At 67.2% G+C, this 53,961-nt stretch carries 59 protein-coding genes, 1 tRNA gene and 1 riboswitch (2 of these 61 cut by a window edge); of the genes, 33 read left to right on the plus strand and 27 right to left on the minus strand.

Translation table 11 applies throughout. The features are described from left to right. The 4 genes in view from BLR24_RS11450 to rbsD are tightly spaced (at most 24 nt apart) and all read left to right on the plus strand, a layout consistent with a single transcriptional unit that may run on beyond the window. A protein-coding gene (locus tag BLR24_RS11450) for an ABC transporter permease (protein ID WP_093016865.1) crosses the window boundary here: on the plus strand, positions 1-772 show its 3' portion. 224 nt of this gene lie to the left of the window's left edge; 772 of the gene's 996 nt are visible here — the last part of the coding sequence; its start codon lies beyond the left edge, outside the window; its stop codon occupies positions 770-772. 24 nt (positions 773-796) lie between these two features. Further along, positions 797-1,897 carry a LacI family DNA-binding transcriptional regulator gene (locus BLR24_RS11455; protein WP_093016867.1) on the plus strand — a complete coding sequence of 367 codons (1,101 nt, stop codon included), beginning with the start codon at positions 797-799 and terminating at the stop codon, positions 1,895-1,897. Continuing rightward, on the plus strand, positions 1,894-2,862 hold the full coding sequence (gene rbsK, locus BLR24_RS11460) for a ribokinase (RefSeq protein ID WP_093016869.1): 969 nt from the start codon (positions 1,894-1,896) through the stop codon (positions 2,860-2,862). Before BLR24_RS11455 ends, rbsK begins: the two co-directional genes overlap by 4 nt. Further along, the gene (rbsD, locus tag BLR24_RS11465) at positions 2,859-3,251 is read left to right on the plus strand and encodes a D-ribose pyranase (RefSeq protein ID WP_093016871.1); all 393 of its coding nucleotides are present in this window, start codon (positions 2,859-2,861) and stop codon (positions 3,249-3,251) included. Before rbsK ends, rbsD begins: the two co-directional genes overlap by 4 nt. Positions 3,252-3,270: 19 nt before the next feature. Here rbsD and BLR24_RS11470 read toward each other — a convergent pair whose 3' ends face one another. Then, entirely contained in the window at positions 3,271-4,152 is an 882-nt protein-coding gene (locus BLR24_RS11470; protein ID WP_093016873.1) for an MOSC domain-containing protein, read from the minus strand. Positions 4,153-4,226: 74 nt separating this feature from the next. Here BLR24_RS11470 and BLR24_RS11475 point away from each other — a divergent pair, with 74 nt between their 5' ends. The 4 genes from BLR24_RS11475 (at position 4,227) to BLR24_RS11490 (ending at position 8,809) form a co-directional block, all read left to right on the plus strand. Beyond that, entirely contained in the window at positions 4,227-5,360 is a 1,134-nt protein-coding gene (locus BLR24_RS11475) for an FAD-dependent monooxygenase (protein ID WP_093016875.1), read from the plus strand. Positions 5,361-5,380: 20 nt separating this feature from the next. Further along, positions 5,381-6,103, plus strand: coding sequence for a DsbC family protein (locus BLR24_RS11480; RefSeq protein ID WP_093016877.1), 723 nt, complete (start codon positions 5,381-5,383; stop codon positions 6,101-6,103). Then, positions 6,103-7,953 (plus strand): M61 family metallopeptidase, encoded by a 1,851-nt coding sequence (locus tag BLR24_RS11485; protein ID WP_093016880.1) that lies wholly within the window; start codon positions 6,103-6,105, stop codon positions 7,951-7,953. The genes BLR24_RS11480 and BLR24_RS11485 overlap by 1 nt, the downstream gene beginning before the upstream one ends. A gap of 76 nt (positions 7,954-8,029) precedes the next feature. Then, positions 8,030-8,809 carry an enoyl-CoA hydratase gene (locus BLR24_RS11490; RefSeq protein WP_093016881.1) on the plus strand — a complete coding sequence of 260 codons (780 nt, stop codon included), beginning with the start codon at positions 8,030-8,032 and terminating at the stop codon, positions 8,807-8,809. Between the two features lie 42 nt (positions 8,810-8,851). Here the strand turns inward: BLR24_RS11490 and BLR24_RS31030 are convergent, their stop codons facing one another. Next, positions 8,852-10,111 (minus strand): hypothetical protein, encoded by a 1,260-nt coding sequence (locus BLR24_RS31030; RefSeq protein WP_254787245.1) that lies wholly within the window; start codon positions 10,109-10,111, stop codon positions 8,852-8,854. Continuing rightward, positions 10,108-10,776, minus strand: coding sequence for a sigma-70 family RNA polymerase sigma factor (locus BLR24_RS11500; protein WP_093016883.1), 669 nt, complete (start codon positions 10,774-10,776; stop codon positions 10,108-10,110). The genes BLR24_RS31030 and BLR24_RS11500 overlap by 4 nt, the downstream gene beginning before the upstream one ends. A 147-nt stretch (positions 10,777-10,923) precedes the next feature. On the opposite strand from BLR24_RS11500, the gene BLR24_RS11505 reads away from it, so the two are divergent. Further along, positions 10,924-11,000 (plus strand) — tRNA-Met (locus tag BLR24_RS11505). Positions 11,001-11,248: 248 nt separating this feature from the next. Here the strand turns inward: BLR24_RS11505 and alkB are convergent. Beyond that, a complete protein-coding gene (gene alkB / locus BLR24_RS11510; protein ID WP_093016885.1) occupies positions 11,249-11,899 on the minus strand; it encodes a DNA oxidative demethylase AlkB in 651 nt (216 codons plus the stop codon). Further along, complete coding sequence (locus BLR24_RS11515; RefSeq protein WP_093016887.1) at positions 11,896-13,347, minus strand: aminotransferase-like domain-containing protein; 1,452 nt, start codon at positions 13,345-13,347, stop codon at positions 11,896-11,898. The genes alkB and BLR24_RS11515 overlap by 4 nt, the downstream gene beginning before the upstream one ends. Before the next feature lie 98 nt (positions 13,348-13,445). Between BLR24_RS11515 and BLR24_RS11520 the strand changes: the two genes are divergently transcribed. The 4 genes from BLR24_RS11520 to BLR24_RS11535 are packed head-to-tail and all read left to right on the plus strand — an operon-like array spanning position 13,446 to position 16,192. Next, complete coding sequence (locus BLR24_RS11520; protein WP_093016889.1) at positions 13,446-13,634, plus strand: DUF2970 domain-containing protein; 189 nt, start codon at positions 13,446-13,448, stop codon at positions 13,632-13,634. Continuing rightward, positions 13,631-14,350 carry a c-type cytochrome gene (locus BLR24_RS11525; RefSeq protein ID WP_093016891.1) on the plus strand — a complete coding sequence of 240 codons (720 nt, stop codon included), beginning with the start codon at positions 13,631-13,633 and terminating at the stop codon, positions 14,348-14,350. Before BLR24_RS11520 ends, BLR24_RS11525 begins: the two co-directional genes overlap by 4 nt. Positions 14,351-14,366: 16 nt before the next feature. Continuing rightward, on the plus strand, positions 14,367-15,644 hold the full coding sequence (locus tag BLR24_RS11530) for a cytochrome c (RefSeq protein ID WP_093017358.1): 1,278 nt from the start codon (positions 14,367-14,369) through the stop codon (positions 15,642-15,644). Positions 15,645-15,703: 59 nt separating this feature from the next. Then, positions 15,704-16,192, plus strand: a complete 489-nt coding sequence (locus tag BLR24_RS11535) for a hypothetical protein (protein WP_254787246.1) — start codon at positions 15,704-15,706, stop codon at positions 16,190-16,192. Between the two features lie 56 nt (positions 16,193-16,248). Here BLR24_RS11535 and BLR24_RS11540 read toward each other — a convergent pair whose 3' ends face one another. The 3 genes from BLR24_RS11540 to ruvB form a co-directional block, all read right to left on the minus strand. Further along, a complete protein-coding gene (locus tag BLR24_RS11540) occupies positions 16,249-17,118 on the minus strand; it encodes a UDP-2,3-diacylglucosamine diphosphatase (protein WP_093016894.1) in 870 nt (289 codons plus the stop codon). A 94-nt stretch (positions 17,119-17,212) separates the two neighbouring features. After that, positions 17,213-18,178, minus strand: coding sequence for a CDF family Co(II)/Ni(II) efflux transporter DmeF (gene dmeF / locus BLR24_RS11545; RefSeq protein ID WP_093017362.1), 966 nt, complete (start codon positions 18,176-18,178; stop codon positions 17,213-17,215). 4 nt (positions 18,179-18,182) lie between these two features. Beyond that, positions 18,183-19,247 carry a Holliday junction branch migration DNA helicase RuvB gene (gene ruvB / locus BLR24_RS11550; RefSeq protein WP_093016896.1) on the minus strand — a complete coding sequence of 355 codons (1,065 nt, stop codon included), beginning with the start codon at positions 19,245-19,247 and terminating at the stop codon, positions 18,183-18,185. An 84-nt stretch (positions 19,248-19,331) separates the two neighbouring features. Here ruvB and BLR24_RS11555 point away from each other — a divergent pair, with 84 nt between their 5' ends. The 7 genes from BLR24_RS11555 to BLR24_RS11585 are packed head-to-tail and all read left to right on the plus strand — an operon-like array spanning position 19,332 to position 25,826. Further along, positions 19,332-19,940: a CDP-alcohol phosphatidyltransferase family protein gene (locus BLR24_RS11555; RefSeq protein WP_093016898.1), complete on the plus strand. Its 609-nt coding sequence runs from the start codon at positions 19,332-19,334 to the stop codon at positions 19,938-19,940. Positions 19,941-19,974: 34 nt separating this feature from the next. Next, the gene (locus BLR24_RS11560) at positions 19,975-21,750 is read left to right on the plus strand and encodes a bifunctional alpha/beta hydrolase/class I SAM-dependent methyltransferase (protein WP_093016900.1); all 1,776 of its coding nucleotides are present in this window, start codon (positions 19,975-19,977) and stop codon (positions 21,748-21,750) included. A 19-nt stretch (positions 21,751-21,769) separates the two neighbouring features. After that, complete coding sequence (locus BLR24_RS11565) at positions 21,770-23,116, plus strand: phosphatase PAP2/dual specificity phosphatase family protein (RefSeq protein WP_093016902.1); 1,347 nt, start codon at positions 21,770-21,772, stop codon at positions 23,114-23,116. After that, the gene (locus BLR24_RS11570; RefSeq protein ID WP_093016904.1) at positions 23,109-23,552 is read left to right on the plus strand and encodes a hypothetical protein; all 444 of its coding nucleotides are present in this window, start codon (positions 23,109-23,111) and stop codon (positions 23,550-23,552) included. The genes BLR24_RS11565 and BLR24_RS11570 overlap by 8 nt, the downstream gene beginning before the upstream one ends. Then, complete coding sequence (locus BLR24_RS11575) at positions 23,549-24,268, plus strand: lysophospholipid acyltransferase family protein (protein WP_254787247.1); 720 nt, start codon at positions 23,549-23,551, stop codon at positions 24,266-24,268. Before BLR24_RS11570 ends, BLR24_RS11575 begins: the two co-directional genes overlap by 4 nt. Then, the gene (locus BLR24_RS11580) at positions 24,265-25,218 is read left to right on the plus strand and encodes a phosphatidate cytidylyltransferase (protein WP_093016906.1); all 954 of its coding nucleotides are present in this window, start codon (positions 24,265-24,267) and stop codon (positions 25,216-25,218) included. The genes BLR24_RS11575 and BLR24_RS11580 overlap by 4 nt, the downstream gene beginning before the upstream one ends. 47 nt (positions 25,219-25,265) lie before the next feature. Further along, positions 25,266-25,826 (plus strand): YdeI/OmpD-associated family protein, encoded by a 561-nt coding sequence (locus tag BLR24_RS11585; protein ID WP_093017366.1) that lies wholly within the window; start codon positions 25,266-25,268, stop codon positions 25,824-25,826. Positions 25,827-25,840: 14 nt separating this feature from the next. Here BLR24_RS11585 and ruvA read toward each other — a convergent pair whose 3' ends face one another. After that, complete coding sequence (gene ruvA / locus BLR24_RS11590) at positions 25,841-26,413, minus strand: Holliday junction branch migration protein RuvA (RefSeq protein ID WP_093016908.1); 573 nt, start codon at positions 26,411-26,413, stop codon at positions 25,841-25,843. Between the two features lie 20 nt (positions 26,414-26,433). Between ruvA and BLR24_RS11595 the strand changes: the two genes are divergently transcribed. From BLR24_RS11595 to BLR24_RS11605, 3 genes are read left to right on the plus strand one after another with little or no spacing between them, the layout of a single operon-like run. Continuing rightward, complete coding sequence (locus tag BLR24_RS11595; protein ID WP_175543253.1) at positions 26,434-27,390, plus strand: PhoH family protein; 957 nt, start codon at positions 26,434-26,436, stop codon at positions 27,388-27,390. 1 nt (position 27,391) lies between these two features. Next, positions 27,392-27,853: an rRNA maturation RNase YbeY gene (gene ybeY, locus BLR24_RS11600; protein ID WP_093016910.1), complete on the plus strand. Its 462-nt coding sequence runs from the start codon at positions 27,392-27,394 to the stop codon at positions 27,851-27,853. Between the two features lie 24 nt (positions 27,854-27,877). After that, the gene (locus BLR24_RS11605) at positions 27,878-28,474 is read left to right on the plus strand and encodes a class I SAM-dependent methyltransferase (protein ID WP_093017370.1); all 597 of its coding nucleotides are present in this window, start codon (positions 27,878-27,880) and stop codon (positions 28,472-28,474) included. A gap of 8 nt (positions 28,475-28,482) precedes the next feature. Here the strand turns inward: BLR24_RS11605 and dtd are convergent, their stop codons facing one another. Together dtd and BLR24_RS11615 are read right to left on the minus strand one after the other, a co-directional pair. After that, a complete protein-coding gene (gene dtd / locus BLR24_RS11610) occupies positions 28,483-28,926 on the minus strand; it encodes a D-aminoacyl-tRNA deacylase (protein ID WP_093016912.1) in 444 nt (147 codons plus the stop codon). Next, positions 28,923-29,834, minus strand: coding sequence for a cation diffusion facilitator family transporter (locus BLR24_RS11615; protein ID WP_093016914.1), 912 nt, complete (start codon positions 29,832-29,834; stop codon positions 28,923-28,925). The genes dtd and BLR24_RS11615 overlap by 4 nt, the downstream gene beginning before the upstream one ends. 145 nt (positions 29,835-29,979) lie before the next feature. Between BLR24_RS11615 and BLR24_RS11620 the strand changes: the two genes are divergently transcribed. Then, a complete protein-coding gene (locus BLR24_RS11620; RefSeq protein ID WP_093016916.1) occupies positions 29,980-30,474 on the plus strand; it encodes a FecR family protein in 495 nt (164 codons plus the stop codon). Further along, complete coding sequence (locus BLR24_RS11625) at positions 30,471-31,085, plus strand: OmpA family protein (protein WP_093016918.1); 615 nt, start codon at positions 30,471-30,473, stop codon at positions 31,083-31,085. Before BLR24_RS11620 ends, BLR24_RS11625 begins: the two co-directional genes overlap by 4 nt. 33 nt (positions 31,086-31,118) lie before the next feature. Here BLR24_RS11625 and tyrS read toward each other — a convergent pair whose 3' ends face one another. After that, complete coding sequence (gene tyrS / locus BLR24_RS11630; protein ID WP_093016920.1) at positions 31,119-32,351, minus strand: tyrosine--tRNA ligase; 1,233 nt, start codon at positions 32,349-32,351, stop codon at positions 31,119-31,121. Positions 32,352-32,508: 157 nt separating this feature from the next. Between tyrS and BLR24_RS11635 the strand changes: the two genes are divergently transcribed. Further along, positions 32,509-33,852 carry a M23 family metallopeptidase gene (locus tag BLR24_RS11635; protein WP_093016922.1) on the plus strand — a complete coding sequence of 448 codons (1,344 nt, stop codon included), beginning with the start codon at positions 32,509-32,511 and terminating at the stop codon, positions 33,850-33,852. Positions 33,853-33,919: 67 nt separating this feature from the next. Then, positions 33,920-35,050 (plus strand): anhydro-N-acetylmuramic acid kinase, encoded by a 1,131-nt coding sequence (locus tag BLR24_RS11640; RefSeq protein ID WP_093016924.1) that lies wholly within the window; start codon positions 33,920-33,922, stop codon positions 35,048-35,050. 84 nt (positions 35,051-35,134) lie between these two features. Here the strand turns inward: BLR24_RS11640 and erpA are convergent, their stop codons facing one another. From erpA to rplM, 3 genes are all read right to left on the minus strand, one after another. Further along, positions 35,135-35,500: an iron-sulfur cluster insertion protein ErpA gene (erpA, locus tag BLR24_RS11645; RefSeq protein ID WP_007827949.1), complete on the minus strand. Its 366-nt coding sequence runs from the start codon at positions 35,498-35,500 to the stop codon at positions 35,135-35,137. Between the two features lie 178 nt (positions 35,501-35,678). Continuing rightward, positions 35,679-36,071: a 30S ribosomal protein S9 gene (rpsI, locus tag BLR24_RS11650; protein ID WP_093016926.1), complete on the minus strand. Its 393-nt coding sequence runs from the start codon at positions 36,069-36,071 to the stop codon at positions 35,679-35,681. Positions 36,072-36,083: 12 nt separating this feature from the next. Then, positions 36,084-36,515 (minus strand): 50S ribosomal protein L13, encoded by a 432-nt coding sequence (rplM, locus tag BLR24_RS11655; protein WP_028259766.1) that lies wholly within the window; start codon positions 36,513-36,515, stop codon positions 36,084-36,086. Positions 36,516-36,710: 195 nt separating this feature from the next. Between rplM and BLR24_RS11660 the strand changes: the two genes are divergently transcribed. Then, positions 36,711-37,664 carry a 23S rRNA (adenine(2030)-N(6))-methyltransferase RlmJ gene (locus tag BLR24_RS11660; protein ID WP_093016928.1) on the plus strand — a complete coding sequence of 318 codons (954 nt, stop codon included), beginning with the start codon at positions 36,711-36,713 and terminating at the stop codon, positions 37,662-37,664. A 27-nt stretch (positions 37,665-37,691) separates the two neighbouring features. Here the strand turns inward: BLR24_RS11660 and BLR24_RS11665 are convergent, their stop codons facing one another. From BLR24_RS11665 to ahcY, 4 genes are all read right to left on the minus strand, one after another. Next, positions 37,692-38,291: a septal ring lytic transglycosylase RlpA family protein gene (locus tag BLR24_RS11665; RefSeq protein ID WP_093016930.1), complete on the minus strand. Its 600-nt coding sequence runs from the start codon at positions 38,289-38,291 to the stop codon at positions 37,692-37,694. Positions 38,292-38,380: 89 nt separating this feature from the next. Next, positions 38,381-39,205 (minus strand): methylenetetrahydrofolate reductase [NAD(P)H], encoded by an 825-nt coding sequence (metF, locus tag BLR24_RS11670; RefSeq protein WP_055808284.1) that lies wholly within the window; start codon positions 39,203-39,205, stop codon positions 38,381-38,383. 10 nt (positions 39,206-39,215) lie between these two features. Continuing rightward, complete coding sequence (locus tag BLR24_RS11675; RefSeq protein WP_093016932.1) at positions 39,216-40,004, minus strand: TlyA family RNA methyltransferase; 789 nt, start codon at positions 40,002-40,004, stop codon at positions 39,216-39,218. Then, complete coding sequence (gene ahcY / locus BLR24_RS11680) at positions 40,004-41,443, minus strand: adenosylhomocysteinase (protein WP_093016934.1); 1,440 nt, start codon at positions 41,441-41,443, stop codon at positions 40,004-40,006. Before ahcY ends, BLR24_RS11675 begins: the two co-directional genes overlap by 1 nt. Before the next feature lie 66 nt (positions 41,444-41,509). After that, a riboswitch (S-adenosyl-L-homocysteine riboswitch) is annotated at positions 41,510-41,578 on the minus strand. Positions 41,579-41,696: 118 nt separating this feature from the next. Here ahcY and BLR24_RS11685 point away from each other — a divergent pair. From BLR24_RS11685 to BLR24_RS11695, 3 genes are all read left to right on the plus strand, one after another. Then, the gene (locus tag BLR24_RS11685; RefSeq protein WP_093016936.1) at positions 41,697-42,332 is read left to right on the plus strand and encodes a hypothetical protein; all 636 of its coding nucleotides are present in this window, start codon (positions 41,697-41,699) and stop codon (positions 42,330-42,332) included. Positions 42,333-42,472: 140 nt separating this feature from the next. Next, positions 42,473-42,973, plus strand: coding sequence for a TIGR01841 family phasin (gene phaP / locus BLR24_RS11690; RefSeq protein ID WP_093016938.1), 501 nt, complete (start codon positions 42,473-42,475; stop codon positions 42,971-42,973). A gap of 76 nt (positions 42,974-43,049) precedes the next feature. Continuing rightward, positions 43,050-44,678 (plus strand): peptide chain release factor 3, encoded by a 1,629-nt coding sequence (locus BLR24_RS11695; protein WP_093016940.1) that lies wholly within the window; start codon positions 43,050-43,052, stop codon positions 44,676-44,678. A 9-nt stretch (positions 44,679-44,687) separates the two neighbouring features. Here the strand turns inward: BLR24_RS11695 and BLR24_RS11700 are convergent, their stop codons facing one another. The 3 genes from BLR24_RS11700 to BLR24_RS11710 are packed head-to-tail and all read right to left on the minus strand — an operon-like array spanning position 44,688 to position 47,328. Then, positions 44,688-45,491: an ABC transporter permease gene (locus BLR24_RS11700; protein ID WP_093016942.1), complete on the minus strand. Its 804-nt coding sequence runs from the start codon at positions 45,489-45,491 to the stop codon at positions 44,688-44,690. A gap of 2 nt (positions 45,492-45,493) precedes the next feature. Next, positions 45,494-46,276, minus strand: a complete 783-nt coding sequence (locus BLR24_RS11705) for an ABC transporter permease (protein ID WP_254787266.1) — start codon at positions 46,274-46,276, stop codon at positions 45,494-45,496. A gap of 56 nt (positions 46,277-46,332) precedes the next feature. After that, positions 46,333-47,328, minus strand: coding sequence for an ABC transporter ATP-binding protein (locus BLR24_RS11710; protein ID WP_093016946.1), 996 nt, complete (start codon positions 47,326-47,328; stop codon positions 46,333-46,335). Between the two features lie 93 nt (positions 47,329-47,421). Here BLR24_RS11710 and BLR24_RS11715 point away from each other — a divergent pair, with 93 nt between their 5' ends. Then, positions 47,422-48,258 carry an HAD-IIB family hydrolase gene (locus BLR24_RS11715; RefSeq protein WP_093016949.1) on the plus strand — a complete coding sequence of 279 codons (837 nt, stop codon included), beginning with the start codon at positions 47,422-47,424 and terminating at the stop codon, positions 48,256-48,258. On the opposite strand, the gene BLR24_RS11720 is transcribed toward BLR24_RS11715, so the two are convergent. After that, positions 48,248-49,513 (minus strand): MFS transporter, encoded by a 1,266-nt coding sequence (locus BLR24_RS11720; RefSeq protein ID WP_093016951.1) that lies wholly within the window; start codon positions 49,511-49,513, stop codon positions 48,248-48,250. The genes BLR24_RS11715 and BLR24_RS11720 overlap by 11 nt on opposite strands. An 89-nt stretch (positions 49,514-49,602) precedes the next feature. On the opposite strand from BLR24_RS11720, the gene BLR24_RS11725 reads away from it, so the two are divergent. Next, positions 49,603-50,178, plus strand: coding sequence for a TetR/AcrR family transcriptional regulator (locus BLR24_RS11725; RefSeq protein ID WP_093016953.1), 576 nt, complete (start codon positions 49,603-49,605; stop codon positions 50,176-50,178). 16 nt (positions 50,179-50,194) lie between these two features. Here the strand turns inward: BLR24_RS11725 and BLR24_RS11730 are convergent, their stop codons facing one another. The 4 genes from BLR24_RS11730 to uvrA form a co-directional block, all read right to left on the minus strand. Further along, complete coding sequence (locus BLR24_RS11730; protein WP_093016955.1) at positions 50,195-51,163, minus strand: Bug family tripartite tricarboxylate transporter substrate binding protein; 969 nt, start codon at positions 51,161-51,163, stop codon at positions 50,195-50,197. Positions 51,164-51,257: 94 nt separating this feature from the next. Beyond that, positions 51,258-52,304 carry a histone deacetylase family protein gene (locus BLR24_RS11735; RefSeq protein WP_093016957.1) on the minus strand — a complete coding sequence of 349 codons (1,047 nt, stop codon included), beginning with the start codon at positions 52,302-52,304 and terminating at the stop codon, positions 51,258-51,260. A gap of 7 nt (positions 52,305-52,311) precedes the next feature. Further along, positions 52,312-53,361, minus strand: a complete 1,050-nt coding sequence (locus tag BLR24_RS11740) for an ornithine cyclodeaminase (protein ID WP_093016959.1) — start codon at positions 53,359-53,361, stop codon at positions 52,312-52,314. Positions 53,362-53,479: 118 nt separating this feature from the next. Beyond that, on the minus strand, positions 53,480-53,961 hold the 3' end of the coding sequence (gene uvrA, locus BLR24_RS11745) for an excinuclease ABC subunit UvrA (protein ID WP_093016961.1). It continues 5,272 nt past the right edge of the window; 482 of the gene's 5,754 nt are visible here — the last part of the coding sequence; its start codon lies off the right edge, out of view — the gene reads right to left on this strand; it ends in the stop codon at positions 53,480-53,482.

Consider the following 53,961-nt stretch of genomic DNA (forward strand, 5'->3'; position numbering starts at 1 on the left):
CGCGGGCATCGATCTTTCGGTGGGTTCGGTGCTTGCGCTCAGCGCGGCGGTGACGGCCGCAGCCATCCTTCAATGGAAGCTCTCGGTGCCGGCGGCTGCCGCGCTGGGGCTTGCCACGGGGCTGGTGTGCGGCACCGTGACGGGTGCCGTCTCGGTCGCGTGGCGGCTGCCGAGCTTCATCGTCTCGCTGGGCATGCTCGAAGCGGTGCGCGGCGGCGCCTACCTGGTAACCGATTCGCGCACGCAGTACGTGGGCGACGCCATCTCGGGCCTTGCCGCGCCATGGGTCGGCGGCATCTCCGCCGCCTTCGTGCTGGCGGTGGTGCTGGTGGCCGTCGGCCAACTGGTGCTCACGCGCACGGTCTTCGGCCGGCACGTGGTGGGCATCGGCACCAATGAAGAAGCTATGCGGCTTGCGGGCATCGATCCGCGGCCGATCCGCATCATCGTGTTCGCGGCCACGGGCCTCCTGGCCGGGCTCGCAGGGCTGATGCAGTCGGCCCGACTCGAAGCAGCCGACCCCAATGCCGGCGTCGGCATCGAGCTGCAGGTGATCGCGGCCGTGGTCATCGGCGGCACCAGCCTCATGGGCGGACGCGGCTCGGTGGTCAACACTTTCTTCGGCGTGCTGATCATCGCGGTGCTCGAGGCCGGGCTCGCGCAGGTGGGTGCCAGCGAGCCGAGCAAACGCATCATCACCGGCGCGGTGATCGTGGTTGCGGTGATCATCGACACCTTGCGCCAGCGCCGTGCGGACCGTCGCCTGGCCTGAAGCTGCAAACAAGGGGAACACACCATGGCCACCATCAAGGACGTCGCGCTGCGCGCGGGGGTTTCGGTTACCACCGTCTCGCACGTGGTGAACGACACGCGCCATGTGAGCGCCAAGGGGCGCGAGCGCGTGGAAGAAGCCATCCGCGAACTGGGCTACGTGCCCAACGCGATGGCGCGCAGCCTCAAGAGCAACACCACGTCGACGCTCGGCATGCTGATTCCGAACAGCTCGAACCCCTACTTCGCCGAGATCGTGCGCATTGTGGAAGACCGCTGCTTTGGCGCCGGCTACACGCTGGTGCTGTGCAACACCGACGACGAGCCCCGCCGCCAGAGCGTGTACCTGCAGGTGCTGGCCGAGCGCCGCATCGACGGATTGATCGTGGTTTCGACCGGGGCCGGCGACGACGACTCGCTCGTCACGCAACTGCACGGCCTGCGCATTCCCACCGTGCTGGTCGACCGCGAGATTGCGGACCCGGCCTGCGACCTGGTGGAAACGGCCCACATGCAGGGCGGCCTGCTCGCGGTGCGCCACTTGCTGTCGCTCGGCCACAAGCGCATTGCCTGCATCGGCGGACCGGTGGGCGTGATGCCGAGCGAGCAACGCATCGAGGGCTGGCGCATGGCGCTGGCCGAAGGTGGCGTGACACCGAATGCGGACGCGCTGCTGTGGCGCGGCGGCTTCACGAGCCAGGGAGGCTACGAGGCGATGCACGCCATTCTGCGTACGGAGCAGGCACCGTCGGCCGTGTTCGTCTGCAACGACCTGATGGCCATCGGCGCCCTGCGCGCTGCGCATGAAAGCGGCGTGCACGTGCCCGATGACCTTTCCATCGTCGGCTTCGACGACATCGAGCTCTCGGCCTACACCAGCCCGCCGCTCACCACCGTGGCGCAGCCCAAGGAGCGCATCGGCGCGCTGGCGGTCGACATGCTGCTGGAGCGCGTGGGCGGCAAGCGGCGCGATGCACGCAAGGTGGTCCTGCAGCCCGAGCTGCGCGTGCGCGCCTCGACCGCGCGCCATGCGAGCTTTCGCGAAGCCGCCGCACCTTCCGCTTCTTCGCCCTCTTTGTCGTCCACGCCTTCGTCCCCGGAAAACCGAAAGTCCCGCGCCCCGTGAGTTCAACGCATCTTTCTTCTTCCAGCGCCGGCGAGCCGCCGCGCATCGTGGTGCTCGGCAGCCTCAACATGGACATTGTGCTGCGCGTGCCGCATGCGCCGGCCGCGGGCGAAACTCTGCTGGGCCGTTCGGTCGCGCACATTCCCGGCGGCAAGGGCGCCAACCAGGCCGTGAGCTGCGCGCGCGAAGGCGGCCGGGTGGCCATGATCGGCTGTGTCGGCAACGACGCACATGGCCGGGCACTGCGCGAAGCGCTCACGCAGGACGGCATCGACACCACTTCGCTGCGCACCGACGGCGCCGAGCCCACGGGCACCGCGCTCATCCTGGTGGAAGACGGCGGCCAGAACCGCATCGTGATAGTCCCCGGCGCCAATGCGCAGGTCGAGATCGACGAGGCTGCGCTGCGGCAGCAGTTGCAGGGCGCGGCATTCCTGGTGACGCAGTTCGAAACGCCGATGGACCAGGTGGCGGGCGCCATCTCGGTGGCACATGACGCCGGCTGCAAGGTGCTGCTCAACCCATCGCCCGTGCAGCCCATCGCCGAGCCGCTATGGCCGTGCATCGACACGCTGGTCGTCAACGAGATCGAAGCGCATGCCTTGTGCGGCCAGGCGGCCGACAGCCCACAGGAGGCCGCGCTCGCGGGCCAGGCCCTGCGCGCCAAGGGCGTTGCACGCGTCGTCGTCACGCTGGGCGCGCGCGGCGCCGTGGCCATCGACGCCGACGGCGCGCGCCACCATCCCGCGCCGAAGGTGAAGGCAGTGGACACCACCGCCGCCGGCGACACCTTCCTGGGCGCACTGGCGGTTGCATTGAGCGAAGGCCAGTCGTTCGACGAGGCCGTTCGCCTGGGCATTCGAGCGGCTGCGCTGTGCATTCAGCAACCCGGCGCCCAACCTTCCATTCCGCAGCGCGATGCCGTGCTGCACAGCCCCATGCCTCCCGACTGGATCGCTCTGTGAAACGTACCGCACTGCTTCACGCCGAACTTTCCCAGGTCATCGCCTCCATGGGCCATGGCGACATGCTGGTGATCGGCGATGCCGGCCTGCCGATTCCCGACGGCCCGCGGCGCATCGACCTGGCCGTGACGCGTGGCGTTCCGCTGCTCGCCGACGTCTTGCAGGCCGTGCTGTCCGAGATGCAGGTCGAAGGCGTGGTGGTGGCCGACGAGGCACTGAATGGCGCCAAGGTTCTGCCCGCCTGGTACCCGCAGTCGCTCGGCATCGCGCCGCAGACTGTCTCGCACGAGGAGTTCAAGCGGCGCAGCGCGACGGCGCGCGCCATCGTGCGCACGGGCGAATGCACGCCTTACGCCAACATCATGCTGATTGCCGGCGTGAGCTTCTGAGGCGCCGCGCCTTTCCCGCCTATTCGAAGCGGTAGTTCGCGCCCACGGCCTGCCCGACCTTGAGCATGTGCTCCACGCCCTGCAGCACGATGCAGTTCATGCCGAAGGTGATGCGTCCGTCGACGCGCGCATCGGCGCGGTAGGTGCGCAGCATGTCGCCGACCTCGGAGCTGCTGATGGCGGTGGCCGGATCGATGTCCGGAACCGGGCAGCGGGTGCAGGGCTTCACCGGCTTGAGCTCGGCCTCGCCTTCGTTCGTAGTTATGTGCAGCGCGTCGACCCGGTCCTCGTCGTGCGACTCGATGCCGGCGAGCACGATGTTCGGGCGGAAGCGCTCGATGCCGACCGCGTCATGGCCCGCGGCGGCCAGCCGCTCGTTGAGTTCGGCCAGCGAGCCCTCGCTGGCCACCAGCAGCGGATAGCCGTCGGAGAACTGGTTCTCCGCCTCCACGCCGCCGGTCCATTGCAGGTTCGACAGGCGCTTTTGCTCGGGATCGAAGCGCACCAGACGCAGCGCCTGCGGCTTGCCCGGCTCGGTCAGGAAGTCGCTGAACCACTGGGCGGCGATGTCGCCCATGTCGTAGGCGGACACTTCGTCTTTCCAGACGCGCGCGCGCACCGGCTTCTCGACCCGGTCGAATGCCAGGTGCAGGGCCAGCATGCCTGGCGCGCGGAGCACGACTTCCGTCTGCTTCATCTGCGGCCGGATGAGCGCCATGCGCGGCAGCTGCCGCTGAGTGACGAACGCGCCCTGTGCGTCGACCACCATCCAGGCGCGGTCGAACTCGAGGCCGGTTTCGGTCAGCAGCGCCTCGGGAAGCTCCACCCCCGCGCACGATTTGACGGGGTAGACGAACAGGCGCGCAATGGTCGCCTCGAGGTCGAAAACTGGCTGTGGCACGTGGGGTTCCTTGGAATTCGGCAGCGATTGTCCCGCATCGTCCCGGCCGGGGGCATAGTTCTTACAATGGGCCGATGGCCCTTTCCCCTGAAGTTTGCATACGCGGCGCCGGCATCGTCGGCCGCACGCTGGCCCTGCTGCTGGCGCGCGAGCGCGTGCGGGTTGCGCTGGTGGTTCCGCCTGTCGCGGCCGCCAAGGAAGACATCCGGGCCTATGCGCTCAACACCGCCTCGCGCGCCTTGCTCGAATCGCTGCGTGCCTGGCCCGATGCGGCGCATGCCACGCCCGTGCGCGAAATGCTCGTGAACGGCGACGAAGGCGGACGCGTCCAGTTCAGCGCCGTGCGCCAGAAGGTCGACGCACTGGCCTGGATCGTCGACGTGCCGGCGCTCGAGCAGCAGCTGGCCGATGCGGTGCGCTTCCAGCCGCAGGTCGAGGTGGTGTCCGAACCCGTCGCCGCGCCGCTTACGGTGGTGTGCGAGGGCAAGGCCAGCGCCACGCGCGACGCACTCGGCGTGAGCTACGCCGTCACCCGCTATCCGCAGCATGCGATTGCGGCGCGGCTCGAAGCGGCCCAGTCGCATGACGGCGTTGCGCACCAGTGGTTCAACGACCATGGCGAGGTGCTGGCCTTGCTTCCGATGGGCGGCGTGCAGAGCCATTCGGTCGCGCTGGTGTGGTCGGTCGACCAACTTCGCGCCCCCGCGCTGCTGGCGCAGAGTGCCGATGAATTCAACGCCGCCGTGAGCGAAGCCAGCCACGGCGTGCTGGGCCCGCTTCAGCTCACGAGCGAGCGCGCCGCCTGGCCGCTGTCGCGCGCCATTGCCGACCGCTGGACGGGCGCCATGCCGCAGGCCAAGGGCGCATCGCAAACCTGGGCGCTGGCCGGCGATGCCGCCCACACGGTGCACCCGCTCGCGGGCCAGGGCCTCAATCTCGGCCTGGCCGATGCGGCCATGCTGGCCGACGTGATCAAGCAGCGCGAATACTGGCGCAGCGTGGGCGACCCGCGCCTGCTGCGCCGCTACGAGCGCGCCCGCCGCGCCGACGTGCTGCAGATGAGCCTCGCGACCGACGGCTTGCAGCAACTTTTTTCGCACAGCATGGGTCCGCTGCCCGTGCTGCGCAACTGGGGCATGCGCGGCTTCGACCGCACGCGCCTCCTCAAGCATTGGATCGCCAACCAGGCGATGGGCTTGAAGGCATGAATCCATCGACCGGACTTTCCATGAAACTCGTACGCAACCTTCTTCTCGCCGCCTGCACGCTGGGTGCGGCCGTCGCGGCCCTTGCCGGCGAAGCCGAGATCCGCAAGAACCTTCCGGCGCGCATTCCGCAGTTCCCGGCCATCGACGAGGTCACCAAGTCGCCGCTGCCGGGCATCTATGAAGTGCGCGTGAACGGCTTCCAGATCTACTACACCGACGAGCAGGGCAACTACCTGCTGCAGGGCAATCTCATCGACGTGAAGGCACGCAAGAACCTCACCGAAGAACGCGTCGAGAAACTCAGCGAAGTCTCCTTCGACAAGCTGCCCGTGAACGACGCCATCAAGATCGTGCGCGGCAACGGCAAGCGCAAGCTCGCGGTGTTCGAAGACCCGAACTGCGGCTACTGCAAGCGCTTCGAAAAAGACATGAAGACGGTCGACAACGTCACCGTGTACCTGTTCCTGTACCCCGTGCTCGGGCCCGATTCGGCAGTGAAGTCGCGCGACATCTGGTGCAGCAAGGACAAGGGCAAGGCCTGGGGCGACTGGATGGAAACCAGCGCCAAGCCCGCCACCGCGGCAGCCAGCTGCGACGTGGCCGCGCTGCAGCGCAACGTGGAGTTCGGGCGCAAGTACAACATCACCGGCACGCCCACGCTGATCTTCAGCGACGGCACCCGCGCCCCGGGCGCCATTCCCGCGGAGCAGGTCGAGAAGCAACTCACCGCTTCCAAGAACTGATGGCCGCGCCAGCCGTCTCGCGGCGCGCAGTGGCTGCGCCGGCCGCCGCAGTGCGCTACCGCGTCGAATGCGCGGACCTGCACGCGCACCTCTTCGCCGTCACCCTGACCATCGAGGCGCCTTCGGCGCAGCAGCGTGTGGCGCTGCCGGTGTGGATTCCGGGCAGCTACCTGGTGCGCGAGTTCGCCAAGAACTTGCAAGGCCTGCGTGCCACGCAGGGGCGCCGCAAGCCCGTGCTGACGCAACTCGACAAATGCAGCTGGCAGATCGATTGCGTGCCGGGCCAGCCGCTGGTGCTGCATTACCAGGTCTGTGCCTACGACAACTCGGTGCGCACCGCCTGGCTCGACGCCGAGCGCGGCTTCTTCAACGGCACGAGCCTGTGCCTGCGGGTCGAAGGCCAGACGGACGCGCCGCACGCGCTGGAGATCGTCGCGCCTGCACCTTCGGCCGACGGCGCGCGCTGGTCGTGCGCCACCGCCCTCGTCCCCGCGAAGACCGACAAGCACGGCTTCGGCCGCTACCAGGCCGCCGGCTACGACGAGCTGGCCGACAGCCCGGTCGAGATGGGCGCCTTCTGGAGCGCCGAATTCGAAGCCTGCGGCGTGCCGCACCGATTCGTCATTGCAGGGGCCGCGGCCTCTTTCGACGGCGAGCGTCTGATCGCCGACACGCAGGCCATCTGCGAAGCCGAGATCCGCTTCTGGCACGGCGACAAGGCAGGCAAGCGCGGTGGGCCCAAGCTGCCGATCGACCGCTACGTCTTCATGCTCAACGCAGTGGACGACGGCTACGGCGGGCTCGAGCACCGCCACTCCACTGCGCTCATCTGCAACCGGCGCGACCTGCCGCAGCACGGCACCAAGAAGCAGCCCGAGGGCTACACCACGCTGATGGGCCTCATCAGCCACGAGTACTTCCACACCTGGAACGTCAAGCGCATGCGGCCCGCGGAGTTTGCGCACTACGACTACGGCCACGAGAACTACACGCACATGCTGTGGTTCTTCGAAGGCTTCACCAGCTACTACGACGACCTGCTGCTGCGCCGTGCCGGACGCATCGACGACGCGGGCTATCTGCGCCTGCTCAACAAGACCATCAACCAGGTGCTGCAGACGCCGGGCCGGCTGGTCCAGTCGGTGGCCGACGCGAGCTTCGACGCGTGGGTCAAGTACTACCGGCAGGACGAGCAAACGCCCAACAGCACCGTCAGCTACTACACCAAGGGCGCGCTGGTGGCGCTGTGCTTCGACCTCACCCTGCGCCGCGAAGGCAAGGGCACGCTAGACGACGTGATGCGCCACCTCTGGACGCAAGGCGGCGGGGGCCCCATCAGCGAAGCCGACGTGGCAGCTGCGCTCGAAGCCGTGGGCGGCCGATCGTATGCGGACGAGCTGGCGCAGTGGGTTCATTCGACCGACGAGCTGCCGCTCGCGGAGCTGCTGCGCGCGCACGGCGTTGCAGCGCTCGAAGACCCTTCACAACCGGCGCAGGCCCTGGGCCTGCGCGTCGCCGAGGCCAACGGCAGCGTCCAGGTCAAGGTGGTGCTGCGCGGCGGAGCGGCCGAAAAGGCGGGCTTCTCGGCTCACGACGAATGGATCGGCGTGGAGCTGCCGGCGGTCGGCAAGAAAGGCCAGCAGCGGCCCGCACAGGCTTGGCGCATCTCCAAGCTCGACGACCTGGCGCTGTATCTCGGCGACGCCACGCGCTGCACCGCGCTGGTGGCGCGCGACCGCAAGCTGCTGAGGCTGCCGCTGGTGCGCCCGGAAGGCGCCACCACGTGGCGGCTGTTCCTGCACGACGCGGCGAAGGTCGCGGGCTGGCTCATGCCGGGCGCGCGGCGCTGATCACGCTTCCGGCAGCGCGGCTTGCCGGCGCTGGGTATAGTGAACCGCGTTTTTTTCCCTTCCCCCGGAGACACCCATGAGCTACGAAAACATCGAAGTGCGGACCGAAGCAGGCAAGGTCGGCATCGTCACCCTCAACCGGCCCAAGGCGCTCAATGCGTTGAACGATGCGCTCATGACCGAGCTGGGCACCGCGCTCAAGGCCTTCGATGCCGACGACGCCATCGGCTGCATCATCCTCACGGGCAGCGAGCGCGCCTTTGCGGCCGGCGCCGACATTGCCGCGATGGCCAAGTACAGCTTCATCGACACCTACAAGGGCGACTACATCACGCGCAACTGGGAAACCATCCGCTCGATCCGCAAGCCGGTGATCGCGGCCGTGAGCGGCTTTGCGCTGGGCGGGGGCTGCGAACTCGCGATGATGTGCGACTTCATCATCGCGGCCGACAACGCCAAGTTCGGCCAGCCCGAAATCAAGATCGGCGTGATCCCCGGCGCCGGCGGCACGCAGCGCCTGCCGCGCGCGGTGGGCAAGAGCAAGGCGATGGACATGGCGCTCACCGCCCGCATGATGGATGCGGCCGAGGCCGAGCGCGCGGGCCTCGTGAGCCGCGTGGTGCCTTTTGAAAAGCTGGCCGACGAAGCGCTGGGCGCGGCGTTGATCATTGCCGGCTACTCGCAGATCGCGGTGATGGCGGCCAAGGAGTCGGTGAACCGCGCTTTCGAAAGCGGTTTGAGCGACGGCGTGATGTTCGAGCGCCGGCTGTTCCACGCGCTGTTTGCCACGGCCGATCAGAAGGAAGGCATGGACGCCTTCCTCAACAAGCGTCAGCCGGATTTCAAGAACGCGTGATCCTCATCACCTGAGAGCCGGCGCAGCGCGCCTGCTCGGGCACTACTGGCGCACGAGCAGCGCCCGCAACGCGGCGAGGGCCGACGCCGGCGGCGTGCCGACCGATGCACCGCCACCCGTCCCCGCTTGTGGTGTCCAGCGCACCTGGTCGCCGGCGATCTCGAGCACCGCGAGCAGCGTGGCGCCGCGGTAAAGCTCCAGCCGCGCCTCGACCGGCGCGGCCAGTTCGGCGCCCGGCGCCGTGGCCGAACGCGCGACCGTGTTCACCAGCGCGGCCAATCCCTCTGTATCGCCCCGTGCCTGGCGCACGCCCTGCCCTGCGCGCATCAGGTTCAAGGAGGACCACCGGTCCAGCGCGGAAAACGCCGATGCGTCGTCCGCTCTGGCCTTGGCCGCGGCGGCCGCGGGTGCGGGTGCGCGGGCAGCGGGAGCCTGGCGCAGGGCGCCGGAAGCCTCGGTACTGGAGTTGGCGCTGGCACTGCGCTGAGCGGCTGACAGGGCCGGGGAAGCGCTGCTGTCGGTCGACTCGCTGCTGGGCGGCGGGGGAGCGGCTGGCGCCATGGCCGCGGCCGGCGGCGCGCCTGCGGCATCGCGGCTTCTTCGCTGGCGGTTTTCCGGTTCGCTTTCTTCGCGTCGCTCCTCGGTGCGCGGGAACGCGCGCGGCGCGGGTGCGGATTGCTCTGCCATCGGTGCTGGCGATGGCTGCGCTACCGCGGCAGCCGACGGAGGCGGAGGCGCAGCCGCAATGACCGGCGCAGGCGCGGCCGGCTTGTCGGAAGGCGCTGGTGCCGGCGCCGTTCGGCGCACCGGGTCCTCTCTTCGCTGAGGCGACCCTCCGCTCGTCGCGTCTCGCGCCGCTTCGGTCGGAGGCTGCGCCGGAGCCGGAGCCGGAGCTTGCGCAGGAGGAACAGCAGCCGGAGCCGGAACGGACGCGGCAGGAGGCGCCGAGGCCACCCCGGCTTCTCCGTCGAGCTGCGCATCGGGCACCGGCTCTCGATGCCAGAGCACGGTAACGAAAGTGGCCACGAGCACGGTGGCAAAGGCGGCATTCCACGGCATGCGGGCATGCGATTCCCCACCACCGAACAGCCGTCGCCACCACGGCGCGGCCGCCGCGGGCGGGGTCGCGGGCACGGTCGCGAGGTTGTGCGCCATCTTCCGGATCGCGTCACGGGTACGCGGGTCGGGCAGCGCATCGTGGTCCGGCGCATGATCCAGCGCGCGGCGCAACATGGGGTCGCGCAGCGCACCGTCGTCGCCGTCGAATTCCGGGGGGTTGTTCTTGCCGCCGCCGTTGCTCATGCGCGCTGCTCCAGAACCGACAGGTAGCGTTCCATGCAGCCGCGCAACTTCTGCAGCCCATAGCGCAGCCGACTGCGTACGGTCTCGAAGCCGATCCCCAGGCTGGCCGCAAGCGCCTCGACGGTCAGCCCATCTTCATGGTGCAGCAGGAAGGCGGCGCGCTGCTCGGCCGGTAGTTCGTCGAGGCAGGCCAGCAGGCGCCGGCCGGCGGCGCGCCAGAACGCGAGCTCTTCGGCCGAAGGATGCGCCGCGGCGTCGAGGGCCGCGCCGCGCACGCCGCGGTCGAGCGTGGGCACCGCGTCGTCGCCCTCGTCGGGATGCGCGTCGAGCGCCACTTCGCGCCCGCTGACTCGCAGCCGGTCCATGGCCAGGTTGTGCGCGATGGTGAAGGCCCAGGTACGCCACGCGGCGCCCTGGGGCGAGAAGCTGTCGCGCGCGGAAATGATGCGCACCCATGTGTCCTGGAACACCTCGTCGGCCTGCGCGGCGAGCCGGGCGCCCAGCAGCCGCTTGACGAAGCGGAACAGCCCGCCCTCATGGCGCGCGTAAAGCACGTCGAACGCCGCGCCGTCGCCCTGCGCGTACGCCAGCATCAGCTGGTCGTCGGGCATGGCGTCGCGCTCGGTGGCGGCTTTGACGGAAGGGGCGCGGGGCAGCGCAGACATCGGCGGATTTTCACCCTGGCTTGTACGGTCGGCGGGCCGCTTCGGGGTTGGGCGTCGCAAAAAAGACACCGCATCGGAGGTGCCGGGCTTGATTGGGGCCCCGCAGCCTGCGCTATAATCTTGGGCTCGGTGCAAAACTGCCCGAACGGCTCTTTAGCTCAGTCGGTTAGAGCGATGGAATCATAATCCACAGGTCCGCGGTTCGAGTCCGTGAAGAGCCACCAGCATCATCAAAAAGCCTTGCGAGTCAATGACTTGCAAGGCTTTTTTGTTTTCCGGCGCCCGGTTTTCCGGTCTCTGCCGCCCGATTTTTTGCGCCAAAAAGGCCGGTGCCCGTTCAGCAGGCAATGTGGTGCGAACCCGCGCCGTTGCTCGCTTTGGCGACCCGGTTCCTCAGACAACCCACAGAGTTGTGCACAGAAAAGCAGGACAAGTCATCCGCTTGACTTGAGTGAAATGTAGGCCGCACGGCTCAACCTGCCTTGCGGAAAGTGAGGTTGATGCGGCGCCGGCCCAGCAGCGCATGCGGCCTGTCCTCGAGCGGCAGCACGCCGTGATAGCGCAGCCTGTCCGGACCGCCCCACACCACGACATCGCCGTGCACCAGCGGAATGCGCGCGGCCTTGTCGCTGCGCGCGAACCCGCCGAACAAAAAAGTGGCCGGCATGCCGAGTGACACCGAGACGATGGGCGCGCCATAGTCGCGCTCATCCTTGTCCTGGTGCAGCGACAGACGGGTGCCGGGCTCGTAGTGGTTGACCAGGCAGGCATCGGGCTCGAAGCCTTCGAATCCCGCTTCGGCAGCAGAAGCTTGTGCCAGGCGCTCGAACACCGCGGGCATCGGGGGCCATGGCCGGCCCGTTTCGGGATCGAGCTCGGCGTAGCGATAGCCGCGCCGGTCCGAGATCCAGCCCAGGCGGCCGCAGTTGGTCATCGCCACCGACATGGTGAGGCCGCCCGGGGTCACGAGGTGCCGGAAGGCGGCGCCCTGCTCGACCTCCTGCAACGCTGGCAGAAGATCGTTCACGAAGGGCAGCGCGAAACCACGCAGCACGAATGCACCAGGGCCGATCGCCTCTTTACCCCGCGGCAGTTCGGCATCGGAGAAGAGATCGAGCGTCACGCAACGATTTTCTCGCGCGCCGGGCCATCGGCTGCCGCCGCGGCCACCAAACGCCCCAACGTCTGCATCGCCTTTTCGGCGTGCCCGTCCCAGGCATGGCCGTAGTTCAGGCGCAGACAATGGGAGTAACCGCGCGTGGCCGAAAAGATCGGTCCCGGCGCCACGCTGATGCCGAGCTCCAGTGCTTGGGCGTGGATGTCCAGCGCATTCACATGCGTCGGCAACTCGACCCACAAGAAATACCCGCCCAGCGGCCGCGTGGCGCGCGTGCCCGCCGGAAAGCAGTGCCCCACCGCCTGCGCAAAGCTCGCCTGCTGCACCGCCAGCACCTGGCGCAGCTTGCGCAGGTGCTTGTCGAGACCGCCCTTCTCCAGGTAGCCAGCCAGCGCGAGTTGTGCGGGCACCGAGGTGCTGAGCGTGGTCGTCAGCTTCAGCCGCGCCACGGCACGCGTGAAACGCCCAGGCGATGCCCATCCGATGCGGTAGCCCGGCGCCAGGCACTTCGAGAATGAAGAGCAATGCAGCACGAGCCCCTGGGTGTCGAACGCCTTGGCGGGCGGTGGGCGCCGATCGCCGAAGTAGAGCTCGGCGTATACGTCGTCCTCGATCAGCGGCAGCGAATGGCGCGCCAGCAGTTCCACCAGCGCCTTCTTCTTCGCGTCGGGCATGAGGCTGCCGAGCGGGTTCTGGAAGGTGGTCATCAGCCAGCAGGCCTTGGGCCGGTGCGCTGCAATGGCAAGTTCCAGCGCAGCCAGGTCGATGCCTTCGCCGGGATGCGTCGGCACTTCGATCGCGCGCAAGCCCATACGCTCCAGCGCCTGAAGGGCCGCGTAGAAGGTGGGCGACTCGACGATCACCGAATCGCCCGGGCGCGTGACCGCCGCGAGGCACAGGTTGAGCGCCTCCATCGCGCCGTTGGTGATGACGATTTCATCGGCCGGCACCTGCATGCCGTCGCCCAGGTAGCGCAGCGCGATCTGCCGGCGCAGGGCCGCGCTGCCGGGCGTGAGGTCGTCCACGGTGCTCCACGGGTCGAGCGACTTGGCGCTCGCGGCCATGAACTGGCCCAGCCGCGCGAGCGGAAACAGCAGCGGGCTCGGAAACGCCGAGCCGAAGGGCACCACCTTGCGCGACATGCTGGCCTCGAGGATGTCGAACACGTGATCGCTCACGTCGAGAGACTTCGGCCCGTCCGCCGGACGCGACGTGAGATTGGCTTCGGGCGGCGCATCGTGGAGCGCACCGCCGGTGACGTAGTAGCCCGAGCGGTCCCGCGCGCGCACCAGGCCGCGGGCTTCCAGAAGGTAGTAGGCCTGGAACACCGTGGACGCGCTCACGCCACGGCTCTCGCCGGTATGCCGCACCGAAGGCAGGCGGTCGCCGGGTTTCAGCGTGCCGTGGCGGATCGACGCCTCGATGTCGGCGGCAAGGGCTTCGTAGCGCTTCATGTCAGGACGGCGTTCATTCGAGGCGACTTTATCTGCTCCGGTGTTTTGGTTCGGATCTGCATCTGTTTTTTTGGGGCCGGTTGCGGCACAGTCGGTGCATGTCCAATTTCATGCGCGCGGTACGCGCGGTTCTCTGGAGTTTCATCGGGCTTGGCGGCCGCCGCGCGGACGCCGACCGGCGCACCGAACAAGTCGGCCTGTTGCCGCTGATCGGCGTCGCGCTGGCCACTGTGCTGCTGCTCATTGCGGGGCTGCTGGCACTCGCGCATTTCGCGGCCGGCGCATGAGGAAGGCGGCCCACCGGCTCGCCGGAATCGCGCTGATGCTGCTGCTCGGCCACGGCATCGCAGCCATGGCGGCGACGGCCGCCGCGCCCTCCGGCAACGACATCGAGCGACGTGTGGCCGCCTGCATCGCCTGCCACGGACGCGAGGGCGCCACCACCAACGCCGGCTACTTTCCGCGCCTGTCCGGCAAGCCTGCGGGCTACCTGTTCAACCAGTTGCGGAGCTTTCGCGACGGTCGGCGCTTCAACGCCGACATGACCTACATGGTGCAGCACCTCTCCGACGCCTACCTGTTGGAAATGGCCGAGTACTTCGCGGGCCTGGACCTGCCGTACCCGCCGGTCTCGCCCGCGAGCGACGCGCCACCTGCGCAGCTGGCGCGCGGCCGACAGCTGGCCCTCGAAGGCGATGCCGCGCGACGCATTCCGGCCTGCGTGGAGTGCCACGGCGCCGCGCTCACCGGCGTGCGGCCGGCTATACCGGGCCTGCTCGGCCTGCCCCGGCTCTACGTGTCGTCGCAACTCGGCGCCTGGCTCACCGACGAGCGGCATGCGCTCGCTCCCGACTGCATGGCCGACATCGGCCGCCGCATGACCACCGCCGACATCAACGCCGTGGCCAGCTGGCTCGCGGTGCAGCCCATGCCGGCCGATCCAAAGCCGGCCGCATCCCTGCCCGCCCCGCTGCCGGTGGCTTGCGGCGGCATGCCGAAATGAGGCGCCCATGAGGAAGATGCGATACCTCGGCTGGACGCTGCTTGCGCTGGTACTTCTGCTGGGCACGGCGGCGGCCGGCATCGTCGCTCTCAATCTGCGCGGCGAAGACCCCTTGCCCGAACAGGCCGAAGCATTCAACGCCACGCCCCAGCAGGTCGAACGCGGCCGCTACCTCGCACTGGCCGGCAATTGCGCCGGCTGCCACACCACGCGCGGCGGCCAGCCCTATGCGGGCGGACTGCCGATCGAAACGCCCTTCGGCACCGTCTATTCGAGCAACCTCACGCCAGATGCCAAAGCCGGCATCGGCAGCTGGAGCAGTGCGCATTTCTGGCGCGCGATGCACAACGGCCGCAGCAAGGACGGCCGTCTGCTGTACCCCGCCTTCCCCTACCCGAACTTCACGCAGGTGACGCGCGAAGACTCGGATGCCATCTACGCCTACCTGCGCAGCGTGCCACCTGCGCCCGTGCCCAACCTCGCGCACCGCCTGCGCTTTCCCTACGACACGCAGGCCGCGCTGGCGGTGTGGCGGGCGCTTTCTTTCAAGCCCGAGCCTTTCGCGGCCAACGCGGGCAAGCCGGCGGAATGGAACCGCGGCGCTTACCTGGTCGGCGGGCTGGGGCACTGCATCGCCTGTCACGGCAGCCGCGATTCGCTGGGCGCGACGCAGGCGAACCTGGGCCTCTCGGGCGGCTTGATCGCGGTGCAGAACTGGTACGCGCCGTCGCTCACCGATCCGCACGAGGCCGGCGTGGCCAACTGGCCTTCCGCGGAGGTGGTTGCACTGCTCAAGACCGGCATCGCGCCGCGCGGCTCGGTCATGGGGCCGATGGCAGAGGTCGTGTTTCGCAGCACGCAGTATCTGAATGACGCCGACTTGGCCGCGATGGCCAGCTACCTGAAAGACCTGCCTGGCGCATCGGCGCAACCCGCGGCACGCACCGGCACCGCACCCAACCGCCGCGATTCGGGCACCATGGCGCGCGGCCAGAAGATCTACGACCAGCGCTGCGCTTACTGCCACGGCGACCAGGGGCAAGGCGTGCCGGGCGCCTTTCCACCCCTGGCGGGCAACCGCTCCGTGAACATGGCGCAGACGGCGAACCTGACCCAGGTGATTGCACATGGCGGCTACCTTCCGTCCACCTCGGGCAACCCGCGCCCTTACGGCATGCCCCCCTTCGGACAAGTGCTCGACGCGGCCGACGTTGCCGCGGTGCTCACCTTCATTCGCGGCTCATGGGGCAACGACAGTCCGCCCGTGACGCTGCTCGACACGATGCGGCGGTGATCGGCGACTACTACGGATTCCGGTGATATCGCAGTCTGCGTGCAGCCCCTAGCATCCAAGTGGTACAGACCACCGTCGGCGAGCCGCACAGCAGCAATGCCGATCGAACCAGCCCGTCGAGAATGCCCCCAAGTACCGCCAGTCCGGACGCCACAGAGCCTATCGCCAGGCAATCGCTCAAGCCTCTTTATCAGTTGCTGCGGGTGGCGTCGCACCTGCTGGACCAGGCCGCGATTGAAGTGCGCGAAAACGGCCCGGATCCGGCCGCCGAGAACATCGAGAGAATCGGCCGCGCGCTGTTCGAGGTGATTCGGGTACAGCACAAGATCTTCGCGTTGCAGCCCGAACTCGAGCCGAGGTCGCTCGCAGCTTCGTCCCGCGAAGCCGCCGCCAACCAGCTTTTCTCCCAATTCATGCACGAAGCGCTCGAATTGGAAGGCGTGGGCAATACCGCCGCCGCCGTGGAGCGGTACACCCGTTTCATCGGCATCTCGCCCACGTACCACCACCGCGAGATTGCGCGGGCGGAAATCCGGCGCCTTTCCTAGCGGAAGTGCCCGGTCCGGCGTGCGGCGGGGTTGGGTAAAGGCTGCCGGCGGCCTGCTCAGGCCGCGACGGGCTCGCGCTGCGCGCCGGCCTTCGCGGGCACCGGCATGTGCTGCGCCCAGTCGATGATCTCGAGCGAACCGTCGGCATGCTCGGCCAGCGCCGTGAGGCTCTCGACCCAGTCGCCGTCGTTGCAATAGAGGATGCCGTCGATGTCCCGCATTTCAGCGTGGTGGATGTGGCCGCAGACCACGCCCTGCACGCCGCGCTTGCGGGCCTCGCGCGCCACGGCATTCTCGAAATCGCCCACGTAGCTCACGGCACGCTTGACCTTGCCCTTGAGGTACTTGGAAAGCGACCAGTACGGCAGCCCCATGCGCGCGCGCAGCGAGTTGAGATGGCGGTTGAGCTTGAGCGTGAATTCGTAGAGCGAGTCGCCCACATGGGCGAGCCACTTGGCGCACTGGATCACGCCGTCGAACAGGTCGCCGTGAATGATCCAGAGCTTGCGGCCGTCGGCGGTCTCGTGGATCCACTCTTCGGCCACGTCGATGCCGCCGAAGTTGTGGTGCAGGTACTTGCGCGCAAATTCGTCATGGTTGCCCGGGATGAAGATCACGCGGGTGCCCTTGCGCGCCTTGCGCAGCAGCTTCTGGATCACGTCGTTGTGCGCCTGCGGCCAGTACCAGTGGCGCTTGAGCTGCCAGCCGTCGATGATGTCGCCGACCAGGAACAGGGTCTCGCACTCGGTGTGCTTCAGGAAATCGAGCAGCGCTCGTGCCTGGCAGCCGGGCGTGCCCAGGTGCAGGTCGGAGATCCAGAGGGTGCGATAGCGCAGCGGCGGGCGCGCAAGATCGTCGTCTTCCGGCTCGGAAGCCCGGGTCGCGGTGTCGCGCCATGCGCGGAGGAAAGCATCGTCGCGTTGCATGGACGGGTAGGCTCCCACCTATGCGTGACGGCGCGATGGCGTTCCAGTGACATTCCGGTGACGCGTGGCCCGGAGGCAACGCGCTGCAACGAACTCAAGGGGCGCAGCGCTGGATTTCGACTGTCGAGTGGCGAATTTCCTCGTGCATCGAAAAACAGGCGCGCACCTCGTCGGCCGACAGCGTGGGGGAATGCGTCACCACCGTGAGGGCGCAGGCATAGGCCTCGCGGCCCACGCGCCACACGTGCAGGTCGGCCACGCGGGTTTCCGAATCGGCCAGCATGGTCTCCACGCCTTCGCGGATCTCGGCTGTCACGGGGTGGTCCATCTCGCGGTCGAGCAGCACGCGGCCGGTTTCCTTGAGCAAGCCCTTGGCCCACACGGCCACCAGCACCGCGCCGACGATGCCCATGGCCGGGTCGAGCCAGGCCCAGCCGAAGAACCAGCCGCCGAGAAGCGCCGCGATGGCGAGCACCGAGGTGGCGGCATCGGCCACCACGTGCAGGTAGGCGGAGCGCAGGTTCAGGTCGTGGCCATGGCCATGGCCGTGATCGTGGTGCGCATGGCCGTGCCCGTGCCCATGGTCGTGACCATGCCCGTGGTGGTGCGCCGACCCCAGCAGCCGCGCGCAGACCAGGTTGACCACCAGCCCGAGCACGGCCACCGCCACGGCTTCGCGGTAGTGGATGGCCGAAGGCGAAAGAAGCCGCTCGATGGAGCCCACCACCATCAGCGCCGCGACGCCGAGCAGCATGAGCGCGCTCGCGAAGCCGCCCAGCACCTCGATCTTCCAGGTGCCGAAGGCAAAGCGCGGATCGCGTGCGTAGCGCCTCGCAGCCGCATAGGCAAAGGCGCTCAGGCCGATGGCCAGCGCGTGCGAACTCATGTGCCAGCCGTCGGCCAGCAGCGCCATCGAGTTGAACCACCAGCCGGCGCCGATCTCGACCACCATCGCAGCGATGGTGATCCACATCACGAGGCGGGTGCTGCGCTCGGCCGATTCGTTGCCAGCGCCGAAGTGGTGGTCATGCTGCCAGGCACTCAGGTCATGGGTGTGCATGGTTTCAAGCTCCAAAAAGGTCTTGCCCGTCCGAGCGGCTCGAAGGCGGCGTCACGCCGAGGTGGCGGTAGGCCGCCAAGGTGGCAATGCGCCCGCGCGGCGTGCGCTGCAGGTAGCCCTGCTGGATCAGGTAGGGCTCGATCACGTCTTCGATGGTGCCCGGCTCCTCCCCGATGCTGGCCGCCACGTTGTCCAGCCCCACGGGGCCGCCGTCGAAGCGGTGGATTACAGCCTCGAGCAGCTTGCGGTCCATCAGGTCGAAGCCCTGCGGATCGACGTCGAGCATGGCCAGCGCCTTGTGCGCGATCTCTTCGGTGATGCGGCCGTTACCCTTCACCTCGGCGTAGTCGCGCACGCGCCGCAGCAGGCGGTTGGCGATGCGGGGCGTGCCGCGCGAACGGCGCGCAATCTCGAAGCCGCCGGCTTCGTCAGTTTCCACCTTGAGCAGCCCGGCGCTGCGCCGCACGATGAGCGCCAGTTCTTCCGGTGTGTAGAACTCCAGCCGCGCCACGATGCCGAAGCGGTCGCGCAGCGGGTTGGTGAGCATGCCGGCGCGAGTGGTGGCTCCCACCAGCGTAAAGGGCTGCAGGTCGAGCTTGATGCTGCGCGCCGCCGGGCCCTCGCCGATCATGATGTCGATCTGGTAGTCCTCCAGCGCGGGATAGAGGATTTCCTCGACGACCGGGCTCAGGCGGTGGATCTCGTCGATGAAGAGCACGTCGTTCGGCTCGAGGTTGGTCAAAAGCGCCGCCAGGTCCTTGGGCTTTTCGAGCACCGGGCCGGAGGTCTGGCGCAGGTTCACGCCCAGCTCGGCCGCGATGATGTGCGACAGCGTGGTCTTGCCGAGGCCGGGCGGCCCGAAGAGCAGCACGTGGTCGAGCGCCTCCTTGCGCTTGCGCGCCGCGCCGATGAAGATCTCGAGCTGCTCGCGCACCTTGGCCTGCCCGACGTATTCATCGAGCAGCTTGGGGCGCAACGCCCGCTCGATGGCCTCTTCCTGGGGCGAAGTGGGGGCCGCGGACACCACGCGTGGGGCAGCGGGCGCGAAGTCGTCAGTCTGAATGGTCATGGGAGAGGGTTTTGCGTTTGTGAGTTTAGTGCCTGCTCACTGGCAGAATGCTTCGGCCATATAACAAACGAGGGAAAGCCAAGGGTGTCGATCTACGAACTGAAGCCTCGGTTCCAGGCGCTGCTGCGGCCGCTCGTCGGCCGCCTGCACGCCATGGGCATCACAGCGAACCAGGTCACCTTGGCCGCATGCGCGGTGTCGGTCGCACTCGGGCTCTGGCTGTTCTTCGCCGCTCCCTCGCTGGCGGCCTTCGCGCTCATTCCAGCCTGGATGTTCGTGCGCATGGCTTTCAACGCCATCGACGGCATGCTGGCACGCGAGCATGGGCAGCAAAGCAAACTCGGCGCCTTCCTCAACGAACTGACCGACGTCGTCTCCGACGCCGCGCTGTATCTGCCGTTTGCGCTGGTGCAGCCGTTCAGCCCGTTCTGGGTCGGCACGGTGATCGTGCTCGCGGGGCTGAGCGAATTCGCGGGCGCCCTCGGGCCCACGGTGGGGGCATCGCGCCGCTACGACGGGCCGCTGGGCAAGAGCGACCGCGCCTTCGTTTTCGGGGCGCTTGGCCTCTATGTGGCGCTGGGCTGGCCCCTGCCGGATTGGTCGGCGTCGCTGATGCCCCTTCTTGCCGTGCTGGTGGCCTGGACGGTAGTCAACCGCATCCGGCGCGCGCTGGCCGAAGCCGCACAAACCTGAATACAACGAACAAAACAATAGCGACAGGGATTCGATGACCGACACAAACACCAACACCAACCAACGCATTCCGCAAGAGCGCCAGTTCCGCACGCACGACGGCGAATCGCTCTTCTACCGGCACTGGCCGGCCACTGGCAAAGCGCGCCGCGGTGCCATCGTGCTGTTCCACCGCGGCCACGAGCACGGTGCGCGCATGGCGCACCTGGTCGACGAGCTCGATTTGCCCGATTTCGACTTCTTTGCCTGGGACGCGCGCGGCCACGGCCGCTCGCCGGGCCAGCGCGGCTACAGCCCGAGCTTTGCCACCTCGGTGCGCGACGTGCAGACCTTCGTCCAGCACATCGGCAGCGCGCATGGCGTGGCTGAACACGACATCCACGTGATTGCGCAAAGCGTGGGAGCGGTGCTGGTCTCCACCTGGGCGCATGACTACGCGCCCAAGGTGCGTGGGCTCACGCTGGCTTCGCCCGCCTTCAAGGTCAAGCTCTACGTGCCTTTTGCGCGCGCCGGGCTGGGCCTGATGCACAAGCTGCGCGGCCTGTTCTTCGTCAACAGCTATGTGAAGGCGAAGTTCCTCACGCACGACCCGGAGCGCATCGCCAGCTATGAGAGCGATCCGCTGATCTCTCGGCCCATCGCGGTGAACATCCTGCTCGGCCTCTACGAAGCGGCCGATCGCGTGGTAGCCGATGCCAACGCCATCACGCAACCCGTGCAGCTGCTGATCTCGGGCGCGGACTGGGTGGTTCACCATAAGCCGCAGCACCAGTTCTTCGAGCGGCTGGGCAGCGCCATCAAGACCAAGGTGGAGCTGCCGGGCTTCTTCCACGACACATTGGGCGAGAAAGACCGCGCGCCGGCGGTGCAAGCGATCCGCGAGTTCATTCTTCAGCTGTTCGACCAGCCGCTGGCGCCGGTCGACCTGCGCGCGGCGCACCTCAGCGGCAACACCGCCGACGAGTCTCGCGCGCTGGCGGAGCCGCTGGCGCCCCTCTCGGCGCGCGGCGCCTATTGGGCCATGACGCGTGCCGGCCTGCGCGTCGGCGGCAAGCTGTCGAGCGGCATCGCGCTGGGCCATGCCACCGGCTTCGACTCGGGCAGCACGCTCGACTATGTCTACCGCAACCACCCGCAGGGCAAGGGGCCGCTGGGCCGCTCGATCGACAACACCTACCTGAACTCGATCGGCTGGCGCGGCATCCGGCAGCGCAAGATCCACGTCGAGGAGCTGATCCGCATTGCCATGGAGCGGCTGGCCGAGATGCACCGCGAGGTGCGCGTGATGGACATCGCGGCCGGCCATGGCCGCTACGTGCTCGACGCAGTGCTTGCGAGCCCCGTCAAGGCCAGCTCGATCCTGCTGCGCGACTACAGCGACATCAACGTGCGCGACGGCCGTGCGCTCATTGCCGAAAAGGGCCTGGAAGACGTGGCGCAGTTCGTGCAGGCCGACGCCTTCGACCGCATCAGCCTGGCCAGCGTGACGCCGCGCCCCACGCTGGCGGTGGTGTCGGGCCTCTACGAACTGTTCCCCGACAACGAAATGGTGCGGCGTTCGCTCGCGGGCGTGGGCGACGCGGTGGAAGACCGCGGCTATCTGGTCTACACCGGGCAGCCCTGGCACCCGCAGCTCGAGATGATTGCGCGCGCACTCACCAGCCACCGCCAGGGTGAGGCCTGGGTGATGCGCCGCCGCACACAGGCCGAGATGGACCAGCTGGTGGAGGAAGCGGGCTTCCGCAAGATCGACCAGCGCGTCGACGAGTGGGGCATCTTCACCGTCTCGCTCGCGGTGCGGGTGGCATGACCTCGGGGTTTGGCGCGAAATGAAGCAGTGGCTGGCGCAGCGCCCCTGGAAGCGGGCCGCCGCGTGGCTGGTGTTCCTGGGGCCGCTCTTCTATGCAACATACGGCCTTGCCAACTGGTGGGCCACGACGCGCGCTCAAGTGCCATCGATGGCCTTCGAATGGGAGCGGCAGCTGCCCTTCTGGGCCTGGACCATTTTTCCGTACTGGACGATCAACGTCTTCTACGCGCTCTCGCTCTTCCTTGCGCGCAGCAAGCACACGCTCGACCGACATGCGCTGCGGCTGGTGAGCGCGACGCTCATCGCCTGCACCTGCTTCGTCCTCTGGCCGCTGCATTTCAGCTTCGGGCAGCCGGCGGTCGAAGGCGCGCCGGCGTTCCTCTTCAATGCCCTGCGCGGCTTCGACCAGCCCTACAACCAGGCGCCTTCGCTGCACATTGCGCTGGCCGTGATCCTGTGGGACTGGTACCGCCAGTTCCTGCGCGCCACATGGGCAAGGGTGGTGCTGCATGTGTGGGCCTTTGCCATCTGCGCGTCGGTGCTCACGACCTGGCAGCACCACTTCATCGACATTCCAACTGGCGCACTGCTCGGTCTGTTCTGTGTCTGGCTGTGGCCGCTCGCGCGTACGGTTTCGATGCCGCGCGCCTGGCAATGCACGCGCGACGCGCAGCGCTGGAAGCTCGCGGGCTTCTATTCCGTAGGTGCGGCCCTGTTTCTTGCCGTCGCGCTCTACGGCGGCGGTGTGCTGCTGTGGCTGGCGTGGCCGGCGGCCTCGCTGGCTCTGGTGGCGCTCAACTACATCGGCTACGGCGCCCGCGGCTTCCAGATGGATGGCCGCGGCCGCATGGGCTGGGCGGCGCGCTGGCTCCTTGCGCCCTATCGGCTCGGCGCGGCAGTCAACGCATGGCTCTGGACGCGCAAGCTGCCGGCTTCGGTCGAAGTGGTGCCGGGCCTGCGTCTGGGACGCTTGCCGACGAAGGCCGAATGGGTTGCCGCCGGCCAGCCGCGGCTCGTGAGCCTGTGCGCCGAGCTGCAGACACCCGCCGGTGTGCCGCATGCGCGATGCGTGCCGATACTCGACCTGACCGTACCGCCGACCGTGCGGCTGCAACGCGCTGCGGCGGTCATCGAAGGCCAGCGCCTCAAGGCCGACGGCGCGCCGGTATGGGTGTGTTGCGCACTGGGTTTTTCGCGCAGTGCGGCTGCAACGATCGCATGGCTGGGCCGCTACGGTTCGGCGGGCGGCCTGGCGCAAGCCGAAAGGGCGGTGCGCCTCGCGCGTCCGCAAATCGTGCTGCGACGCGAATGGATGACGTCGTTGGAACCCCTGAACGCCGTGCCGGAGGCACCGCCCCATGACTGACAACGAACGCGCCACCTGTGCGGCGCTGGCCGGACTGCTGCGCGCCTTCATGGTGCTTGCCATCTGGGGCTTTGCGCTCATGTGCATCTCGGCACTGGTGCTCGCCCTGACGCTGCGCTCGCTCTCGGCCACGGCCGCCATGGGCTTCGGCGCGGTCGTGGTCCTTGGCGTGCTCGAACGCTATTTCGCCTTTCGGCTGCGGCTGGACGAGGCGTTGTTCGCCGATCTCGGGCGCTGCGCCATCGCATCGCTGGACACGCTCGACCATGCGCTTTCATCCCTTGGACTGCGCGAGACGCAGCCAGAGCAAAAAACCACTCGCCCGCTCGACGAACGCCTGCAGGGCACCCGCCAGCTCATGCAGCGCCACGCCATCGTGGTCGCCTGCCAGAGCGCCATGTTTCTCCTCGCCTTGATGACACAGGACCTCTCTTGACCGAAGAAAGCAACAACCAGAACGGCGACAAGCCCGAAAGCACGGTACTGCGCCGCGCGCTCGCCGTGGTCGCGGGCAAGCTGATCATCGGTGCGGCCGGTTTGCTGACGGGTGTGCGCGCCATCTGGAGCGGCACCACGCCCAAGGCCGAGCAGACGCTGTACTTTGCCAACCACACGAGCCACGGCGACTTCGTGCTGCTATGGGCCACGCTGCCGCCCGACCTGCGCGCGCTGACGCGGCCGGTGGCCGGGCAGGACTACTGGATGGCCTCCAAGGTGCGCCAGTTCATCGGCGCCGACGTGTTCAACGCGCTCATGATCCGGCGCGACGGCTCGGGCCAGGGCGGCAACCCGGTGGACCAGATGAAAGAAGCGCTGGAAGGTGGCGACTCGCTCATCATGTTTCCCGAGGGCACGCGCAACACCGGCGACGAGATCCTGCTGCCGCTCAAGAGCGGCCTCTATCACCTCGCGCGCGCCTGCCCCAGCGTGCGGCTGGTGCCGGTGTGGATCGAGAACCTGAAGCGCGTGCTGCCCAAGGGCACGCTGGTGCCGATTCCACTCGCTTGCACGGTCCGCTTCGGCGCACCCATCCAGCTGGCCGAAGGCGAGGACAAGACCCGCTTCATTGCCCGCGCACGTGCCGCCATGCTCGACCTGCGCCCCGAATACGACCGCGTGCCGGAACAAGAAAAAGCAGCGACGACGCCATGAACATTTCGCCCTCGACCCAGACCACGCTGCAACTGTTCGGCGGCGTTGCCGGCGTGCTGATTCTTGCCTCCACCATTGGCGCGCTGCTCAAGTGGCGCGTGGCGCAGGGCCAGCCCAATTCGGTGATCGACAACCTCAACGCGCGCGTGAATGCGTGGTGGGTGATGGTGGCGGTGATCGGCATTGCCTTCGCATTCGGCAAGGGCGGCGTGATCGTGCTGTTCTATTTGATCTCGTTCTACGCGCTGCGCGAATTCATCAGCCTGGCCTACACGCGGCGCGGCGACCATCATGCGATTGCGGCGGCGTTCTACATCGGGCTGCCGGTGCAGTACTTCCTGGTGTGGATCGACTGGTACGGGCTCTATTCGATCTTCATTCCGGTCTATGCCTTTCTCGTGTTGCCCATCCTCGCGGCCGTAGGCGGCGACACGCAGCGCTTTCTGGAACGCACCTCGAAGATCCAGTGGGGCCTGATGATCTGCGTGTTCTGCATCAGCCACGTGCCCGCACTGCTCACCTTGCAGATCCCGGGCTTCGAAGGCCGCAACCTGCTTCTGATCGCGTTCCTCGTGATCGTGGTGCAGGGCAGCGACGTGCTGCAGTACGTGTGGGGCAAGCTCTTCGGCAGGCGCAAGGTGGCGCCCGAACTCTCGCCCTCCAAGACCTGGGAAGGCCTGGTCGGCGGCGTGGCCAGCGCGACCGCCCTGGGCGCCGCGCTCTACTGGGCCACGCCGTTCAACCCCTGGCAGGCCGCGCTGATGGCACTCACCATCTGCCTCATGGGTTTCTTCGGCGGACTCGTGATGTCGGCCATCAAGCGCGACCGCGGCGTGAAAGACTGGGGCTCGATGATCGAGGGCCACGGCGGCATGCTCGACCGGCTCGATTCGGTGATCTTCGCGGCGCCGATCTACTTTCATGCACTGCGCTATTGGTGGGTGCCGTGAGTGCGCGCGCCAAGGCGGACAACGCCGTCAAGCGCGTGGCGCACGACATGCCCATTGAATGCAGCACTGCCGCCGTATGGGAGCATTGGCTCAAGCACCAGCATGCGAGCGCGGCCGGCGTATGGATTCGCATGGCGAAGAAGGACAGCGGCATTGCGTCGGTCACCCATGCGGAGGCGCTCGAAGTCGCACTGTGCTACGGCTGGATCGACGGCCAGCTCAAGGCGGAGGACGACAAGCACTTTCTGCGGCGCTTCACTCCGCGCACCGCGCGCAGCACCTGGTCGAAGATCAACCGCGACAAAGCGCTGAAGCTGATCGACGAAGGCCGCATGCAGCCGGCCGGCCTGGCCGAAGTCGAACGCGCACGTGCCGACGGCCGCTGGGAGGCCGCCTACGACGCCCAGAGCGTCGCCATCGTGCCGCCCGACCTGCAGGCCGCGCTCGATGCGAATCGCAAGGCGAAGGACTTCTTCGCCAAGCTCGATTCGCACAACCGCTATGCGGTGCTGTTCCGCACGCAGGGCGCAAAGAAGCCCGAGACGCGCGCGCTCCGCATCGCACGGTTCGTGGAAATGCTCGCCAAGGGCGAGAAGCTCTATCCCTGAGCGCCGGAAGCCGGCTACTTCGCCAGCGCCTTCAACGCCAGCTTGATGCCTTCGCTCACGGTCGCATCTTTCGGCAGCGCCTTGAGCGCCAGCGCCGCTTCCTTGTCGCTGTACCCTAGTGCGATCAGCGCCTGCAGGATGTCGGCCTGCGCATCGGAAGCCGCATGCGCGGGCATGCCGATGTCGGCGCCCAGCTTGCCCTTGAGTTCGAGCAGCAGCCGCTCGGCAGTCTTCTTGCCGATGCCCGGGATCTTCACCAGGCGGCCGAGCTCCTGCGTCGTGATCGCCTGCGACAACTCGCCCACGCTCATGCCCGAGAGCAGGCCAAGCGCGGTGCGCGGACCCACGCCGGTGATCTTGATGAGCTGGCGAAAAGCCGCACGCTCCTCTGCGGTGCCGAAACCGTAGAGAATCTGCGCGTCCTCGCGCACCACGAAGTGCGTGAGCAGCGAAACGCGCTCTCCGGTGCCGGGCAGGTTGTAGAACGTGCTCATCGGCACATCGACCTCGTAGCCGACGCCGTTGCAGTCCACCACCACCTGTGGCGGGTTGCGTTCGGCCAATACGCCGGTGAGTTTGCCTATCATGGGTGCCCTTTTTCCTTGAAATGTCCGGCGTGATTCTGCGACACACCTTTACCCCACTGAACAATTCGCGCCTCGGCCACCTGTGCGGACCTCTGGACGCGCACCTGCGCCGCATCGAGGAAGCGCTGGGCGTGAAGATCGCGCACCGCCACGAGCAGTTCAAGGTCGATGGCCCCAAGGCCCCCGCGCAGCGCGCGATGGACGTGCTGCAGGCACTGTACGAAATTGCCCAGCGCTCCATCGACCCCGCCGTGGTGCAGCTCACGCTCGCAGGTGACGGTACGATGATCGACGGCGACGAGGATGCGGCGATGCTCGTCACGCGCCGCGCCGACCTGCGTGCACGCACGCCCATGCAGGCCTTGTATCTCGACAACATCGCCAAGCACGACATCACTTTCGGCATCGGCCCGGCCGGCACCGGCAAGACCTACCTGGCCGTGGCCTGCGCCGTGGACGCGCTGGAGCGCGCCGCGGTGCAGCGCATCGTGCTCACGCGCCCGGCGGTGGAAGCTGGCGAGCGGCTCGGCTTCCTCCCGGGCGATCTGACGCAGAAGGTGGACCCTTACCTGCGCCCGCTGTACGACGCGCTCTACGACCTCATGGGCTACGACAAAGTGCAGAAGGCCTTCGAGCGCAACGCGCTCGAAATCGCGCCGCTGGCCTTCATGCGCGGGCGCACGCTGAACAACGCCTTCGTCATCCTGGACGAGGCGCAAAACACCACGGTCGAGCAGATGAAGATGTTTCTCACGCGCATTGGTTTTGGCGCCAAGGCTGTGGTGACCGGCGACGTGAGCCAGATCGACCTGCCCAAGCAGCAGCTGAGCGGCCTGATCGACGCCGAGCGCGTGCTGCGGCGCGTGAACGGCATCGCGATCACGCACTTCACCAGCGCCGACGTGGTGCGGCATCCACTGGTCGCCAAGATCGTCGATGCTTACGACGGCCAGCGCAAACGTGCGGGAGCGCACTGACATGGCACTGGCCCAGCTTTCGCTCTCGCTGCAGTTCGCGCCGCGCTTCAAGGGCATCGAACGGCACCGTGCCGCGCTGCCGCGCCACAGCGTGGCGCGTTGGATCCGCCATGCGCTCGAATTGGACGGCGAGATCACGGTGCGCATCGTCGATGCCGAAGAAGGCCAGCGCCTGAATCGCGAATTCCGCGGCAAGGACTACGCCACCAACGTGCTGACCTTTGACTATGCGCAAAGCCCGATGGTGATGGCCGACCTGGTGCTGTGCGCGCCGGTGGTCGCCAGCGAGGCGAAAGAACTGCGCAAGACGCTGGCCGCGCACTACGCGCACTTGCTGGTTCACGGCACGCTGCACGCCCAGGGCTGGGACCACGAGACTGGCGAAGCCGACGCCGAGGAAATGGAAGCGCGCGAGATCGAAATCCTGGCGGGGCTCGGCATCCGCAATCCGTACGGTCGGTAGATGACTGCGGCCGCGGCACCCGGCATGAGCACCGATCCGTGGCTGGAGCGCTGGCTTGCGCTGATCACCGAGCGCGCGGGAACGGACCCGGTGCTCGAACTGGGCTGCGGCACCGGCCCCGACAGTGCCGTGCTGGTCGGCGCGGGCCTGCGCGTGGTCGGCATCGAGCTGTCGAGCGAATCCGTGGCGGCCGCGCGGGCGCGGGTGCCGCATGGCGCGGAGTTTCACTGCGGCGATTTCCGTGATGCGCCCTTTCCGCTGCCTGCGGGGGACGCGGAAGGCAGCGTGGGTGTGGTGCTCGCGAGCCTGTCGCTGCACTACTTTGCGTGGGACGAAACGCTTGCCCTGGCCCGGCGGATCCACGGCGTGCTGCGACCGGGCGGCGTGCTGCTGTGCCGGTTGAATTCGGTGAACGACATCCAGCACGGCGCCAGCGGCCCACCGCCGGAGGGGAAGGATTCCTTCTATCTGGTGGATGGCGTGCCCAAGCGATTTTTCCACCGTGCCGCGGTGGAACGGCTCTTTGCCGACGGCTGGCGCATGCTGCACCTGGAGGAACTCACGGTGCATCGCTACGAGCAGCCGAAAGTGCTCTGGGAAGCCGTGCTCGAGCGCAACTGAAGGCGGCGCTACGCCAGCATCTGCAGCGGAATGGTCACGGGTCCGTCGTTGACCAAGTGCACCTGCATGTCGGCGCCGAACTCGCCCGTGGCCACCACGGGGTGCGCGGCACGGGCTTGCGCCACGAAGTACTCGTAGAGCCGCCGCCCTTCGTCGGGCGCCGCTGCCTGCGTGAAGCTGGGTCGGTTGCCGCCGCTCACGTCCGCCGCCAACGTGAACTGGCTCACCACGAGCAGCCCGCCGCCGACGTCCTGCACGCTGCGATTCATCTTGCCCGCGTCGTCCGAAAAGATGCGCAGCTTCAACAGCTTTGCGAGCATGCGGTCGGCCAGCGCATCCACATCGCCGCGCTCGGCGCAGAGCAGGACCAGCAGGCCGGCATCGATGGCACCCACGGTCTGGCCTGCAATGTCGACACGCGCGCTGGCCACGCGCTGGACCACGGCCTTCATGCCTGTTCCTCCATCTGGGTGGCGCGGGCTTCCATGCCCAGCGGCAGCAACTGGATGGTCACGCGCAATCCGGGCACGGCATCCATCAACGTCTGCTCGAGTTCGTCGCGCAGGGCCGCGGCGTGCTGCAGCGTCCAGTCGCCCGGCACATGCATGTGCAGGTCGGCAAAGCGGCGCTGGCCCGCGCGCCGCGTCACCATGTCGTCGAAGCGCACGCGCGCGCCTTCGGGCAGGCGCGCGGCAAACTGGTCGAGCGTGGTGCGCAGCGTGGCGATGGTCTCGGGGTCGAGGGCTTCGTCCATCAGCCCTTGCGAGGAGCGCCACACAAGCCTGACGCCTTCGCGCACGATGTTGAGCGCCACGCCGATGGCCAGCAGCGGGTCGAGCCAGAGCCATCCGCTGAAATGCACGGCCACGATGCCGACCACCACCCCCGCGGAAGTCCATACGTCGGTCATGAGATGCCGCGCATCGGCTTCCAATGCAATCGACCGGTGCGTTCGCGCCGCGCGGAACAACGCGAAGGCAAGTGCCGCATTGAAGCCCGAACTGACCACCGAAAGTCCCAACCCCCAGCCCAGTTGCTCGAGGGGCTCGGGGGCAAGCAGCCGTTGCACGGACACCCAGAGAATGGCCGCTGCGGCGCCTACGATCAGGATGCCTTCGAAACCCGAAGAGAAGTATTCGGCCTTGTGGTGGCCGTAGGGATGATCTTCGTCGGCCGGCCGCGCTGCGATGGTGACCATGGCCAGCGCGAACATGGCGCTGGCAAGATTGACGAACGACTCCATGGCGTCCGAGATCAACCCCATCGAGTTGGTCACGTAGCCCGCCAGTCCCTTGAGCAAAATCGTGACGAGGGCAACGACAACGGAAACGCGAAGCAGCGTCTGGGGCGTAAGGATCATGCGCGGCGAAAATCGTCAAGCGATAAAGACAGCAGAAATGAGGCAAAAGGCCGCATCCGCCCGTTGGATTATCTGGGGTAGGCTCTATAGGCAACGGGCTCGATTTAATATTTGTCTCACCGCGAGACATTCGCAGAGGGGTGATGTGATGAAAAAATTCTTGAGCGTCCTGGGAGGGCTCGCCTTGTGTGGCGCAGCGGCACTCGCCCAAGCACAGAGTTCCTCGAGCGCGCCAAATGCCAAGCCGATCGCCGAGCCCCAGGCGGGCTTCGTCAAGTCGGTGCGCGGCAACGTGCAATTGCTCAGCGCCGCCGGCACGAGCCGAACGGCCAGTGCTGGTGATGCGCTGGCCGCGGTCGATCGCATCGTGACAGGTCCCGATTCATCCGCCTCCGTGGTCTTGCGCGACGACACGACCCTGATGGTCGGGCCCTCTTCGCGGCTGGACTTGAAGGAATTCCATTTCAATTCCACCACGCATGAAGGTGGCGTGCTCGTCTCATTGTTGCGCGGCTCGATGCGGATGATCACCGGGCTGATCGGCAAGACCAACCCCGACGCGATTCGCGTGGAAACGCAAACCGCCACGATCGGCATCCGCGGCACCGATTTCATCGTGCAGGCCGACGGCCAGCCATGAGCCGGTTGAAATCCCGCGCCCTCCCCTCCCTTGCCGTGCTGATCACGGCGCTGCTTGCCGCCTGCTCGACGCCGGGCACCCGTGTGGTGCTGCTGCCGCAGGCGGATGGCAAGCCTTCCGCCGTGACGGTTCGCATGAAGGATGGCGAAGAAACTCTCTCCAAGCCCTACCAGCGTGCCACGGCCGCGGTCGGCGCTTCCGGCGCTCCGGTGGTTGACCAGGCCGATCCAGCCAAGGTGCAAGCCGAGCACAAGGTCCTGTTCGATATGCAACCGCCTCCGCCGCAGCGCTACACGGTGTATTTCGACGTGGGCGGCACCCGGCTCACGCCGGCGTCGCAACAGGTCATGAACGAAGCGCTGGTTGCGGCGCAGACCCGCAGCGGCAGCGACATCGTGGTGACCGGGCACACCGACACCAAGGGCGCGCTCGAGCAGAACGACATGCTTTCGCAGCGCCGTGCGCAAGAAGTGGCGCAACTCTTCGTGGAGCGGCAGTTTCCTTCCAAGCGCATCGAGGCCGTCGGCCGGGGCGAGCGCGAACTCGCCGTTCCCACCGCCGACGAAGTGGACGAACCGCGCAACCGGCGCGTCACCATCGAAGTCCGGTGAAGTTCGGGGCGCTGCCGCGCTCCGCTCCCTCCGTCAGCTCAGGGTCACGCGCGCAAACTTGCGCTTGCCGACCTGCACCACATAGCGGCCTGCGGGCAGCTTGAGCGCCTTGTCGCCGATCACCACGGAGTCGACGCGCACGCCGCCCCCGTCGATCAGCCGGTTGCCCTCGGAAGTCGAGGGCGCCAGCCCTGCTTGCTTGAGCAACTGCGCAATGCCCAGCGGCGCGCCCTCCAGCGACACCTCGGGAATGTCGTCGGGCACACCGCCCTTGCTGCGGTTGATGAAATCCTGCTCGGCCGTCTCGGCAGCCGCCGCGCTGTGGAAGCGCGCGGTGATTTCCTTGGCCAGCGCCACCTTCGCGTCCTTGGGATTGCGGCCGGCAGCGATTTCCGCTTTCAACGCCTCGATCCGTTCCATCGACTGGAAGCTCAGCAGCGTGTACCAGCGCCACATCAGCTCGTCGGAGATCGACAGCACCTTGGCGAACATGGTGTTGGCGTCTTCGCTGATGCCGATGTAGTTGTTCTTGCTCTTGGACATCTTCTCGACGCCGTCGAGCCCCTCCAGCAGCGGCATAGTCAGTATGCACTGCGGCTCTTGGCCATACTCTTGCTGGAGATGCCGGCCGACGAGCAAGTTGAACTTCTGGTCGGTTCCGCCCAGTTCGAGGTCGCTCTTCAAGGCCACTGAGTCGTAGCCCTGCATCAGCGGGTAGAGGAATTCGTGCACCGAGATCGACTGGCCGGCCTTGAAGCGCTTGTTGAAGTCGTCGCGCTCCATCATCCGCGCGACCGTGTACTTGGCGGCCAGCTGGATCATGCCGCGGGCGCCCAGCGGGTCGCTCCACTCGGAGTTGTAGCGAATCTCGGTCTTTTCGGGGTCCAGCACCAGGCTGGCCTGCCGGTAGTAGGTCTGGGCGTTGGCTTCGATCTGCTCCCGGGTCAGCGGCGGGCGGGTGCTGTTGCGGCCCGAGGGATCGCCGATGGTGGTCGTGAAGTCCCCGATCAGGAAAATGACCCGGTGCCCGAGATCCTGCAACTGCCGCATCTTGTTGAGAACAACCGTATGGCCGATGTGGATATCCGGGGCCGTCGGATCGAGCCCCAATTTAATGCGCAGCGGCGTCCCGGTGGCTTCCGAGCGCTGAAGCTTGCGCACCCACTCGTCCTGGGGCAGCAGTTCGTCGGTGCCCCGGAGGGATATTTCGAGCGCTCGTCTTACACCATTTGACAGACTAGCGGATGTAACAGATTCGGCGTTCATAGGCTTTTTGGCTGATTTTCAGGTTGCCGAAGTTATACTCAGCCCGACCTTTCAAGCGCCGGATTCTAAGCGGCGCTTTTTTCCGCACCGTCCTGCCGCCCCGTCCGCCCCGGGCTTTGCAGCGCGGATTTGCAGAACCTGAGCTGGAATTCAAAGTTTGATCAACGGCATTCTTGCCGCCGAGGAGCTACTGGCTTCTCGCGTGGCCTATACATTCCGAACCTATCCCAAGCAGATCACCGCTGTCATCGCGGCGGCGCTGCTCAGCGCTGGCACTCTGGCGGTGGCCTCACTCGGCCCCGACGCATCCGACCTCCCGGTCCAGCAGGTGTTGGAAGCGACCGCTCCGCTGTCTTTCGCAGAACAGAGCCAATCGCTCGAGAACTTCAGCTTCACGCTGTTTCGCACCGACATCACGCGCTCCAGCGACACGGCCGAGGCCCTGCTGAAGCGCCTGGGCATTTCCGACCCTGGCGCCACGGCGTTCGTGCGCGGAAGCAGCGAAGCCCGCAATGCGCTGTTTGCGCGCGCCGGGCGCACCATCACAGCCGAAGCCACGCAGGAAAACCAGCTCAAGAAGCTGAGCGCCCGCTGGATTCCCGACGGTGACGGCGGCTTCAAGCGCTTTGTCGTCGAGCGCACGCCGAGCGGCTTTGCCGCCATTACCGAGCGCGACACCCTGACGCCCGGCTCGCGCCTGGCCAGCGGCACCATCCGTACCTCGCTGTTCGCGGCCACCGACGACGCACGCATTCCCGACGCCGTCGCCAGCCAGCTGGCCGACATCTTCGCCGGCGACGTCGACGTGCGCTCGCTGCGCAAGGGCGACCGCTTCGCTGTGGTTTACGAAACCTTCGAAGCCGACGGCCAGGCGCTGCGCAGCGGCCGCGTGCTCTCCGCCGAGTTCGAGAGCGGTGGCAAGGTGCACCAGGCCGTGTGGTTTCAGCCCGCAGCCAGCCAGAAGGGCAGCTACTACCGCCCGAACGGCGACAGCCTGCGCAAGGCCTACCTGAGCTCGCCGGTCGAGTTCTCGCGCGTATCGAGCGGCTTCGCGATGCGCATGCACCCGATTCTCAACAGCTGGCGCCAGCACAACGGCATCGACTTTGCGGCGCCCACGGGCACGGCGGTGCGCAGCGTCGGCGACGGCACGGTCGATTTCGCCGGCACGCAGAACGGCTACGGCAACATCGTCGTCGTCAAGCACCGCAACAATCAGCAGACGGCCTACGCCCACCTGAGCCGGGTCGACGTCAAGGCTGGCGAAAGCATCAGCCAAGGCCAGACGATCGGCGCGGTGGGTTCCACCGGCTGGGCCACGGGGCCCCACCTGCATTTCGAGTTCCGCGTGAACGGCGAATACCAGGATCCGGCCTCGATCGCCCAGGAGGGCGGCGCTCCGATCACCGCGGCCATGCGCCCGGCCTTCGAACGCATCGCCGTGGGTGCCCGCACCGAACTGGCTGCGGCGTTCTCGGTCATCCAGGCCAGCGCGGACTGAGTCCCGGGCGGCGCAGCGGCAGCCAGCACGGCGCAGCCCACTCGCCCTCCCACCCTCCCATTCAGCGATGGCCACCGCCGAACTCTTCATCGGCCTGATGTCCGGCACGTCGCTCGACGGGGTCGACGGCGTCCTGGCCGACTTTTCGGACGGCCGCATCGCCGTGCGTGCCTATGCCACGGCCCCGTTCCCCGATGCGCTGCGCGCCGAACTGCTGGCGCTGAACACACCCGGCGACAACGAGCTGCATCGTGCCGCCCTGGCTGGCAACGGCCTGGCCCGGGTCTATGCCGGCGTAGTCGGCCAGCTCCTGGCGGACAGCAACACCCCCGCCGGCGAGGTAACAGCTCTCGGCGCCCACGGCCAGACGGTGCGGCACCGGCCCATCGAGTTCGACGGGGTCGGCTATACGCTCCAGATCAACAATCCCTCGCTGCTGGCTGAGCTGACCGGCATCGACGTGGTCGCGGACTTCCGCAGCCGCGACCTGGCGGCTGGCGGCCAGGGCGCCCCGCTGGTGCCGGCTTTTCACCGCGCACTCTTCGCGCGGGCCAGCGAATCCGTTGCGGTGCTGAACATCGGCGGCATTTCCAACCTGAGTCTGCTTCCCGCAGCAGATGCAGCGGGAGATCCGGGGGTACTTGGCTTCGATTGCGGGCCCGGCAATGCCCTGATGGATCACTGGTGCCAGCTTCATACCGGCCAGCCCTTCGACCGTGCCGGCCAATGGGCGGCCAGCGGACAGATACTACCCGAGCTACTGGCGCGCCTGCGGGCCGAAGCCTATTTTGCGAAGCTGCCGCCCAAGAGTACGGGGCGCGACCTGTTCAACCCCACCTGGCTTTCCGCAAGCCTTGGCACGGCCACGGCCGCGGCGCCCGCCGACGTGCAGGCCACCCTGGCCGAATTCACTGCCAGTGTCTGCGCGGACGATGCCCTGCGCTACGGAGACGATAGCAAGCTGCTGATTGTTTGCGGCGGCGGCGCCTTGAACGACCACCTGCTCGCCCGCTTGCGCGCGCTGCTGCCGGGCGTCGAAGTAGGCGCCTCCACCAAGCACGGCCTGCCGCCACAGCAGGTCGAGGCGGCGGCCTTTGCCTGGCTGGCGCGCAGCACGGTACGGCGCGAGGCTGGCAACCTTGCCAGCGTCACGGGAGCGCGCGGCGCTCGCGTGCTCGGTGCGGTCTATCCAGCCTGAGCTGAGCGGAGGGCCCTGCGTCCCAACAAAAAGCCGCCCGAAGGCGGCTTTTTCAAAGATCGCGACGAAGCGAAAGAGGGAGACTCAAGCCGAGAAGCTGGATCCGCAGCCGCAGGTGCTGGTGGCGTTCGGGTTCTTGATCACGAACTGGGCGCCCTGCAGGTCTTCCTTGTAGTCGATCTCGGCGCCGACCAGGTACTGGTAGCTCATGGCGTCGATCAGCAGCGAGACACCGTTCTTGGTCATGGTGGTGTCGTCTTCGTTCGTGATTTCGTCGAAGGTGAATCCGTACTGGAAGCCCGAGCACCCGCCGCCCTGCACGAACACGCGCAGCTTGAGATCGGGGTTGCCTTCTTCCGCGATCAGGTCGGCCACCTTGGCGGCCGCGCTGTCGGTGAAGACAATCGGTTCGGGCATCTGGGTCTGGATGTTTTCGGCAACAGCGCTCATGTGGGGTAACTCCTTGAGGGCCGGACATGCGGCCAATGAACCAATGCTACTGCAATGCCGCATTCTCGGCTGGCTGGCGTAGCGAGCACCCAATGGAAGTGGGGTCGAACATACGCCTCCGCGAGGTGCGGCAATGAAAAAGCCGCCCGAAGGCGGCTTTTGTCCGTAGCGACCAGTATCAGCGCTTGCTGAACTGCTTGCGGCGGCGTGCAGAGTGCAGACCGACCTTCTTACGTTCGACTTCACGTGCGTCGCGCGTGACGTAGCCGGCCTGGCTCAGCACCGGCTTGAGGCTCGCGTCGTAGTCGATCAGCGCACGGGTGATGCCGTGGCGCGTTGCGCCGGCCTGGCCCGATTCACCGCCACCAGCCACGTTGACCATGACGTCGAACGTTTCGGTGTTGTTGGTCAGCACCAGGGGTTGCTTCGCGATCATGATCGAGGTTTCGCGGCCGAAGAACTCTTGAATGTCCTTGCCGTTGACCGTGATCTTGCCCGAGCCCTTTTTCAGAAACACACGGGCGACGCTCGATTTGCGACGGCCGGTGCCATTGTTCCATTCACCAATCATTCTCAAGGCTCCTTACAGTTCCAGCACTTTGGGCTGTTGGGCGGTATGCGGGTGCTCAGCGCCACCGTACACCTTGAGTTTCTTGATCATCGCGTAGCCGAGCGGGCCCTTGGGCAGCATGCCCTTGACAGCCTTTTCCAGGGCGCGGCCCGGGTGCTTGGATTGCATGTCGCGGAAGTTGGTCGCCGTGATACCGCCGGGATAGCCCGAGTGACGGTAGTACACCTTGTCGATCGACTTGGCGCCGGTGACGCGCAGTTGCGCGGCGTTGATGATGACGATGAAGTCACCGGTATCGACGTGAGGCGTATAAATGGCCTTGTGTTTGCCGCGCAAACGGAGAGCAACTTCGCTGGCTACTCGTCCGAGGACCTTGTCGGTCGCGTCAATCACAAACCACTCGTGCGTCACGTCAGCGGGCTTGGCGCTGAACGTTTTGGTCATGAGTTTTCTCTTGAAAAGAGGGTTTGGCGAGCCCTTTTCCACGGTCGGCGTTCCTCTGACGGGAATCTCTTAGGTGGGAAGATAATCTTCGCCGCGGGGCTACAAAAACGCTGCGAAGCCCGCGATTATACGAAGAATCGGCCAATCCGGGCAAATTGGAGCCTACCGCCCGCCCAAGCCGTTACCATCGACCCCATGTTCAGTTACCGCCACGCGTTCCATGCCGGCAACCACGCCGACGTGCTCAAGCACACGGTGCTGATTGCCACACTCGACCACCTGCTCGAAAAAGAAGCGGCGCTGACCGTGGTCGACACCCATGCCGGCGCCGGCCTGTACCGGCTCGACGGCGATTACGCCGGCACGAGCGGCGAAGCGGCCGAAGGCGTGCTGCGCCTGCTGTCCGACGAGAAAAAGGCGCCTGCTGCGCCTGTCCCAGCTGCAAAGTCGGCTGCAAAAAAAGTAGCACCTGAAGCCGAAGCCCCCTTGGCCGACGCCATTGCGCGTTACCTGAGCGTGATCCACGACTTCAACCCCAAGGGTGGCGCCCGCATCTATCCCGGCTCGCCTTTCATCGTGCAGCACCTGCTGCGCGACCACGACAAGCTCAAGCTGTTCGAGCTGCACCCGACCGATGCCCGCACGCTGGACGCCAACATCGCCCAGCTCGAGGCGGGCCGTCAGATCGCCGTGCTGCGCGAAGACGGTTTCGGCAGCGCCACCAAGTTCCTGCCGCCGCCCTCGCGCCGTGCGCTGGTGCTGATGGACCCGAGCTACGAGATCAAGAGCGACTACGGCCGGGTGCTCGACTTCGCGGCCGAGGCGCTCAAGCGCTTTGCAACCGGCACCTACGCCATCTGGTATCCGATCATTCCGCGGCCCGAGGCGCACGACCTGCCGCGGCGGCTCAAGACCCTGGCCACCAAGGCCGGCAAGCCCTGGCTGCACGCCACGCTCACGGTCAAGTCGAGCAAGCTGACCACCACGCCCACAGGCGAAACGCAGCGCCCAGGCCTTCCGGCCAGCGGCATGTTCCTGATCAATCCGCCCTATACGCTGAAGCCGCTGCTGGCCGCCGCCCTGCCCCAGCTGGTGGAGCGGCTGGCGCAAGACCGGCACGCCGCCTTCTCGCTCGATTCAGGCGGCTAGGCTTTTTCGCTTTCTTCCCTGCGCGGCTTATAGGCCGCGGCGCCGCGGCACATTGACCTTGCGCGGTCCGGGTGCCGATGCGGGGGCCGACGCCGGCGCCTGGGCGTCAGCCGCCTCGACCCCGGAGCCGCCGCAACGCATGCCTTCGCGGTCGATGATCGTCAACGCGACCTGCTTGATTCCGAGCCCGATCAGCCCGATGCGCTCGGCGGCGCCCCGGCTCAGGTCGATGATGCGGCCCTGCGCATACGGCCCACGGTCCGTGATGCGCACCAGCACCTCGCTGCCGTTGACCAGACTGCGCACGCAGACACGGGTATTGAACGGCAAGGTCTTGTGGGCCGCTGTCATGGCCATCATGTCGAAGCGCTCGCCGCTCGCGGTCTTGCGCTGGTGGAATTGAATGCCATACCAGGACGCCCCGCCGCGCTCGAAAATCTCGCGAGGCCCGTCGCCCGGCACGCCGTCGTCGGGGCCCAGCTCGCCGGTGCCCGACACGGCCAGGTCGTAGCGCACCGAAGGTACGGTCGATCGGGCTGGCGCACCCGGGGGAACAGCCAACTGGCGCGGCAGGGGCAGGAGCTTGGCGTCCTTGTCTGCCTGTCCGCCCTCGGTGGCGGGAGGCATGGCACAGCCGGCCAGCGCGCAAGTTGCCGCCACGAGCGCGACGCGAAACGCCGCGCGCAGCGAACACCCTGCCCCTGCACGCCACCCCTTCAACCGAGGCGCTCCAATACAGCCAGCGTCGCCGTCGACTGGTTCATCGTGTAGAAGTGCAGCGCCGGTGCGCCGCCGTCTCGCAGACGCGCGCAAAGCTCGGTCACCACGTCGAGGCCAAAGGCCTTGATGGATGCCGTGTCGTCGCCAAAGCCTTGCAGCCGCAGCCGGATCCAGCGTGGGATCTCGGCGCCGCAGGCATCCGAGAAACGCATGAGCTGCGTCGAGCTGGTGATCGGCATGATGCCTGGCACGATGGGCGTGTCGAGACCGAGCTTGCGGGCCTCGTCGACAAAGCGAAAGTAGGCCTCGGGGCTGAAGAAATACTGTGTGATCGCCGAATCGGCCCCGGCCTTCACCTTGGCGGCAAAGGCCTGCAGGTCGGCTTCAGGCGAGCGGGCCTGCGGATGCACCTCGGGATAGCACGCCACCTCGATGTGGAAATCGCGGCCGGTCTCTTCGCGGATGAACGCGACGAGGTCGCTCGCATACAGGAACTCGCCGCCGATGCCGTAGCCGCTCGGAAGGTCGCCGCGCAGCGCCACGAGGCGCTTCACGCCCATGGCCTTGAGTTCGGCCAGCTGCTCGCGCACCGTGGCCCGCGTGGCGCCGATGCACGAGAAATGGCTCGCGGCATCCACGCCTTCGGACAGGATCTCGCGCACCGCACCGAAAGTGCCCTGGTGCGTGGAGCCGCCCGCGCCGTAGGTGACCGAGCAGAACTCGGGCTTGCGCGCATACAGCTGCTGGCGCACCGCGCGCAGCTTGACCGCGCCTTCAGGCGTCTTGGTCGGAAAGAATTCGAAACTGAGTGGAAGGCGCACGTGCGTCTCCTCAAGAGCCGTCCGCGTCAACTGCGCGCACGGCGTGAATGAAAAACTCGCGGTTGCCGTCGCCGCCGGCAATGGGGCTGTCGAACCACTGCAGCACCCGCAGGCCGAGCGCCTCGCAGGCATCGCGCAAGCGCTTTTCGACCACCGCATACATCGACTCGTCGCGAACGATGCCGCCCTTGCCGACCTGCCCCGGCTGCAGTTCGAACTGCGGCTTGACCAGCATCAGCAGGTGACCGTCGCCGGCCAGGAATGGCACCACGGCCGGCAGCACCAACGTCTGCGAGATGAACGACAGATCGCCGACGATGAGGTCGAAGCGCAGCTCGGCAGGCTCTTCGCCTTCTTCCTGAAGGTCGTCCGGCGACAGCGCACGCGCATTGACGCCTTCGATGGCAACCACGCGCTCGTCCTCTCGCAGCCGCGCATGCAATTGCCCATGGCCCACGTCCACGCCCACCACCTTCGCCGCGCCGCTTTGCAGCAGGCAGTCGGTGAAACCGCCGGTCGACTGGCCGACGTCCAGGCACAGCTTGCCCGTTGCATCCACGCCGCTGGCCGCCAGCGCGCCTTCAAGCTTGAGCCCGCCACGCGAAACGTAGCGGGCCTCGGCCGCGTCGTCGAGCTCGAGCTCGGCGGACTCGGGCACCTCGTCGCGATTCTTCACGACCGAGCGCCACACGTCTGCGGTGCCCGCATCGCGCCAGCGCATGCCGCCGGCAATCAGCCGCACCGCCTGCGAGCGCGACGCGGCGAGGCCGCGTTCGACCAGCAATTGATCGGCGCGCATCAGTACCGGTACGTGTCCGCCTTGTACGGACCCGCCTTGTCGACGCCGATGTAGGCGGCCTGCTCATCGGTCAGCTCGGTGAGCATGGCGCCGACCTTCTTGAGGTGCAGGCGCGCAACCTTCTCGTCGAGGTGCTTGGGCAGCACGTAGACCTTGCCGGCCTGGTAGGCATCGGGCTTGGTGAAGAGCTCGATCTGCGCGATGGTCTGGTTCGCGAAGGACGAAGACATCACGAAGCTCGGGTGGCCCGTGCCGCAACCCAGGTTCACGAGGCGGCCCTTGGCCAGCAGGATGATCTTCTTGCCGTCGGGGAACTTGATGTGGTCGACCTGCGGCTTGATCTCTTCCCACTCGTACTTTTCGATCGACGCCACGTCGATCTCGTTGTCGAAGTGGCCGATGTTGCAGACGATCGCCTGGTCCTTCATCTTGACCATGGCGTCATGCGTGATGACGTCCTTGTTGCCGGTGGTGGTCACGAAGATGTCGGCCTTGTCCGCAGCGTATTCCATCGTCACGACCTTGTAGCCTTCCATCGCGGCCTGCAGGGCGTTGATCGGGTCGATCTCGGTGACCCAGACTTGTGCCGACAGTGCGCGCAGTGCCTGGGCCGAGCCCTTGCCCACGTCGCCGTAGCCGGCCACGCAGGCCACTTTGCCGGCAATCATCACGTCGGTGGCGCGCTTGATGCCGTCCACCAGCGATTCGCGGCAGCCGTAGAGGTTGTCGAACTTGCTCTTGGTGACCGAGTCGTTCACGTTGATGGCGCGGAACAACAGCGTGCCCTTGGCGCTCATCTCGTTCAGGCGGTGCACGCCGGTCGTCGTTTCTTCCGTCACGCCGATGATCTCGGCCGACTTGCGCGTGTACCAGGTCGCATCGACCGCCAGCTTGGCCTTGATGGCCGCGTAGAGGATGCGTTCTTCCTCGCTGGTGGGGTTGGCGAGCACGCCCAGGTCTTTTTCGGCGCGCTGGCCCAGGTGCATCAGCAGCGTGGCGTCGCCGCCGTCGTCCAGGATCATGTTCGGGCCTTCGCCCTTCGAACCCTTGGGGCCGAAGTCGAAGATGGCGTGGGTGTAGTCCCAGTAGTCCTTCAGCGACTCGCCCTTGATCGCGAACACCGGCGTGCCGGCGGCCGCAATGGCAGCGGCGGCATGGTCCTGCGTCGAGAAGATGTTGCATGAAGCCCAACGCACGGTGGCGCCGAGCGCTTGCAGCGTCTCGATCAGCACGGCGGTCTGGATCGTCATGTGCAGCGAGCCCGTGATGCGCGCGCCCTTGAGCGGCTGCGCCTTCGAGAACTCCTCGCGGATGGCCATCAGGCCGGGCATTTCGGTTTCCGCGATGCGGATTTCCTTGCGGCCCCAGGCAGCCAGCGACAGGTCGGCAATCGCCTGGTCGGCGGTGGAAACGGGGGTGGGCTTGAGAACAGCGCTCATGAGAACTCCAACAAAGCTAGTTTGAAAGGTGCCACTGCGTTCGGGGAAAAGACTCACCGCGAGAACAGCGGGTGAGCGTGGTTGCGATGTGGTCCGAGCCTCACGCCTGATGGCGCTGCAACGCTCCTCGGAACCGCGAATTGTAGACGGGCAGGCAAAACGAGCCAATCGCTCGGATATCCCGCATCCCGGAAAGCGCCTTTCGGCACTGGGGCGTACATTGATTTGCCCTCAAACCACGGAAGTTACATTCATGCGCTTCAGAAGAATCTCCCCCGCCCTGCTGGCCTCGGCGGCCCTTCTGGCCGCCGGCGCGCCGGTCCTCGCCTCCGCACAGGCGGCGTCCGACCCGGTGCGCATTCGCGGCACCATCGTTCGCGTCGATGCAAAGACCCTCGTCGTGCAAGACCGCGGCGGCGAGGTCATCAGCCTTGCGCGACCGGCCGACATGACGGTGTCGGAGGTCTATGCCATCAAGCTGAGCGACATCAAGCAGGGCAGCTTCATCGGCACCGCCGCCATGCCGCAGGCCGATGGCACGCAAAAGGCGCTCGAGGTGGTGGTGTTCCCCGAGGCTGCGCGCGGTACCGGCGAAGGCCATCGCCCTTGGGACCTGCTGCCGCAAAGCACCATGACCAACGCCACGGTGGCCGACCTGGCCGCGGCGCCGAAATCGGTGCGCGGCGGGCAGCAGCTGCGGCTGACCTACAAGGGCGGCGAGAAGACCGTCGTCGTGCCGCCCGACGTGCCTGTCGTGACCTTCCGCCCCGGCACCGAGTCCCTGCTGGTACCCGGCGCCAAGGTGCTGGTCAATGCACAGGAAAAGAACGGCACGCCCACGGCCCTGCGCGTCACCGCCGGACGCAATGGCTTCGCGCCGCCGATGTAACCCAAGGGAAATCCCGCAGGCGAATTTGTCGCCGCGGGCACCGCGGCCGCACCGGTGCGGCGTATCGTGGCGAGGGACTTTTGCCATCCGGCCGGTCCTCATCATCCCCCCGTTTCACTCGACACAGGAGATCCCGCACCATGGCCACTGCCAAGAAAGCCGCCGCGAAGAAAACCACTGACAGCAGCAACAGCAGCACCAAGGCGGAGGCCCCTGGTGCCGCCGACATGCTCAATCCGATGAAGAATCTCAAGGCCATGACCGATCGCCTGCAGGAACTCAACCTGACCGGCGGCGCAAGCAAGCTGCTCGAGAGCGGCCAGAAGGACCTCCAGGCGCTGATGCAGGCCAATGAAAAGTCCTACCAGGGCCTGCAGACCGTGGTGCAGCGGCAGACCGAGATGATCAAGAGCGCCATCACCGAGTGGCAAACGGCCGCCAAGGAAATGCCTGGCAAGGACCCCAAAGCCAACCTCGCCAAGCTCGACGAGCTCGGCCGCCAGTCGTTCCAGCGCGCCATCGACGACATCAAGGAACTGGCCAACCTTGCAGCCAAGTCGCAGGCCGATGCCTTTGAGCTGGTGCGTCAGCGAATTCAGGCGAATGTGGACGAAGTGACCAAGATGCTCAAGCCCAAGTAAGGCGTTTTCGGCGGCTCGGGCGGGCGGCCCGGGACCGCCCTTCTAAAATCGGGCATTCCCCCGCAGATTGCCCACCTTGTCTTTTCTTGCCGAAACCCGCCGCCGCCGCACCTTCGCGATCATTTCCCACCCTGACGCCGGCAAGACCACGCTGACCGAGAAGCTGCTGCTTTTCTCGGGCGCGATCCAGATCGCCGGATCGGTGAAGGCGCGCAAGGCCTCGCGCCATGCAACCTCCGACTGGATGGAAATCGAGAAGCAGCGCGGCATCTCGGTGGCCTCGTCGGTCATGCAGATGCTGTACCGCGACCACGTGATCAACTTGCTCGACACGCCGGGCCACAAGGACTTCTCGGAAGACACCTACCGCGTGCTCACGGCCGTGGACTCGGCCCTGATGGTGATCGACGCGGCCAACGGCGTGGAAGCGCAGACGCGCCGGCTGATCGAGGTCTGCCGCCAGCGCGACACGCCCATCATCACCTTCGTCAACAAGATGGACCGCGAAGTGCGCGAGCCGCTGGACATCCTCGACGAGGTGGAACGCGAGCTCGGCATGCCCTGCGTGCCGATGACCTGGCCCGTGGGCCAGGGCAAGAGCTTCCGCGGGATCATGAACCTGCGCACGCAGACGATGACGGTGTTCGAATCGGGCAGCGAGCGGCTGCCGCACGACTTCGAGACCATCGCGCTGACCGAGCGAGAAACGCTCACCAAGCGCTTCGGCGCCGATTTCGAATCCGCCATGGACAGCATGGAGCTGGCCACCGGCGCCTCGCCCACCTGGGACCGCGAGGCTTTCCTGGCCGGCAAGCAGACGCCGGTGTTCTTCGGCTCCGGCGTGAACAACTTCGGCGTGATGGAAGTGCTCGATGCGCTGGTCGACCTCGCGCCCTCGCCGCAGTCGCGCACCAGCACCACGATGGTCAACCGCCAGCCCGTGGTGAAAGAAATCCAGCCCGAGGACAGGGACTTTGCGGGCGTGGTGTTCAAAGTGCAGGCCAACATGGACGCCAACCACCGCGACCGCATCGCCTTCGTGCGCATGGCCTCGGGCAAGTACACGCCGGGCATGAAGCTCAAGGTGCAGCGCACCTCGAAGGAGCTGCGGCCCACCAGTGTCGTCACATTCATGAGCCAGCGCCGCGAGGCCGTCGAAGAGGCTTACGCAGGCGACATCGTGGGCTTCACCACACACGGCGGAGTGCAGCTGGGCGACACCATCACCGATGGCGCGAGCCTGCAGTTCACCGGCCTGCCCTTCTTCGCGCCAGAGCTTTTCATGACGGTGATCCTGAGGAACCCGCTGCGCACCAAGCAGCTGCAGCAGGGCCTGGCCCAGCTCGGCGAAGAAGGCGCCATCCAGGTGTTCCGCCCCGAAATCGGCGGGCCGATGCTGCTGGGCGCCGTCGGGCAACTGCAGTTCGAAGTGGTGCAGCACCGCCTGAAGGCCGAATACGACGCCGACGTGCGGCTGGAAGGCTGCCAGTACACCGGCGCGCGCTGGATCACGGCCGACTCGCCGGCCGAGCTGCGTGAGTTTGTCAACGCCTATCCGCAGCGCATGGCAAAGGATGCGGCCGACACGCTGGCTTTCCTGTGCACTTCGCCTTACGACGTTCGGCTGGCGCAGGAACGCTTTCCCAAAATCCATTTCCATCCGCTGCGGGAGCATGCGGGGTTGGCGCTGCAGAGTGCGGGATAAGCGCGGCGGTCAGCTGCCTGTCGACGCGTAGCGGCGTAGGCCCAGCCGCCACAGGGCGAAGGCAGCGGCCAGGAAGACAAAGCCGGCGATCGGCGACACGATGCCCACCCACCCCGGCGCGCCGAGCGGATCGGCCTTGCCCAGAATCACCAACGCCGGGTAATACGCCACGCAGGCCAACGGCACCGCAAAGGTCAGCACGCGGCGAAACCACCGCGCGTACAAGGCCAGCGGATACTGCGCCGCCTGCACACCACCGTAGGTGAGCACGTTGGCGATCTCCAGGCTCTCCACGGTCCAGAACGACAGCGTGCCCTGCAGCACCAGGATGCCGAGGAACAGCGCGACGCCGCCGGCCAGCGCGAACAGCGCGATCGCCACCGTGGCGGGCGTCCACACGATGCCCGCCTGCTGCGTGGCGAAGGCCACCACGGCCAGGCCTTGCAGCAGGCGGCCCATGCGGCTGATGCGGAAGTCGTTGCCCATCAGTTGCAAGGCCAACGGACGCGGGCGCAGCAGCAGGCGGTCGAAGGCGCCGGTGCGCAGGAACTCCGTGCCGAGCACATCGAAGCCGCGACCCAGCGCATCGGCCAGCGCGAACATGCAGTTCACCAGCCCATAGAAAAGCGCCACCTCGCCGATGCGCCAGCCCTGCACGTCGCCGAAACGGTGGAACAGCGCCCAGACGGCGATCACCTCGATGCCGGAACCCAGGAACTGGCCGAGCGTCAGCATCAACGCCGACGCCGGGTAGCGCGCCTGGCCGCCGATGGACGCACCGACCAGCCGGAAGAAGAGCGCGAGCGATCCCATCCTCAGCCGCCCTGGATCTGAAGGCTGCGCATCGTGCGCCCCATGGCGAAACGGCCCAGCCCCACGAGCGCGACAGTCCAGAAGACCTGCAGCCCCAGCCCGCCGACGGCCTGCCAACCGCTCAACTGCCCGAAGTACAGCCGCGCCGGAATGTCCATCAACCCTGCCAGCGGTTGCAGCAGCAGCGAGGTCTGCCACGCGTCCGGCAGCAGCGCGAGCGGCATCAGGTTGCCCGAGAGCACGATGACCACCGGTGTCGCCATCGCGCTGATGCCGCGCTCGTTGAGCGCCGCAGTGATCGCCACGTTGAGCAGCATCACCATCGCTGTCGACAGCAGCAGCGCGAGCACGGCCGACAGCAGGAAGGCGAACCCCGCTGCCGCACCCGCGGGCGGCTGCCAGGCCCATTCGTTCAAGCCCACCAGCGGCAGCGCGACCGCGGCGAAAGCAGCCATCAGCGCCACGCGCGGCAGCACGCGCGCGGCGATCCAGCCGGCGCTGCGCGCGAACCACAGGCCGTAGGCATCCACCGGCCGCAGGCGGTCGTAGGCGACCGCGCCGGTGCGCACGGCCTGCGCCACTTCCGGATCGCCCAGCCACGGCAACAGCACGAGCAGCCCCTGCGCGAGCCAGGTGTAGGTCACGGCCTCTGCGAGCGACATCGACGCGCTCGCACCCGCGACGGCCGTGGCGCCATAGAAGGCCGCAAACACCATCACCTTGATGCCGCCCCACCAGCACTGCGTTGCGAAGCCCGCGAGCGCGGCCGAGCGGTACTGCAGCATCTGCAGGAAGCGCGAGGCGAAGGCCGCGACGTAGGGGCGCGCAACGGCGTGCAGCTTCACGCTTCGGCCGCTCCGTGCATGGCATAGAAGCGCGCAATGACGGCTTCGATCGCGAGGCCTTCGAGGCGGATGTCTTCCACCGCGTGGTCCGCTGCGATGCGCGCGATCAGCGCGGGGGCGGAGGTCACCGCGGGGTCGAAATCGAGCGACAGCGTCTGCCCGTCGCGCGCATGCACCGTGGCGCCGGGCACTTCGGACGGCAGCGCCGCGCCCTGCGCAAAGTCGACCACCAGCCGGCGTTCGGCCATCACCTGCGCGCGCAGCGCCTCGACCGGGCTGTCGGCCAGCACGCGGCCGTGGCCGATGACGATCACGCGCTCGGCCAGCGCCTCGATGTCGTGCATGTCGTGCGTGGTCAGCAGCACGGTGGTGCCGCGCTCGCGGTTGGCGCGGCGCACGAAGTCGCGCACTGCGAGCTTGGACGGCGCATCGAGGCCGATGGTCGGTTCGTCGAGGAACAGGATGTCGGGCTCGTGCAACAGCGCCGCCGCGATCTCGGCGCGCATGCGCTGGCCCAGCGAGAGCTGCCGCACCGGCTGGTCGAGCACGCGCTCCAGGTGCAGTAGCGCGACCAGCTCGTCGCGCGTTCTGCGATAGCGCACCGGATCGACGCGGTAGATGTCGCGCAGCAGGTCGAAGCCATCGCCCACGGGCAGGTCCCACCACAGCTGCGTGCGCTGGCCGAAGACCACGCCGATGCGTGCCACGTGCCGCTCGCGGTCCATGAAGGGGTCGCGCCCGTCGATTTCCACCCGCCCGCCGTCGGGCCGCAGGATGCCCGCGAGGATCTTGATGGTGGTGGACTTGCCCGCGCCGTTCGGCCCGATGAAGCCGAGCAACTCGCCGCGCTGCAGTTCGAAGGACACGCCGGACAGCGCCTCCACCGTGCGGTGGCGGCGATGCAGCAGGCCGCGCAGCGCACCCATCACGCCAGGGTCGCGCTCGGAAATCCGGTAGGTCTTGAGGAGGTGGTCGACGAGGATGTGGGGCATGGAAAGCGCCGCGCCGGCCTGGAAGGCGCGGCGGGGGCGGGATGCTACACGAAACGGCCGGTACGATCACGAACCCTTCAGAGATTCCTCGCCATGCCTTCGTCGCCTTCGCTGCCCTCCTCGCCCACCCACCTGCTGCCCTTGACCCGCTGGGCAGCGCCGGCGCGCAGCGCACTGGTCGGCGTGTTCACGGACATCGACGACACGCTCACCACCGAAGGTGCGATCACGGCCGATGCGCTGCAGGCGCTCGGCGAACTCAAGGCCGCGGGCCTTGCCATCGTGGCGATCACGGGCCGGCCGGTGGGCTGGAGCCTGCCCTTCGTCAACACCTGGCCGGTCGATGCCATCGTGGCGGAGAACGGTGCGGTGGCGCTGCTGCCCTTGGCCAACGGACAGGTCGAGAAGCGCTACCAGCAGGACGCCCCCACACGCGCTGCCAACTTCGACCGCATGCAGGCCGTGCTGGCGCGCATCGAGCGCGAGATTCCGGGTGCGCAGCGCGCCACCGATTCACCGGGCCGCGAAACCGACATCGCCATCGACCACAGCGAGTTCGTGCAGTTGAGCGAAGAGACCATCGCGCACGTCGTCGCGCTGATGCGCAGCGAAGGCATGCACGCCACCGTGAGCAGCATCCACATCAACGGCTGGTATGGCGACAACGACAAGCTCCAAGGCGCGCGCTGGATCGTGCGCGAACTCTGGGGCCGCACGCTCGACGACGAACTCGACCGCTGGGCCTACGTGGGCGACTCCACCAACGACCAGCTGATGTTCCGCACCTTCGCGAGCAGCATCGGCGTGGCGAACGTGGCGCGCTTCGTGCCGCAGCTCGAACATCTGCCGCGCTACGTGACAGAGGGCGAGCGCGGCGTGGGTTTTGCCGAGGCGGCGCGCGCGATGCTTTCGGTGCGCGCTACTCGCTGACCGGCAGGCTGCGCGCGTTGCTGCGCAGCACCGCCCATTGGCGCCAGATGCCGAAGGCCGCGATCAGCAGCAGCACCGCCGCATAACCTTCCACCGTGTTCAGCAGGCCGAGCGGCTTCACCAGGAAGCCCGCCAGCATCGCGGGCAGGCTGAACGCGAGGTAGCAGACCACGAAGATGGCGGCGAAGAGCTCGCCGCGCTCATGCGAATCGGCGAGCGGCGCCAGCGTCTGCACCAGCGCCGAGAACGCGCCGCCGAAGCCCAGGCCCGCGATCGCGGTGCCAACGAAGAACAGCGCGAGCGACTTCGTCGCGAGCGACGCCAGCAGCAAGACCAGACCGACCGCGATGCTGGCCGCGCCGAAAACCACGGTCCGCGGCGCGGGGAAACGGCCGAGCAACGTGGGCGCGAGCGCACCGAAGCCCGAGAGCACCGCGACCGTGAGGCCGTTGACCACGCCGTTGTCGATGTGGAACACGTGCAGCATCAGCGATGGCGCCAGCGAAAGGTACAGGCCGCCCAGCGCCCACACCGCGATGAACACCGGCAGGCCGCGCACGAAGTCGGCCCGGGCCCGCACGGGAATCGACACGCGCGGCACCAGCGAGGCCAGCGCGCCGGCGCGCGGCGTGACGGTCTCGGGCATCCACAGCATCACGGCCGCGCCGACCGCGAACACCAGGGCCAGCACGCCGAACACCAGCATCACGGGCTGGACGGTGAACCTGACCGCCATGCCGGTCAGCAGCGCCCCCACCGCAAGCCCCGCGAGCGGCGACACGCTGGTGATCATCGCGCCCAGGCGCTTGCGCGATGCCGGCGCCGCCTCGACCACCGCCGCGCTCAGCGCGCCGCTCGCGACGCCCGTTGCCACGCCCTGCACGACGCGCGCGACGATCAGGCCGGCGATGTCGTGCGCCACCACGAAGAGCACCATTGCCACCGTCTGCAGCACCAGCGCCGCTAGCACCACCGGCCGCCGGCCGATGTGGTCCGACAGCGAGCCGGCCACGAGCAGCGAGATCAGCAGCGCGATCGCGTAGATCGCAAACGCCACCGTGAGCATCGACGCCGAGAAGCCCCAGGCGTGCTGGAACACGACGAACAGCGGCGTGGGCGCGGCGGCCGCGAAGAAGAAGGCGAAGAGCACCGCGGCCAGCAGCGGGAAACCGACCGCTGCTGGCAGGCGCCAGGGCTTGGAATGGGCAGCGGCGTCAGCGGTGGCGGCGGCGAGTTCAGGGCAGGAGGATGGCATGGCAGATCATTAACGCAACTTTTTTAGCTTTTGTGATTCTAGACCTGTAGATTCACTAAAGCAAACATTTTTGCGTTAAAGTCCCTCACATGAACGATGCTGTCCTTCCCAACAAGCGTCCCGGTGGCCGCAGCGCCCAGGTGCAGGCGCTGGTGCGCACCGCCCTCGAACAACTGGTGGCCGAGGAGGGGCGCGAGCGCGTAACGGTGCCGGCCGTGGCCGAACGCGCGGGTGTCAGCGCCTCCAGCATCTACCGCCGATGGGGCGATCTGTCGGGTCTTCTGGCTGAAACGGCCACGCGCCGGCTCGACCCGAACCGGCCGCTGCCGAACACCGGCGCGCTGCGCGCAGACCTGACCGCGTGGGCGCAGGAACTCATCACGCACTTGGCGCAGCCCTGCAGCAAGTCCTTTTTGAAAGCCGCGGCCGCGCTGGCCACCGGCGATGCGGACACGGATTGCCTGCGCAACCGCCGCAAGGAAGCGCTGACGCTGGTCGAGCAGGCGCACGCCCGCGGCGAGCCTGCGCCCGAGGCGCAGCAGGTGATCGATCACCTGATTGCGCCGATCGTGTTTCGGCTGGTGTTCGGCGCCGATCCCGTGAAGCCGGAATTGGCGGAGCGGCTGGTGGGGGAGTTGTTTGCGATTGCGGCGGCTGGCCGCTAAGGGCGCGTCACACGGCTTACTGCCCCTTCCCCAACCCCAGCTTCTCGATCACCACCTTCTCCTTCACCACCGTGTCCTGCGCAAACTTGGTGTACGTCGCCGAACTCATGTAGTTCGGCAGCATGTCGTAGCGCCCGAGCGAAGCCACATAGCTCGGCTCTTCCATCGCCTGCTTGAATGCGTCGTGCAACTTCTTCACCACCTCGGGTGGCGTGCCCTTGGGCGCCCCGATGCCGAAGGGCGAGTTCTGCACGATGTCGTAGCCCAGCTCTTTCAGTGTCGGTGCGTCGGGGAATTTGGCCAGGCGCTTCTCGCCCCAGGTGTTGAGCACGCGCAGCTTGCCTGCCTCGACCTGCGGCGCGAAGCCGGTGCTGTCGGCCGCGGCCATCAGTTGGCCGCTGACCACCGCGAGCATCAGGTCGGCGCTGCCCTTGTAGGGCACGTGCTGCAGCTCGATGCCGGCCTTCTGCGCAATGATTTCCGTCGTGAGGTGCGGGCTGGTCAGGTTGCCGGTCGAGCCGTAGGTGAGCTTGCCGGGGTTGGCCTTGGCGTAGGCGACGAAGTCGGCCCAGGTCTTGAACGGGCTGTTGGCCGGCACCACGATGCCGAAGGCATAGCCCGTGACGTTGAGGACGTAGCTGATGTCCTTGAGCGGATCCCAGTTGATCTTGGTGGTGTAGCCGAGGCGGAACACGCCGAGCGGGATCTGCGCGACGGTGTAGCCGTCGGGCTGCGCGGTCTGCAGCGCCTGCGCGGGGAGCGTGCCGCCGGCGCCGGGCTTGTTGTCGATGATCACGGGCTGGCCGATGATCTTGCTCGCGTTGTCGGCGAGCTGGCGCATCGTGATGTCGGTCGGGCCGCCTGCGGGAAAAGCGATGACGAGCTTGATCGGCTTGCTGGGAAAGGTCTGCGCCAACGCCGTCAGCGGAGAAGCAAGGCCGCACGCGGCGAGCGTGGCGGCACAGAGAAGGGAACGGCGGGACATGACTGGCTCCTGAAACGTGGACAAGGCGCGCATTGGGCCCTGCCCCGCCAGTTGCGGCAATCGGTGCTCACCCGACTGCTGTCGCCGAGGCGGCTCAGCCGACGGTCTGGTCGAAACCTTCGAGCACGTTGACGGCGTTGACGCCCACTTCGGCCACCGCATAGCCGCCTTCGAACACGAACACCGTCGGCAATCCGGCGCGTGCCAGGTCTTCGCCCATGCGCAGGTAGTCGTCGCTCTTGAGCTTGAAGCCCGAGATCGGATCGCCCTCGAAGGTGTCGACGCCGAGCGAGACCACCAGCGCCCCGGCCTTCACCGCCGCGATGCGGTCGAGCGCCGTCTTCAGCGCCGCGCGCCAGGTCGCGAAGTCGGTGCCGCGCGCCAGCGGCAGGTTGTGGTTGAAGCCTTCCCCGGCACCCGCGCCGCGCTCGTCGGCATGGCCGAGGTAGTAGGGATAGTCGGTCAGCGGATCGCCATGCAGGCTCGCGAAATGCACGTCGCTGCGCTCGTAGAAGATGGCCTGCGTGCCGTTGCCGTGGTGGTAGTCCACGTCGAGCACGGCAACGCGCGCCACGCCCGCATCGCGCAGCGCCTGCGCGGCCACCGCGGCGTTGTTGAGAAAGCAGTAGCCGCCGAAGAAATCGGCGCCCGCATGATGGCCGGGCGGCCGCGTGAGCGCAAAAGCCGAGCGCTGGCCGGCGATGACGCGCTGCGTTGCCGTCCATGCGCAAGCCGCACCGTGGCGCGCGGCGGTCCAGCTGCCGACGGTCAACGGCGTGCCCGCATCGAACCCAAACAGGCCCATGCGCGCCGGAAAGCTCTTGGGCAGCACATCGGTGCGCATGCCGCGCGTGGGCCAGTACGAAGGCAGGGCATCGCGCGACACATTGCCCGGATCGAGCGCCACCCATTCGTCCCAGGCATGCGCGATGAAGTCCAGGTAGCGCGGCGCATGCACCTTGGCCAGCAGCGCTTCATCGAAGGCGTCGGGCATCTGCAGCGGGCCGAGGCCGCGGCGCTCCAGTTCATGCTTCACATGGTCGACGCGGGCGGGCACCTCAAAGCACGGCACCAGCTCGCCACGGAACATTTCGACTTTGCCTTGATGCAGTGCGTGCTGGTCGTTGTAAATGGTGAGCATGCCGTCATCATGCCGCACGCCGCAGCACCGCGCGGCGCCGGCCGGAGGCGGTCAGCCCGAACAGATCCTTCGGGTCATCGAGCTCGGGCACCAGCGCAATCTGCTGGCCGATGCCGCGCTCGATAGCCAGCTGATGGATGTAGCGCAGCGCGGTGTAGTCCTCCAGCGCGAAGCCGACCGAGTCGAACACCGTGACCTGGTCCGCGCTCTCGCGTCCGGGCACCTTGCCGAGCAGCACCTCCCAGAGTTCGTGCACCGGAAAGTCCGCCGGCAGCTGCTGGATCTCGCCCTCGACGCGGGTCTGCGGTTCGTACTCGACGAACACGCGCGCCAGCCGCAGCACGTCGGGGTGCAGCTCGGTCTTGCCGGGCGAATCGCCGCCGACCGCGTTGATGTGCATGCCCGGCTCGATCATCTCGGGCGCGAGCACGATCTCGTGGCCCTGGTGTGCCGTGACCGTGGTGACGATGTCCGCGCCGCGCACGGCCTCGGCAACCGAATGGGCGCGCACCACCTCGAGCGGCGTGCAGGCGGAAAGATGGCGCACCAGTTTTTCGGTGGCGTGCGGATCGATGTCGAAAACGCGCACCTCCTCGATGCCCAGCAGCGCATGGAAAGCCAGGGCCTGGAACTCGCTTTGCGAACCATTGCCGATCAACGCCAGGCTGCGCGAGCCGGGCCGCGCCAGCGCCTGCGCCGCCATGGCCGAGGTGGCCGCGGTGCGCAGCGCAGTGGTGAGCGTGAGCTCCGACAGCAGCACGGGGTATCCCGTGTCAACCTCCGCGAGAACGCCAAAAGCCATGACTGTGGGCAGCCCGACTGCCGTGTTGTGCGGGTGCCCGTTCACGTATTTGAAGGCGTAGGCGCCATCGTCGGCCACCGGCATCAGCTCGATCACGCCGAGGTGCGAGTGGCTGGCCACGCGCGCCTTCTTGTCGAACTCTCTCCAGCGCATGAAGTCGTCGCGCAGCGCATCGGCCAGGGCCTTGAGAAATTCTGGAACGCCGGTTTCGTCCACCAGGCGAACCAGGCTGTGAACATCGATGAAGCGGGTCATGGCATGGCTCCTTGCGTAGCCCGGGCACGGCGCTTCATCCCCTCACATGTTTACTCCACCATGGCTGATTCAGGATGCGCCTGCGCCAAGGGTTCAAGCCATTCTGCGCCTGCCTGCATCACCGCGCCAGTACCGGCGCCAAAGCGACGCCTGTGTGGGTAGCCAGACGCACTACCTCTTCCGGCGGCGCCGCCGCGACGATGCGCCCGCCAGCGTTGCCGCCTTCAGGGCCCAGGTCGATGATCCAGTCGGCCTCGGCGATCAGGTCGAGGTCGTGCTCGATCACCACCACGCTGTGGCCGCCGTTCACCAGCCGGTGCAGCACGTGGATCAGCTTCTCGACGTCGGCCATGTGCAGGCCGACGGTCGGCTCGTCGAGCACGTAGAGCGTGTGCGGCGCCTTCTGGCCGCGCCGGGTGACGTCGTCGCGCACCTTGCTGAGCTCGGTCACCAGCTTGATGCGCTGCGCCTCGCCCCCCGACAGCGTGGGCGACGGTTGGCCCAGCGTGAGGTAGCCCAGCCCCACGTCCTTCAGCAATTGCAGCGGATGGCTGATGTTGGGCATGGCGGAAAAGAACTCCACAGCCTCGTCCACTTCCA

This window comes from Variovorax sp. OV700 (genome assembly GCF_900099805.1).
Classification (GTDB): Bacteria; Pseudomonadota; Gammaproteobacteria; order Burkholderiales; family Burkholderiaceae_C; genus Variovorax.

Excerpts from the sequence above, each read along its gene's own strand:
- BLR24_RS11725 (WP_093016953.1), top strand. The coding sequence starts at position 49,603 with ATGAACGATGCTGTCCTTCCCAACAAGCGTCCCGGTGGCCGCAGCGCC.
- BLR24_RS11715 (WP_093016949.1), top strand. The coding sequence starts at position 47,422 with ATGCCTTCGTCGCCTTCGCTGCCCTCCTCGCCCACCCACCTGCTGCCC.
- BLR24_RS11485 (WP_093016880.1), top strand. The coding sequence starts at position 6,103 with ATGGCCGCGCCAGCCGTCTCGCGGCGCGCAGTGGCTGCGCCGGCCGCC.
- BLR24_RS11685 (WP_093016936.1), top strand. The coding sequence starts at position 41,697 with ATGCGCTTCAGAAGAATCTCCCCCGCCCTGCTGGCCTCGGCGGCCCTT.
- BLR24_RS11500 (WP_093016883.1), bottom strand. The coding sequence starts at position 10,776 with ATGTCTGCGCTGCCCCGCGCCCCTTCCGTCAAAGCCGCCACCGAGCGC.
- BLR24_RS11625 (WP_093016918.1), top strand. The coding sequence starts at position 30,471 with ATGAGCCGGTTGAAATCCCGCGCCCTCCCCTCCCTTGCCGTGCTGATC.
- tyrS (WP_093016920.1), bottom strand. The coding sequence starts at position 32,351 with ATGAACGCCGAATCTGTTACATCCGCTAGTCTGTCAAATGGTGTAAGA.
- BLR24_RS11660 (WP_093016928.1), top strand. The coding sequence starts at position 36,711 with ATGTTCAGTTACCGCCACGCGTTCCATGCCGGCAACCACGCCGACGTG.
- BLR24_RS11735 (WP_093016957.1), bottom strand. The coding sequence starts at position 52,304 with ATGCTCACCATTTACAACGACCAGCACGCACTGCATCAAGGCAAAGTC.
- BLR24_RS11665 (WP_093016930.1), bottom strand. The coding sequence starts at position 38,291 with ATGCCTCCCGCCACCGAGGGCGGACAGGCAGACAAGGACGCCAAGCTC.
- BLR24_RS11580 (WP_093016906.1), top strand. The coding sequence starts at position 24,265 with ATGAACATTTCGCCCTCGACCCAGACCACGCTGCAACTGTTCGGCGGC.
- BLR24_RS11475 (WP_093016875.1), top strand. The coding sequence starts at position 4,227 with ATGGCCCTTTCCCCTGAAGTTTGCATACGCGGCGCCGGCATCGTCGGC.
- BLR24_RS11560 (WP_093016900.1), top strand. The coding sequence starts at position 19,975 with ATGACCGACACAAACACCAACACCAACCAACGCATTCCGCAAGAGCGC.
- BLR24_RS11605 (WP_093017370.1), top strand. The coding sequence starts at position 27,878 with ATGAGCACCGATCCGTGGCTGGAGCGCTGGCTTGCGCTGATCACCGAG.
- BLR24_RS11640 (WP_093016924.1), top strand. The coding sequence starts at position 33,920 with ATGGCCACCGCCGAACTCTTCATCGGCCTGATGTCCGGCACGTCGCTC.
- BLR24_RS11615 (WP_093016914.1), bottom strand. The coding sequence starts at position 29,834 with ATGATCCTTACGCCCCAGACGCTGCTTCGCGTTTCCGTTGTCGTTGCC.
- BLR24_RS11490 (WP_093016881.1), top strand. The coding sequence starts at position 8,030 with ATGAGCTACGAAAACATCGAAGTGCGGACCGAAGCAGGCAAGGTCGGC.
- BLR24_RS11525 (WP_093016891.1), top strand. The coding sequence starts at position 13,631 with ATGAGGAAGGCGGCCCACCGGCTCGCCGGAATCGCGCTGATGCTGCTG.
- ybeY (WP_093016910.1), top strand. The coding sequence starts at position 27,392 with ATGGCACTGGCCCAGCTTTCGCTCTCGCTGCAGTTCGCGCCGCGCTTC.
- BLR24_RS11595 (WP_175543253.1), top strand. The coding sequence starts at position 26,434 with ATGTCCGGCGTGATTCTGCGACACACCTTTACCCCACTGAACAATTCG.
- phaP (WP_093016938.1), top strand. The coding sequence starts at position 42,473 with ATGGCCACTGCCAAGAAAGCCGCCGCGAAGAAAACCACTGACAGCAGC.
- BLR24_RS11710 (WP_093016946.1), bottom strand. The coding sequence starts at position 47,328 with ATGCCCCACATCCTCGTCGACCACCTCCTCAAGACCTACCGGATTTCC.
- BLR24_RS11515 (WP_093016887.1), bottom strand. The coding sequence starts at position 13,347 with ATGAAGCGCTACGAAGCCCTTGCCGCCGACATCGAGGCGTCGATCCGC.
- BLR24_RS11585 (WP_093017366.1), top strand. The coding sequence starts at position 25,266 with ATGCCCATTGAATGCAGCACTGCCGCCGTATGGGAGCATTGGCTCAAG.
- BLR24_RS11740 (WP_093016959.1), bottom strand. The coding sequence starts at position 53,361 with ATGACCCGCTTCATCGATGTTCACAGCCTGGTTCGCCTGGTGGACGAA.
- dmeF (WP_093017362.1), bottom strand. The coding sequence starts at position 18,178 with ATGCACACCCATGACCTGAGTGCCTGGCAGCATGACCACCACTTCGGC.
- BLR24_RS11720 (WP_093016951.1), bottom strand. The coding sequence starts at position 49,513 with ATGCCATCCTCCTGCCCTGAACTCGCCGCCGCCACCGCTGACGCCGCT.
- BLR24_RS11700 (WP_093016942.1), bottom strand. The coding sequence starts at position 45,491 with ATGGGATCGCTCGCGCTCTTCTTCCGGCTGGTCGGTGCGTCCATCGGC.
- BLR24_RS11455 (WP_093016867.1), top strand. The coding sequence starts at position 797 with ATGGCCACCATCAAGGACGTCGCGCTGCGCGCGGGGGTTTCGGTTACC.
- ahcY (WP_093016934.1), bottom strand. The coding sequence starts at position 41,443 with ATGAGCGCTGTTCTCAAGCCCACCCCCGTTTCCACCGCCGACCAGGCG.
- BLR24_RS11675 (WP_093016932.1), bottom strand. The coding sequence starts at position 40,004 with ATGCGCGCCGATCAATTGCTGGTCGAACGCGGCCTCGCCGCGTCGCGC.
- BLR24_RS11540 (WP_093016894.1), bottom strand. The coding sequence starts at position 17,118 with ATGCAACGCGACGATGCTTTCCTCCGCGCATGGCGCGACACCGCGACC.
- dtd (WP_093016912.1), bottom strand. The coding sequence starts at position 28,926 with ATGAAGGCCGTGGTCCAGCGCGTGGCCAGCGCGCGTGTCGACATTGCA.
- rplM (WP_028259766.1), bottom strand. The coding sequence starts at position 36,515 with ATGACCAAAACGTTCAGCGCCAAGCCCGCTGACGTGACGCACGAGTGG.
- BLR24_RS31030 (WP_254787245.1), bottom strand. The coding sequence starts at position 10,111 with ATGAGCAACGGCGGCGGCAAGAACAACCCCCCGGAATTCGACGGCGAC.
- BLR24_RS11565 (WP_093016902.1), top strand. The coding sequence starts at position 21,770 with ATGAAGCAGTGGCTGGCGCAGCGCCCCTGGAAGCGGGCCGCCGCGTGG.
- BLR24_RS11520 (WP_093016889.1), top strand. The coding sequence starts at position 13,446 with ATGTCCAATTTCATGCGCGCGGTACGCGCGGTTCTCTGGAGTTTCATC.
- ruvB (WP_093016896.1), bottom strand. The coding sequence starts at position 19,247 with ATGACCATTCAGACTGACGACTTCGCGCCCGCTGCCCCACGCGTGGTG.
- ruvA (WP_093016908.1), bottom strand. The coding sequence starts at position 26,413 with ATGATAGGCAAACTCACCGGCGTATTGGCCGAACGCAACCCGCCACAG.
- erpA (WP_007827949.1), bottom strand. The coding sequence starts at position 35,500 with ATGAGCGCTGTTGCCGAAAACATCCAGACCCAGATGCCCGAACCGATT.
- BLR24_RS11530 (WP_093017358.1), top strand. The coding sequence starts at position 14,367 with ATGCGATACCTCGGCTGGACGCTGCTTGCGCTGGTACTTCTGCTGGGC.
- BLR24_RS11705 (WP_254787266.1), bottom strand. The coding sequence starts at position 46,276 with ATGCTGCAGTACCGCTCGGCCGCGCTCGCGGGCTTCGCAACGCAGTGC.
- BLR24_RS11730 (WP_093016955.1), bottom strand. The coding sequence starts at position 51,163 with ATGTCCCGCCGTTCCCTTCTCTGTGCCGCCACGCTCGCCGCGTGCGGC.
- BLR24_RS11570 (WP_093016904.1), top strand. The coding sequence starts at position 23,109 with ATGACTGACAACGAACGCGCCACCTGTGCGGCGCTGGCCGGACTGCTG.
- BLR24_RS11480 (WP_093016877.1), top strand. The coding sequence starts at position 5,381 with ATGAAACTCGTACGCAACCTTCTTCTCGCCGCCTGCACGCTGGGTGCG.
- rpsI (WP_093016926.1), bottom strand. The coding sequence starts at position 36,071 with ATGATTGGTGAATGGAACAATGGCACCGGCCGTCGCAAATCGAGCGTC.